The 57,671-nt window shown below is 55.9% G+C and carries 42 protein-coding genes, 2 rRNA genes and 1 other RNA gene (1 of these 45 running past the window's edge); 25 read left to right on the forward strand and 20 right to left on the reverse strand.

The window, feature by feature from the left end:
• Positions 1-167 precede the first annotated feature (167 nt).
• From ACL7TT_RS12810 to ACL7TT_RS12825, 4 genes are all read left to right on the forward strand, one after another.
• Positions 168-3,052 (forward strand): 23S ribosomal RNA (locus ACL7TT_RS12810).
• 207 nt (positions 3,053-3,259) lie between these two features.
• Positions 3,260-3,375, forward strand: a 5S ribosomal RNA gene (rrf, locus tag ACL7TT_RS12815).
• Positions 3,376-3,900: 525 nt separating this feature from the next.
• Positions 3,901-4,941, forward strand: coding sequence for an EF-P beta-lysylation protein EpmB (gene epmB / locus ACL7TT_RS12820; protein WP_413395914.1), 1,041 nt, complete (start codon positions 3,901-3,903; stop codon positions 4,939-4,941).
• 471 nt (positions 4,942-5,412) lie between these two features.
• Entirely contained in the window at positions 5,413-7,500 is a 2,088-nt protein-coding gene (locus tag ACL7TT_RS12825; protein ID WP_413395915.1) for a GGDEF/EAL domain-containing response regulator, read from the forward strand.
• A gap of 66 nt (positions 7,501-7,566) precedes the next feature.
• Here ACL7TT_RS12825 and ACL7TT_RS12830 read toward each other — a convergent pair whose 3' ends face one another.
• Positions 7,567-9,228 carry an alkaline phosphatase D family protein gene (locus ACL7TT_RS12830; RefSeq protein WP_413395916.1) on the reverse strand — a complete coding sequence of 554 codons (1,662 nt, stop codon included), beginning with the start codon at positions 9,226-9,228 and terminating at the stop codon, positions 7,567-7,569.
• Positions 9,229-9,535: 307 nt separating this feature from the next.
• Between ACL7TT_RS12830 and ACL7TT_RS12835 the strand changes: the two genes are divergently transcribed.
• Positions 9,536-11,479 carry a M1 family metallopeptidase gene (locus ACL7TT_RS12835; protein ID WP_413395918.1) on the forward strand — a complete coding sequence of 648 codons (1,944 nt, stop codon included), beginning with the start codon at positions 9,536-9,538 and terminating at the stop codon, positions 11,477-11,479.
• Between the two features lie 286 nt (positions 11,480-11,765).
• Here ACL7TT_RS12835 and ACL7TT_RS12840 read toward each other — a convergent pair whose 3' ends face one another.
• Both ACL7TT_RS12840 and serB read right to left on the reverse strand, forming a co-directional pair.
• Positions 11,766-11,963 carry a hypothetical protein gene (locus tag ACL7TT_RS12840; protein ID WP_413395920.1) on the reverse strand — a complete coding sequence of 66 codons (198 nt, stop codon included), beginning with the start codon at positions 11,961-11,963 and terminating at the stop codon, positions 11,766-11,768.
• 63 nt (positions 11,964-12,026) lie between these two features.
• Entirely contained in the window at positions 12,027-13,139 is a 1,113-nt protein-coding gene (gene serB, locus ACL7TT_RS12845) for a phosphoserine phosphatase SerB (protein ID WP_413395921.1), read from the reverse strand.
• 373 nt (positions 13,140-13,512) lie between these two features.
• Between serB and ACL7TT_RS12850 the strand changes: the two genes are divergently transcribed.
• From ACL7TT_RS12850 to ACL7TT_RS12880, 7 genes are all read left to right on the forward strand, one after another.
• The gene (locus ACL7TT_RS12850) at positions 13,513-14,571 is read left to right on the forward strand and encodes a hypothetical protein (RefSeq protein ID WP_413395922.1); all 1,059 of its coding nucleotides are present in this window, start codon (positions 13,513-13,515) and stop codon (positions 14,569-14,571) included.
• A 128-nt stretch (positions 14,572-14,699) separates the two neighbouring features.
• Positions 14,700-15,116: a MerR family transcriptional regulator gene (locus ACL7TT_RS12855; protein WP_413395924.1), complete on the forward strand. Its 417-nt coding sequence runs from the start codon at positions 14,700-14,702 to the stop codon at positions 15,114-15,116.
• 100 nt (positions 15,117-15,216) lie between these two features.
• Positions 15,217-16,386: an isovaleryl-CoA dehydrogenase gene (locus ACL7TT_RS12860; RefSeq protein ID WP_299947240.1), complete on the forward strand. Its 1,170-nt coding sequence runs from the start codon at positions 15,217-15,219 to the stop codon at positions 16,384-16,386.
• Positions 16,387-16,503: 117 nt separating this feature from the next.
• Positions 16,504-18,111: a carboxyl transferase domain-containing protein gene (locus ACL7TT_RS12865; protein WP_413395926.1), complete on the forward strand. Its 1,608-nt coding sequence runs from the start codon at positions 16,504-16,506 to the stop codon at positions 18,109-18,111.
• Between the two features lie 72 nt (positions 18,112-18,183).
• On the forward strand, positions 18,184-18,981 hold the full coding sequence (locus ACL7TT_RS12870) for an enoyl-CoA hydratase/isomerase family protein (protein ID WP_413395928.1): 798 nt from the start codon (positions 18,184-18,186) through the stop codon (positions 18,979-18,981).
• Between the two features lie 5 nt (positions 18,982-18,986).
• Entirely contained in the window at positions 18,987-20,990 is a 2,004-nt protein-coding gene (locus tag ACL7TT_RS12875) for an acetyl/propionyl/methylcrotonyl-CoA carboxylase subunit alpha (RefSeq protein WP_413395929.1), read from the forward strand.
• On the forward strand, positions 20,987-21,886 hold the full coding sequence (locus ACL7TT_RS12880; RefSeq protein WP_413395931.1) for a hydroxymethylglutaryl-CoA lyase: 900 nt from the start codon (positions 20,987-20,989) through the stop codon (positions 21,884-21,886). Before ACL7TT_RS12875 ends, ACL7TT_RS12880 begins: the two co-directional genes overlap by 4 nt.
• A gap of 145 nt (positions 21,887-22,031) precedes the next feature.
• Here ACL7TT_RS12880 and ACL7TT_RS12885 read toward each other — a convergent pair whose 3' ends face one another.
• Complete coding sequence (locus ACL7TT_RS12885) at positions 22,032-25,238, reverse strand: DEAD/DEAH box helicase (protein ID WP_413395933.1); 3,207 nt, start codon at positions 25,236-25,238, stop codon at positions 22,032-22,034.
• Positions 25,239-26,151: 913 nt separating this feature from the next.
• Here ACL7TT_RS12885 and ACL7TT_RS12890 point away from each other — a divergent pair.
• Positions 26,152-28,977: a M16 family metallopeptidase gene (locus tag ACL7TT_RS12890; RefSeq protein ID WP_413395935.1), complete on the forward strand. Its 2,826-nt coding sequence runs from the start codon at positions 26,152-26,154 to the stop codon at positions 28,975-28,977.
• 244 nt (positions 28,978-29,221) lie between these two features.
• On the opposite strand, the gene ACL7TT_RS12895 is transcribed toward ACL7TT_RS12890, so the two are convergent.
• A complete protein-coding gene (locus tag ACL7TT_RS12895) occupies positions 29,222-29,998 on the reverse strand; it encodes a DUF2884 family protein (protein ID WP_413395937.1) in 777 nt (258 codons plus the stop codon).
• A 212-nt stretch (positions 29,999-30,210) separates the two neighbouring features.
• Here ACL7TT_RS12895 and ACL7TT_RS12900 point away from each other — a divergent pair, with 212 nt between their 5' ends.
• Complete coding sequence (locus ACL7TT_RS12900) at positions 30,211-32,604, forward strand: zinc-dependent metalloprotease (RefSeq protein ID WP_413395939.1); 2,394 nt, start codon at positions 30,211-30,213, stop codon at positions 32,602-32,604.
• 55 nt (positions 32,605-32,659) lie between these two features.
• On the opposite strand, the gene ACL7TT_RS12905 is transcribed toward ACL7TT_RS12900, so the two are convergent.
• Positions 32,660-33,478 carry a transglutaminase domain-containing protein gene (locus ACL7TT_RS12905; RefSeq protein WP_413395941.1) on the reverse strand — a complete coding sequence of 273 codons (819 nt, stop codon included), beginning with the start codon at positions 33,476-33,478 and terminating at the stop codon, positions 32,660-32,662.
• Positions 33,479-33,497: 19 nt separating this feature from the next.
• Entirely contained in the window at positions 33,498-33,728 is a 231-nt protein-coding gene (locus tag ACL7TT_RS12910) for a DUF350 domain-containing protein (protein ID WP_299947211.1), read from the reverse strand.
• A 164-nt stretch (positions 33,729-33,892) separates the two neighbouring features.
• Between ACL7TT_RS12910 and ACL7TT_RS12915 the strand changes: the two genes are divergently transcribed.
• A complete protein-coding gene (locus ACL7TT_RS12915; protein ID WP_413395943.1) occupies positions 33,893-34,249 on the forward strand; it encodes a hypothetical protein in 357 nt (118 codons plus the stop codon).
• Between the two features lie 108 nt (positions 34,250-34,357).
• Here ACL7TT_RS12915 and ACL7TT_RS12920 read toward each other — a convergent pair whose 3' ends face one another.
• The 4 genes from ACL7TT_RS12920 to ACL7TT_RS12935 form a co-directional block, all read right to left on the reverse strand.
• Entirely contained in the window at positions 34,358-35,551 is a 1,194-nt protein-coding gene (locus tag ACL7TT_RS12920; protein WP_413395945.1) for a CaiB/BaiF CoA transferase family protein, read from the reverse strand.
• 70 nt (positions 35,552-35,621) lie between these two features.
• A complete protein-coding gene (locus ACL7TT_RS12925; protein ID WP_413395947.1) occupies positions 35,622-36,770 on the reverse strand; it encodes an acyl-CoA dehydrogenase family protein in 1,149 nt (382 codons plus the stop codon).
• A 125-nt stretch (positions 36,771-36,895) separates the two neighbouring features.
• Positions 36,896-39,049, reverse strand: coding sequence for a 3-hydroxyacyl-CoA dehydrogenase NAD-binding domain-containing protein (locus tag ACL7TT_RS12930; protein WP_413395949.1), 2,154 nt, complete (start codon positions 39,047-39,049; stop codon positions 36,896-36,898).
• A 10-nt stretch (positions 39,050-39,059) separates the two neighbouring features.
• Positions 39,060-40,307 (reverse strand): acetyl-CoA C-acetyltransferase, encoded by a 1,248-nt coding sequence (locus ACL7TT_RS12935; RefSeq protein ID WP_459564495.1) that lies wholly within the window; start codon positions 40,305-40,307, stop codon positions 39,060-39,062.
• A 343-nt stretch (positions 40,308-40,650) separates the two neighbouring features.
• Here ACL7TT_RS12935 and ACL7TT_RS12940 point away from each other — a divergent pair, with 343 nt between their 5' ends.
• Positions 40,651-41,892, forward strand: a complete 1,242-nt coding sequence (locus ACL7TT_RS12940; RefSeq protein WP_413395951.1) for an OmpA family protein — start codon at positions 40,651-40,653, stop codon at positions 41,890-41,892.
• Positions 41,893-42,239: 347 nt separating this feature from the next.
• Here the strand turns inward: ACL7TT_RS12940 and ACL7TT_RS12945 are convergent, their stop codons facing one another.
• On the reverse strand, positions 42,240-43,175 hold the full coding sequence (locus tag ACL7TT_RS12945) for a hypothetical protein (protein WP_413395953.1): 936 nt from the start codon (positions 43,173-43,175) through the stop codon (positions 42,240-42,242).
• A 365-nt stretch (positions 43,176-43,540) separates the two neighbouring features.
• Positions 43,541-44,578 (reverse strand): AraC family transcriptional regulator, encoded by a 1,038-nt coding sequence (locus ACL7TT_RS12950; protein WP_299947496.1) that lies wholly within the window; start codon positions 44,576-44,578, stop codon positions 43,541-43,543.
• A gap of 371 nt (positions 44,579-44,949) precedes the next feature.
• Between ACL7TT_RS12950 and ACL7TT_RS12955 the strand changes: the two genes are divergently transcribed.
• Positions 44,950-45,264, forward strand: coding sequence for a helix-turn-helix domain-containing protein (locus ACL7TT_RS12955; protein ID WP_299947498.1), 315 nt, complete (start codon positions 44,950-44,952; stop codon positions 45,262-45,264).
• A gap of 42 nt (positions 45,265-45,306) precedes the next feature.
• Here ACL7TT_RS12955 and ACL7TT_RS12960 read toward each other — a convergent pair whose 3' ends face one another.
• The 3 genes from ACL7TT_RS12960 to rpiA form a co-directional block, all read right to left on the reverse strand.
• Positions 45,307-45,681 (reverse strand): DUF4168 domain-containing protein, encoded by a 375-nt coding sequence (locus ACL7TT_RS12960; protein WP_299947500.1) that lies wholly within the window; start codon positions 45,679-45,681, stop codon positions 45,307-45,309.
• Positions 45,682-45,894: 213 nt separating this feature from the next.
• On the reverse strand, positions 45,895-46,521 hold the full coding sequence (locus tag ACL7TT_RS12965) for a transglycosylase SLT domain-containing protein (protein WP_299947502.1): 627 nt from the start codon (positions 46,519-46,521) through the stop codon (positions 45,895-45,897).
• Between the two features lie 14 nt (positions 46,522-46,535).
• Positions 46,536-47,207, reverse strand: coding sequence for a ribose-5-phosphate isomerase RpiA (rpiA, locus tag ACL7TT_RS12970; protein WP_299947504.1), 672 nt, complete (start codon positions 47,205-47,207; stop codon positions 46,536-46,538).
• Positions 47,208-47,399: 192 nt separating this feature from the next.
• Here rpiA and ilvA point away from each other — a divergent pair, with 192 nt between their 5' ends.
• Both ilvA and ACL7TT_RS12980 read left to right on the forward strand, forming a co-directional pair.
• On the forward strand, positions 47,400-48,914 hold the full coding sequence (gene ilvA, locus ACL7TT_RS12975) for a threonine ammonia-lyase, biosynthetic (RefSeq protein WP_413395957.1): 1,515 nt from the start codon (positions 47,400-47,402) through the stop codon (positions 48,912-48,914).
• A gap of 244 nt (positions 48,915-49,158) precedes the next feature.
• Complete coding sequence (locus ACL7TT_RS12980) at positions 49,159-49,296, forward strand: hypothetical protein (RefSeq protein ID WP_299947508.1); 138 nt, start codon at positions 49,159-49,161, stop codon at positions 49,294-49,296.
• Between the two features lie 91 nt (positions 49,297-49,387).
• Here ACL7TT_RS12980 and ACL7TT_RS12985 read toward each other — a convergent pair whose 3' ends face one another.
• The 4 genes from ACL7TT_RS12985 to ACL7TT_RS13000 form a co-directional block, all read right to left on the reverse strand.
• The gene (locus ACL7TT_RS12985; RefSeq protein WP_413395959.1) at positions 49,388-49,966 is read right to left on the reverse strand and encodes a 5-formyltetrahydrofolate cyclo-ligase; all 579 of its coding nucleotides are present in this window, start codon (positions 49,964-49,966) and stop codon (positions 49,388-49,390) included.
• Between the two features lie 25 nt (positions 49,967-49,991).
• Positions 49,992-50,172: non-coding RNA, 6S RNA (gene ssrS, locus ACL7TT_RS12990), on the reverse strand.
• A gap of 84 nt (positions 50,173-50,256) precedes the next feature.
• Positions 50,257-50,583 carry a cell division protein ZapA gene (locus ACL7TT_RS12995; RefSeq protein WP_299947511.1) on the reverse strand — a complete coding sequence of 109 codons (327 nt, stop codon included), beginning with the start codon at positions 50,581-50,583 and terminating at the stop codon, positions 50,257-50,259.
• The gene (locus ACL7TT_RS13000) at positions 50,583-50,786 is read right to left on the reverse strand and encodes a TIGR02449 family protein (RefSeq protein ID WP_299947513.1); all 204 of its coding nucleotides are present in this window, start codon (positions 50,784-50,786) and stop codon (positions 50,583-50,585) included. Before ACL7TT_RS13000 ends, ACL7TT_RS12995 begins: the two co-directional genes overlap by 1 nt.
• Before the next feature lie 207 nt (positions 50,787-50,993).
• Between ACL7TT_RS13000 and ACL7TT_RS13005 the strand changes: the two genes are divergently transcribed.
• The 6 genes from ACL7TT_RS13005 to ACL7TT_RS13030 form a co-directional block, all read left to right on the forward strand.
• On the forward strand, positions 50,994-51,548 hold the full coding sequence (locus ACL7TT_RS13005) for a UPF0149 family protein (protein WP_413395962.1): 555 nt from the start codon (positions 50,994-50,996) through the stop codon (positions 51,546-51,548).
• Between the two features lie 11 nt (positions 51,549-51,559).
• Positions 51,560-52,900, forward strand: a complete 1,341-nt coding sequence (locus ACL7TT_RS13010) for an aminopeptidase P N-terminal domain-containing protein (RefSeq protein ID WP_413395964.1) — start codon at positions 51,560-51,562, stop codon at positions 52,898-52,900.
• 70 nt (positions 52,901-52,970) lie between these two features.
• Positions 52,971-54,212: an FAD-dependent monooxygenase gene (locus ACL7TT_RS13015; RefSeq protein WP_413395965.1), complete on the forward strand. Its 1,242-nt coding sequence runs from the start codon at positions 52,971-52,973 to the stop codon at positions 54,210-54,212.
• Between the two features lie 39 nt (positions 54,213-54,251).
• Positions 54,252-55,487, forward strand: coding sequence for a UbiH/UbiF/VisC/COQ6 family ubiquinone biosynthesis hydroxylase (locus tag ACL7TT_RS13020; RefSeq protein ID WP_413395967.1), 1,236 nt, complete (start codon positions 54,252-54,254; stop codon positions 55,485-55,487).
• A 110-nt stretch (positions 55,488-55,597) separates the two neighbouring features.
• Positions 55,598-56,590 (forward strand): rhomboid family intramembrane serine protease, encoded by a 993-nt coding sequence (locus ACL7TT_RS13025; protein ID WP_413395969.1) that lies wholly within the window; start codon positions 55,598-55,600, stop codon positions 56,588-56,590.
• Positions 56,587-57,671, forward strand: the 5' portion of a protein-coding gene (locus ACL7TT_RS13030; protein ID WP_413395971.1) for a CNNM domain-containing protein. It continues 31 nt past the right edge of the window; 1,085 of the gene's 1,116 nt are visible here — the first part of the coding sequence; its start codon is at positions 56,587-56,589; the stop codon falls past the right edge of the window. Before ACL7TT_RS13025 ends, ACL7TT_RS13030 begins: the two co-directional genes overlap by 4 nt.

Consider the following 57,671-nt stretch of genomic DNA (forward strand, 5'->3'; position numbering starts at 1 on the left):
GTAGGTGGCATATGCGAATCAGCGAACTGGTATGTTGTGTTTGCTGATGATTGCTGAAACGTAAGCTTGTGGAATTCACAAGTTTGCGGCCTAACACACGAACTCTCTGTGTGTATATGATAACTACTGTTCGAATGCAAAGTCGTTAGTAGTCGTTTGTGTTGTATGGTCAAGCGACTAAGCGTATACGGTGGATGCCTTGGCAGCTGGAGGCGATGAAGGACGTAGGAGCCTGCGAAAAGTCTAGGGGAGCTGGCACACAAGCTTTGATCCTGGAATGTCCGAATGGGGAAACCCACTCCTTTTAGGAGTATCCATAACTGAATACATAGGTTATGGAGGCGAACCCGGGGAACTGAAACATCTAAGTACCCGGAGGAAAAGAAATCAACCGAGATTCCCTTAGTAGCGGCGAGCGAACGGGGATTAGCCCTTAAGCTTTTTATGTTTTAGTGGAAGGTTCTGGAAAGTACCGCGATACAGGGTGATAGCCCCGTACACGAAAAGGCATTTAGAGTGAAATCGAGTAGGTCGGGACACGTGTTATCTTGACTGAACATGGGGGGACCATCCTCCAAGGCTAAATACTCCCAGCTGACCGATAGTGAACCAGTACCGTGAGGGAAAGGCGAAAAGAACCCCGGAGAGGGGAGTGAAATAGATCCTGAAACCGTATACGTACAAGCAGTAGGAGCCCTTCGGGGTGACTGCGTACCTTTTGTATAATGGGTCAGCGACTTATTGTCTGTAGCAAGGTTAACCGCTTAGGGGAGCCGTAGGGAAACCGAGTCTTAATAGGGCGTTTAGTTGCAGGCAATAGACCCGAAACCCGGCGATCTATCCATGGGCAGGTTGAAGGTTGAGTAACATCAACTGGAGGACCGAACTCACTAATGTTGAAAAATTAGGGGATGACCTGTGGATCGGAGTGAAAGGCTAATCAAGCCGGGAGATAGCTGGTTCTCCTCGAAAGCTATTTAGGTAGCGCCTCGCGTCTCACCCTCGGGGGTAGAGCACTGTTTGGGCTAGGGGGTCATCCCGACTTACCAACCCCATGCAAACTCCGAATACCGAGGAGTGCAATCGCGGGAGACACACGGCGGGTGCTAACGTCCGTCGTGGAAAGGGAAACAACCCAGACCGCCAGCTAAGGTCCCAAATATCAGTTAAGTGGGAAACGATGTGGGAAGGCCCAGACAGCTAGGAGGTTGGCTTAGAAGCAGCCATCCTTTAAAGAAAGCGTAATAGCTCACTAGTCGAGTCGGCCCGCGCGGAAGATATACCGGGGCTCAAACTGATAACCGAAGCTGCGGATGCTAATTTATTAGCATGGTAGAGGAGCGTTGTGTAAGCCGCTGAAGGTCGACCGGGAGGTTGGCTGGAGGTATCACAAGTGCGAATGCTGACATGAGTAACGATAAGGGAGGTGAAAAACCTCCCCGCCGGAAGACCAAGGTTTCCTGTCCAACGCTAATCGGGACAGGGTTAGTCGGCCCCTAAGGCGAGGGCGAAAGCCGTAGTCGATGGGGAACAGGTTAATATTCCTGTACTTGCTATTGCTGCGATGGAGTGACGGAGAAGGCTAGGCCAGCATGGCGATTGGTTGTCCATGTTTAAGGTTGTAGGCTGGGGACTTAGGTAAATCCGGGTCCCTAAGGCTGAGAATTGATGACGAAGCTCACCTTGGTGAGTGAAGTGGTTGATGCCCTGCTTCCAGGAAAAACTTCTAAGCTTCAGGCAATAGTGAACCGTACTCTAAACCGACACAGGTGGTCAGGTAGAGAATACCAAGGCGCTTGAGAGAACTCTGGTGAAGGAACTAGGCAAAATGGTACCGTAACTTCGGGAGAAGGTACGCCGGCTTTGGTGATGAGACTTGCTCTCTAAGCTGAGGCCGGTCGAAGTGACCAGGTGGCTGCGACTGTTTATTAAAAACATAGCACTCTGCAAACTCGTAAGAGGACGTATAGGGTGTGACGCCTGCCCGGTGCCGGAAGGTTAATTGATGGGGTTAGCTTAGGCGAAGCTCTTGATCGAAGCCCCGGTAAACGGCGGCCGTAACTATAACGGTCCTAAGGTAGCGAAATTCCTTGTCGGGTAAGTTCCGACCTGCACGAATGGCGTAACGATGGCCACGCTGTCTCCACCAGAGACTCAGTGAAATTGAAATCGCTGTTAAGATGCAGTGTACCCGCGGCTAGACGGAAAGACCCCGTGAACCTTTACTACAGCTTTGCACTGAACTTTGAGCCTATTTGTGTAGGATAGGTGGGAGGCTTTGAAGCAGTAACGCTAGTTATTGTGGAGCCGTCCTTGAAATACCACCCTGGTATGTTTGAGGTTCTAACCCAGGTCCGTGATCCGGATCGGGGACAGTGTATGGTGGGTAGTTTGACTGGGGCGGTCTCCTCCCAAAGAGTAACGGAGGAGTACGAAGGTGCACTCAGCATGGTCGGAAATCATGCAATGAGCATAATGGTATAAGTGCGCTTGACTGCGAGACAGACATGTCGAGCAGGTACGAAAGTAGGTCATAGTGATCCGGCGATTCTGTATGGAAGGGTCGTCGCTCAACGGATAAAAGGTACTCCGGGGATAACAGGCTGATACCGCCCAAGAGTTCACATCGACGGCGGTGTTTGGCACCTCGATGTCGGCTCATCACATCCTGGGGCTGAAGCCGGTCCCAAGGGTATGGCTGTTCGCCATTTAAAGTGGTACGCGAGCTGGGTTTAGAACGTCGTGAGACAGTTCGGTCCCTATCTGCCGTGGGCGTTGGAGATTTGAGAAGAGTTGCTCCTAGTACGAGAGGACCGGAGTGAACGAACCTCTGGTGTTCCGGTTGTCACGCCAGTGGCATTGCCGGGTAGCTAAGTTCGGACGGGATAACCGCTGAAAGCATCTAAGCGGGAAGCCTCCTTCAAGATTAGATCTCCCTGACTCCTTGAGAGTCCTGAAGGGCCGTGGAAGACTACCACGTTGATAGGCTGGGTGTGGAAGCGCTGTGAGGCGTTGAGCTAACCAGTACTAATTGCCCGTGCGGCTTGACCATACAACAGAGATGGTTACTAACGGCTAGTGAAGCTAGTGGATTGTGGAGAGAAAGACACACAATAAGCGACTTGCGGTGTATTACTACAGAATGTTTTACCGAATTATTTGGGGTTATCGCCGGTCAACAAACTGACCGAGGCAAACAGTGATAACGTGGCAGGCAGAGCCCAGGCTCTTAAGACCAACGCCAACCCAAGCCAGTTTGCCTGACGAACATAGAGTTGTGGAACCACCTGATCCCTTGCCGAACTCAGAAGTGAAACGCAGCATCGCCGATGGTAGTGTGGGGTCTCCCCATGTGAGAGTAGGTCATTGTCAGGCTTCTAAAAAAGAAAACCCCTGCAGGGAATCCTGCAGGGGTTTTGTTTTTTTGGATACAGGGAGCTGGTTTTTGCTACCGGGCAGCGCATAGCGCTGCCATGTGACAAGCTATGCACCGCAGGTGCAGGCTTGGTACGACAAAGGCGCCCAAAGAGTGGCGAGCAGGGCTCGTCACACACTGAGGTCATTGTCAGGCTTCTATTACAAAGCCCTGGGCATTCGTGCGCAGAGCTTTTTATTTATCTTAAACCGTGCGGGAATGCCAGAGCTGCGGCACTCACTGTGTTTTCAAGCTGCTTTTACCCCTTGAAAGCTCCCTGAGTAATGGCTTAACAAGCCTTGCTGCCACTTGTTGAAAATGTGCTGATCTAGGACATAGAGTTCTGGTTAAAGAGTTTTATTTTTGGATGTCTTGGGGTGGTGCTGATTGGGGGCAGTGAAGCGCGTTATAAAATCGCGGGTGACTGAAGGCGCCTGAGCCCGTCAGCGAAACTGCTACAATGCTCTTTTCTACTGTGTGTCCCTATGATGAAACTCCCAGTTGTCGACAATGGGTTTATCGATGCCTGCGAATCCCGCCGCTGGCAGGGCGAGTTGTCGGATCTGGTTACAGACCCTGCTGAATTAATACAGCTTTTACAACTGGACCCGGCCCAATTACCCCAGGCGCTAAGCGCTGGCCGGCAATTCCCCCTGCGGGTGCCGCGTGGATTTATCCAGCGTATGCGTCGCGGAGATCCACATGACCCCCTGCTGTTGCAGGTGCTGCCCACAGCGGCGGAGCTGCGGTCGCCCCCCGGTTTTAGTGCCGATCCTCTGCAGGAGGGGCAGGTGAATCCCCAGCCGGGCATTGTGCACAAGTATCACGGGCGGCTGCTGCTGATTGCTGCCGGACAGTGTGCGGTGAATTGCCGCTACTGTTTTCGCCGGGCTTTTCCCTATGGGGACAACCACCTGGGCCGGCACCAATGGGTGACGGCACTGGAATATATCCGTGCCCATACTGAGTTGCGCGAAGTGATCCTGAGCGGTGGCGACCCTCTGGTATTGAGTGATCGCCAACTGGCCTGGTTGTCCAGCGAGCTGGCGCAAACCCCCCACCTGAACACGCTGCGGGTGCACAGCCGCCTGCCAATAGTGACACCCAGCCGGATCACCGATGCCCTGCTGTCCTGGTTCACCAGTTCGCGCCTGAAACCGGTGCTGGTGTTGCATTGCAATCACGCCAATGAGATTGACGCTGCAGTGCGTGCAGCAATGGCGCGACTGCGTGATGCCGGGGTTGTCCTGCTCAATCAGGCAGTGCTGCTAAAGGGTGTGAACGACAGCTGTGAGGCCCAGGAGCAGCTCTGTGAAGCCCTGTTTGCGGCGGATGTACTGCCCTACTACCTGCACCAGCTGGACAGAGTCAGTGGCGCCGCCCATTTTGAGGTTTCCGATGAAGCAGCGCTGACCATTACCGCGCAGCTGCGTCATCGCCTGCCGGGGTATCTGGTGCCGAAACTGGTACGGGAAATACCCGGTGTTCGGGCCAAATCACCGCTAGAGGGCAGAGCGGGAGAGTGATACGGGAATAAACAGAAAACCGCGCTGCCTGAGCGGAGAGGAACCCAGGGAAAGTGCCGATTTGCGGGTGTAGGATTTGGGCTGTCGGTATTTCCACTACGCCCAACCCAGTTACTTTTGTGCGCCCATCGTCTCTACGGAATCACTATTCACCCAAAGGCCCGGTCTGTCTGCCACAGCCTATTGCGGTCCTGCCCTTGAATGCTTGGCATCACTTGCTTGATACCATCCGCACGACAAGGGCAACGGCCGGCCCCGGACACAGCAACACCCTTTTGATCCAATAGCACCCACTCGCCGGTAGTGTTGCTGGCTGCTAAAAATGCAGGAGCCCGTTTTTTGGCAATAGAGGGATTTGTGTGACATACGTCACGCCTGCCATTCAGATGTGTTCTTGTATGCCACCACCGTGGCCCCCTAAACTTACCGCTCGCAGTAGCGGTGCACTGCTTTGGGCAAATAGAGTAAATAATGAGTAGCAACGACACTATCCGACTTCTCCTGATACACGACACCCCATCAGAGGCCCAGCGCCTGGTGAGCATGCTGCACAATGCGGGCCGCCCAAACCGGGCCCAGCATGTCACCAGCGATGCGGTATTTACCCGGTTGCTACAGGACAAAACCTGGGACCTGATCATTGCGGCGGAGGGCAGCACCCAGGTCCCTCCGGCCTTGGCTCTGCGCACTATCAGCAAGCTGCAGAAGGATGTGCCCCTGATTATCCTGACCGAACGCAGTGGCTCTTTGCCGGTGGTGGAAGGGTTGAGGCTGGGCGCGCGGGATGTGGTGACTGTGGACGAGGACCAGCACCTGCTACTGATTATCCAGCGCGAGTTACTGTCACTGGACAACCGCCGGCGGGCACGCCTGCACGACAGCCGCTACCATGCCACTTTGCGGCGTACCCGGGAATTGCTGGACAGCTCCAAGGATGCGTTTGCCTATGTATCCGATGGTTTGATTGTCTATGCCAACGATTCCTTTGCCGAGTACTTTGGCTATGCAAGCGGAGGTGACGCGGAGTACCAGCCCATCATCGATATGCTCGCGGAAAATGAAGGAGAAGAGGCGCGGCAATTTCTCAAACGCTGTGCCATTGACAATAACGAAGTCGAAGCGCAGGAGTGGCAATTTACCGCGAGAAGCGCGTCTGGCAGTGGTCCGTTGCCGGTTCGTGCCGAAGTGCTCAGCACAACCTATGATGAAGAGCGCTGCTTGCAGGTGCGTATTGCGGCGCGCAGGGCGGATACCGAACATCTGGAGGCCCAACTCAGCGATATCAAGAACCGCGACCCGCTCACAGGGCTGTTTAATCGCCAGCACTTCCTGCATCTACTGGATGCTACTATCCAATCCGCTACGGACTCCCGCAGCACCGGTGGCCTGATGTTTATCCAGGTGACCCGCTTTGAGGAGGAAGTACAGAAAGTTGTGGGTGTGGCCGGCGCCGATGCCTTGCAGAAGGCGATGGCGGAACTGTTGCGCAGTTGCCAGCGCAGTGGCGACACCCTGGCGCGCTATAGTGATGACAGTTTCTGTCTGCTCACCCCAGACACCACGCCGGACAGTGCCGAGCAGCGTGCACGGGAGATGTTGAAAAAGATTTCCGATACCATTTTCGATGCTGCGGGCAAAACACTGCAGATAACCGTTTCCATTGGTATCTCCCTGTTGAGCGAGGCTTCCAGTGGGGCCCAGCAGGTACTGGAACAGGCACTGGTGGCGCACCGGCAGGCGCTTGGTGCAGACAGCGGAGAGGGCAGCTTTGCCCTGTATGAACCCAACACAGACAGCGGTGCCGATGTGGAAACCTACCACCGCGCGCGCGTGGTACAGGCTCTTGAAGCGGGCAACCTGAAGTTGCTTTACCAGCCTATCCTGAGCCTGCAGGGCACCGGAGAGCAGATGTATGAAGTGCTGGTGCGTATGCTCGACAACAAAGTGGAGCTGGCGCCATTGGCTTTCCTACAGGAATTGGGCGATGCGGGCCTGTCGGCAAAAATGGACCGCTGGGTAATTCTCACCGCGATCAAGGCAGCTGCATTCCGTGTGGAGGGCAAAAATGTATCACTGATGCTGCATATCACCACGGCCTCTCTACTGGACAACAGCCTGCCGGGGTGGTTGGCGGTGGCTTTTAAGGCGGCCAGGGTTTCGCCGGGCTCGGTGGTCTTCCAATTGCGCCAGGAGGACATTACCAGCAACCTGCACTCGGCACGGGAGTTTACCAACCGGGTACAGCAGCTTGGCTGCCGGGTGGCGGTGTGCCACTTTGGTACCGGCTTGAACCCCTTTAAGGCCCTGGAGCATGTGAAGGTGGATATCGCCAAGATAGACCCCTCGTTTGTGCGCGAAGTACAGGATGAAGGGGAGAGCAGTGCGTCCTTGGCCGGGCTGGTACAGCGCCTGGGCGAACTGGATACCAAGGTAATAGTGCCCCATATCGAACAGGCCAGCATGTTGCCCACCCTGTGGCAGACCGGCACCGACTATATCCAGGGCTACTATGTACAGGCCCCGGCGGAGGAGATGCGTTTCGACTTCAACCTCGACTGACTGCCAGCGCATCTGCACCAATACAGACAACCGCGCAGCCTCACCGCAAGGCTGCGCGGTTTTCCCCTAACCCTTGTAGCGTGTGCGCAGGGCGGCGATGGCGTTCTGCGCCAGGGCACCGTAGCCCGGTGCCGGCGGTGGTGCGTTGCCGGGGCCTGTGCTCTCGTTCCAGGCGCGCTGGATATGGTTGTAACCGGCTTTCTGCTTGTACATTCTGGCCAGGGTGGTGCTGTAGTTTTTACTCCTGACCGTGTTCACGTGATACCAGTGGGCCTTGGCACGGGAATGGGAAATATCCATTAACAGGTAACCGCGCTGGGTAATGTCCACCCACTTCAAATGCGGGATCAATCCGTCCAGGGCAATCGCGGCCACATCCGTTAACTGGGACTTGTCGAGGAAGCTGGAAGACACCCCGGGGGTCACAAACTCGCCGCCCAGTGCACCGCGCCCGGTCAGTGGGCCATAGTCGAAAATACTGAAGGGGTTGCTTGCCAGATCCCAGGCCCAGGAACTGTGGATATCCCCGGTAAGTACGACAAAGTTCTCGATATTGTTTTGGCTGATATGGTTAAACAGGCGGCTGCGCGCAGCGGTATAGCCGTCCCACTGATCCATATTGATGGAGAAATCCCTGGCCAGGGTGAGCTGCGCCATCATCACCTGTTGCCCCAGCACCCGCCAGCGCACGCCGTCGGACTGGGACCGGGTCAGGCTGCGGTACAGCCACCCTTCCTGTTGCTGGCCGAGGAGACTACGCGCCGGGTCGTCGGCACTCCCCTGGTCAAACCAGTTGGCCTGTTTGTCCCGCGCAGCGATGCGGGTATCCAGCATCATCAGGTCGACCAGGTTGCCGAAACGAAACCTGCGGTAAATGGCTCTGTCTCCAAAGCGGTCCAGAATGCCATTGTCACGGATGGGCATCCACTCAAAATAGACGCGGTTTGCCACAGAGCGGCGTTCAAACCAGTCGCCTTCGCCGCGTTCGGGATTATGATTTTCGGCGCCGCCAGCCCAGGCGTTATTGGTGGTCTCGTGGTCATCCCACACACAGATAAACGGGTGCTGGCGGTGCACTTCCTGCAGGTCAGGGTCGGAGCGGTACTGGGCGTAGCGCTGGCGGTAGTCCTGTACAGTGACCATTTCTTTGGCTGGAATCGGCTCGCGCTCCAGCCCGGCATTGGTACCGAAGCCGCCGGGGCCGTACTCGTAGAGGTAGTCACCCAGGTGTAGGACCACATCCAGATCCGGTCGCAGAGCGATTTCCCGATAGACGTTGAAGTAGCCCATGGGGTAGTTGGAGCAACTGGTCACCGCGAAGCGCAGGCGATCCAGATGGCCAATGGGCAGGGTGCGGGTGCGGCCGATGGGTGAATCCATGCTGTTGGAGTAAAAACGGTAGTAGTAGGTGGTGCCCGGCTGCAGCCCGCTGGCGTCCACCTTGATGGTGTAGTCCGCTTCCGGGCCGGTGACGCCGCCGCCACTGTTGACGAGCAGGCGCATTTCCGGGTCCAGGGCGACCTGCCAACTGTAGGGCACCGTGGATTGAAAGAGCGGATCGCTGGACGGACTGATTCTGGTCCACAGGATCACGCGGTCCGTCAGTGGGTCGCCACTGGCTACGCCGTGCTGAAAAGGTTGATGACCGGATCCGTACGCTTTCAAGAGGGGCAGTACTGCGAGGCCGGCGCCGGAAAATTGTAGAAACCGCCTCCGGGACAGGGACATGGGGTCCTCCTTTATAGGTTTGTTATGAAAGGGCCTACAGTCTGTGCCGGGAAAGTGAACACTGTGTTAACTGCGGGTCAGCTTTGTCCCGCGAGCGCATGTTTAGTCGGAAATTTCGTCCAGAAGAAACGAAAATGAGACATTCGTCTAATTTTATGGCCTCAATAAGGATTAAAGAGGGATGGGTGCGGCTGCCGTCGGGGGCGGAAATCTTGAGATACATCCTGCAGAGGCTTGAATGTATCGCATGCGGGCACACTCGGGTATCCTGTGCTCCGATGAAAACGGAACCCTTGGGAGTAGATCCATGTTGCCCCGCTTACTTTGCACCAGCCTGATTGTCGGCGGCCTCGCCGTAGCTGCTGGGTGCTCCAAGACAGAGCCGTCCAAAACTGAAGCCGAGAGCGCAAACGCACCGGTTAAAGCGGCCGCTGTGATAGAAAAGAAAACTGCCGCAGACAAGACGCCGGAATCCGGTGTGGATTACCACTCCTTCGCCAACAGCAACGACTACCAGGTACAGCACCTGGACCTGGACCTGACTGTGGACTTTTCCCGCAAGGTCCTCGAAGGTATAGCCACGCTGGACTTCAAGCGCCTCAACGGCAAGAAGCCGCCGATGGTGCTCGATACCCGCGAGCTGGAAGTGCTTTCCGTCACTGCCAACGGCACGCCGGTGCCCTTCTCCATGGGAGAGAAGGACAGCAACCTGGGCACCCCGCTGAATATTGAATTGCCCGAAGATGCCACCAGCGTGACGATCCGCTACCGCACAGCGCCGGGCGCTTCCGGTGTGCAGTGGCTGGAACCGCAGCAGACCGCCGGCAAGCAGCATCCGTTCCTGTTCACCCAGGCCCAGGCCATCCACGCGCGCAGCTTTATCCCGCTGCAGGACTCCCCCAAAGTACGCATCACCTACAACGCCACAGTGCGTACGCCGAAAGCACTGCGTGCGGTCATGAGCGCTAACAACGACCCGCAGGCAGCCAAAGACGGCGTCTACGAGTTTGAGATGCCCCAGCGTATACCCTCCTACCTGATCGCCCTGGCTGTGGGCGACCTGCAGTTCAAGCCCATGGGTGCGCGCACCGGTGTCTACGCCGAGCCCGCTCTGCTGGAATCTGCGGCGGCGGAGTTTGCCGATACCGAATCCATGCTGGAAGTGACCGAGAAGGCCTACGGTCCCTACCACTGGGATCGCTACGACTTGCTGATCCTGCCGCCCAGTTTCCCCTTCGGCGGCATGGAAAACCCGCGCCTGAGCTTTATCACCCCGACGGTGATCGCCGGCGACAAGAGCCTGGTGGCCCTGATTGCCCACGAACTGGCCCACTCCTGGTCCGGCAACCTGGTGACTAACGCCAGTTGGCGGGACCTGTGGCTGAACGAAGGCTTCACCACTTACCTGACCAACCGCATCATGCAGTTTGTATACGGTGATGAACGCTACCAGATGGAAATGGCCCTGGGTTACGACGACTTGCAGGCAGATCTGGCCGATAAAGAGCCCCGCGATGAGATTATGGCCATCGACTTGCGCGGCCGCGATCCCGATGAGGTCTTCTCTAACATCCCCTACGAGAAAGGCTCCCTGTTTCTGTACGAGTTGGAACAGAAAGTGGGCCGCGAGGCGTTTGACCGCTTCCTGATGGAATACTTCAACCACTTTTCCTTCCAAAGCATCACCACCGAGGACTTTGTGCAGTACCTCGACGAGACCCTGCTCAAAGAGCATGGGGACAAGCTGGATCGCGCGCGTATTCATGAATGGATCTTCGAACCGGGTATTCCCGAAGGTGCGCCGCACCCGCAGTCCGATGCTTTCACCAAACTGGACCCGGTACGCCAGCAGTGGCTGGAGGGCAAGCTGGCGGCGAAGGATATCGACACCAGGGGCTGGACTTTCCACCAGTGGAAGTACTTTCTCGACGGGATGCCGGAGAAACTGACCGATGCGCAGTTGAAGGCGCTGGACAGCGCCTTTGACCTGACGGAATCCCGCAACAACGAAGTGGCCTTCAGCTGGTTGATGATTGCCGTGCGCAATGACTACGAACCGGCGTTCGAACGCCTGGAGCACTTCCTCACCAGTATCGGGCGCAACAAGTTCCTGCGTCCGCTGTACCGCACAATGGTGGAAACGGGCAAACAGGATATGGCGGAGCGCATTTTTGAACAGGCCAAGGCAGGCTACCATCCGCTGTCGGTAAAAGTGAACAGCCAGGTAATTTACGGTAAAAAAGGGGGTTGACCACGCTTTGTGCCAATGCCCGCGACCCTGGCGGTGCCCCCGCCGGGGCCTTTCGCCCGGCCACCGGGCACGCGCGATGCTGGCCTGACCCGAGCGGTTCGCCCTTTTCTTTATTCACTGCTTGGTCCTTGGAGAGCCGCTAGTGGATCGGTGTAAGGGCAGTGAGTGAGCTTCAAGATACCCACGGTTGGGTCTTTTTCCAATGGTGATAAACAGCTGTAATCGCGTGTATAGCAAATTGGTGCAAAATAACAATTTCGACGCCAATTTTCTGGCGCGAAAACCATTAATCTGCTATCAAAAGTGACGCGCTTTGCGTAATCTGCCGCTCGATAAATATCCATTCAGGCAAGGAGGTACGCATGTATAGGCGGCTATTGTTGGTGGCTTTTCTCGGGCTGTTTTTAGTTGGCTGTAACCAGGATGCGCCGAAAGCCTGTTCCGACAGCAGCGAACGACGCTCGCTTCCGTTTCCCCACGCCATGCTCTGATTCTCCTTTGGGTGGTTGAAACCGCGATCAAACCGGCAATCTATTGGGTTGCCGGATTAACTGGCGAGTTTTTCTATCTGCCGGTCATTCAGGCCGAACAGGTACAGCGCCGCATCCAGTCCAAACAGGTTAATGACTTGCGGTGCTTCCAGGCGCACTTTGGGTTTTGGATGAATGGCGATGCCCAGCGCGCCCAGGTGTAGCATCGGAATATCGTTGGCGCCATCGCCCATGGCAACCACGCTTTCAGGGCCCAGTTCCAGTTCTTGCGCCCTGGCCTGCAGCAGCGCCCGCTTGCGCAGGCCATCGACAATCGGCTCCACCACTTCACCGGTGAGTACACCGCCGGAAAATACCATTTCATTGGCGTGCACAAAATCCACTGGCAAGCGTTCTCTCTGCAGATAGTTGGCGAAGTAGGAAAAGCCCCCGGTGAGGATTGTCGTCTTGCAACCCAGTGCCCGCAGGCTGCTGAGCAGTTTATGGGCACCTTTTTTCAGCGGCAGTTGCCGGGCAATTTCCGCCAGGCGCTGCTCGGAAAACCCCTTGAGCAAAGCCATGCGTCTTTTGAAGCTTTCGCAGAAATCCAGGTCTCCACTCATCGCGGCCTGGGTGATGGCGGCAACCTGATCGCCAACCCCGGCAATTTTGGCCAGTTCGTCGACCACTTCGGCGTCGATCAGGGTGGAGTCCATATCGAAGCCGGCGAGTGCCGGGACTTTTTGGCTGGCACCGGACTGTAAAACCAGGTCGGCGCCCAGGGTGTCGGCCATATGCATACAGGCATTGCGGGCTGTGGATAACTCGATTTTACCGTCAATCTGAAAGCGGATTACGGTGCGCACCAAACTCTGCGAAAGGGTATCTACCGCGGTAACGGTCCACTGCTGTTCAGCAAAGAACTGTAGCAACCGCTGTAATTGCGAGAGTCTGGGCGAGGCGGACAACAGCGTGATACACCAGGGAGTCCGAACCGCTGCAGGCGCTTCGGCCATTGGGGAAAATGCACATCTGGCCATACCCGCGAAGGGTTCGCTGTGTGAATACTCAAGACCCAGGCGTGCATAGTGGCCCTCGAAAGTTAAGTAGCGCAGGGTGCAATCCAGGGGAGGCTGGGTAATTTGTGCCAGTGGCAGGTGGAATTCTTGAGAGTTGGTGGGATTATTCATGACAGGGCGCCCCGGGATAAAAGAATTGGGTATCGGCGCATTATAGCTTTTGACACGATCTTCGCTAAAATCGCCGCCAGGTAATCCGAGATGGGGCCAATCGGGGGGAATACGCCCATGACAACGCGCCCCGCCTCAGGTACAGATGTTATCCATAGGCCCCTGGGGAGGGGCCTGTTTGCCGGGCCTATCACGGCCGTTGAAGGCATTTTCAGTGTCTCGTCACAGGCCCGTTCCAGCCTGTCCGCGTACCTGTAGCAACACTTTGCAGGTAATCAATGATCAGGCTGGAGCGCACGGCTGACGGGCAGGGTAAACGAAAATAGGCAAGCAATACTTGCTGCACTTTATGTCGGTATCGATGATTTTTTTATTGCGAAAAGCGTCCGCCCGGGTTGCTCAATTATTTCAGCAGGCTCGCCACCGCCTGCTGGCGGGGGCTGTATGGCTAACGCTGGCCATTTTTTGCAGCGCGGCCCTTGGGCACTACTATAGCCAGCGTTACTCCGCCGCTGTGGAAAGGGACGGAGATTCGGCGCGCGCCGCGGCTGGTTTTCTCGCCGGGCAGAGTCTCGAGCTGATTGTGGCCGGTGATCGTATCCGTATGCAGTTATTGGCGAGACAACTGTTGGCGTTACCCGCCATCAGTGGTATCGCTATTGAGGATGTGGAATCCAATACCCTGGCGGAAGTGGGTGACCTGAAACGCGGAGAGGCCATCCATGTGCCTGTGGTGCTGCACGACAGTATTGCTGGCAATGTCACTGTGACTCTGGTGCCGGGAGGCAACCTGGCTTTCCCCTGGGCCACCCTGCTGTTGATCCTGGTATTTGCCCTGCCGTTTAGTGCAGTGGCAGCACTGTTGATCGACGGCTTTTCCGCCCCGTACAGCCTGCCGGCGGAGAGGGCGCAGCCATCGCCGGATGCCCCTATAGAAAATGGAGACAGTGTGGGTCTGTACCTCCGCCCACTGAACTGGGCGCAATTGACCAACCAACTCAGCCGAAGCGCCCTGGAGGGAATACAGCGGGCGTTGGATGGTCGCATGGCGTTGCTGCGGCGTATCTATGATGCCCATCCATTGAGTTGCGCCGGGCCACAAGTTGGCCTGGGCTTTTCCGGTACCGATGCGGCGTTTCGCGCAGTCTGTTGTGGCCTGCTGTTGCGGGAGATGCAAAGTATCAGCCGCACCACCGGCCTGAAACTGGCGCTGGCAGTGGCGCCCTGTGCGCCCGATTCACCAGACTTCTCCGCCGAACAGTTGCTAAACCAGTCGCGTGGGCTGTTCCTGCACCCGGAGCTGCTGGAGGACAACGCCCTGGCGGGGCGGATCGAGCATCACGGTGCTGGCTGGACTCTGGAAGTGACCGGCCTGACGCCCACCTACCAAAAGCTGCTCAACAACCAGCTGCAGCAGCTACTGAGCGCCTGATCAATCCGCTTCCTCACAGCCGTGGGTTAGTGACTCATTGCCCTTTTGCAGACATGTTTTGGTGTCTGCTTTACGTTTACGTTAACGTAAACTCTTGCTAGGCTTTGCCGTACCGAGAGGAAGTACTTATGAAAACCGACGCCAGCACCCCGGAACCCCTCAACTACAGCATCTCGGAGCTGGCGCGGGAATTCGATATCACCACCCGCACCATTCGTTTTTATGAGGACAAGGGTCTGCTCAAGCCGAAGCGCCGTGGTCAGACCCGTGTTTACAGTCCTGAAGAACGGGTGCGTCTGAAGCTGATTCTGCGCGGCAAGCGGCTGGGTTTCTCCCTGGATGAGAGTCGCGAGATTATCGATATGTACGACCCCGCCCACGGCAATCTGGAGCAATTGCAGCGCCTGTTGAAACACATTGCCCAGAAACGCGCGCATCTGCACCAACAGTTGCGGGATATTGAGAGCCTGATGGGTGAACTGGACGAGGCAGAAGCCCGTGCAAAAGCGGCACTGGTGCAGAGCCGTGTAAAGGGGTCCCCCTGAACTGCCCGGTATTCACCCGGGGCTGAGTGGTCGTTGCGCACAAAAGCTGCTAGCGGCCATTTGAAGAAGTAGAGCAATTTAAAATTTTAGTGGAGCCACTATGAATACCTCCTACCCAACCCTGAACTTCGGCCTCGGTGAAGACATCGACATGCTCCGTGACATGGTCTACAAGTTCTGCCAGGCGGAGCTGGCCCCGCGCGCGGCGCAGATCGATGAAGACAACCTGTTCCCGGTGGACATGTGGAAGAAGTTCGGCGAGCTGGGCCTGCTGGGCATGACCGTGGAAGAGGAGTTCGGTGGCTCCAATATGGGTTACCTGGCCCACGCTGTGGCCATGGAGGAAATCTCCCGCGCGTCCGCCTCTGTGGGTTTGTCTTACGGTGCCCACTCCAATCTGTGTGTCAACCAGATTCGCAAGAACGGCACCCGCGCGCAGAAACTCAAGTACCTGCCCAAGCTGTGTTCCGGTGAACATGTGGGTGCGCTGGCCATGAGTGAGCCCAATTCCGGCTCCGACGTGGTGAGCCTGCAGTTGCGCGCTGAGCAGCGCGGTGACCGCTTTATCTTGAACGGCAATAAAATGTGGATCACCAACGGTCCCGATGCCGATACCTATGTGATCTATGCGCGCACCGAGCCGGGCATCAGTTCCGGTGGTATTACTGCGTTTATCGTCGAGCGCGGTGTTGCCGGTTTCTCCCAGGCGCAGAAACTCGACAAGCTGGGTATGCGCGGCTCCAACACCTGTGAACTGGTATTCGAAGACTGCGAAGTGCCGGAAGACAATATCCTCGGCGAACTGAACGGTGGCGTGCGCGTATTGATGAGTGGCCTCGACTACGAGCGCACCATTCTTTCCGGCGGTCCGGTAGGTATTATGCAGGCGTGCCTGGATGTGGTTGTGCCCTATATCCACGAGCGCAAGCAGTTCGGCAAGGCCATCGGTGAGTTCCAGCTGATGCAGGGCAAGATTGCGGATATGTACGCCGACCTGAATGCCAGCCGCTCTTATCTTTACACCGTGGCCCGCGCATGTGATCGCGGTGAGGATTCGCGCAAGGACGCCGCTGCGGTAATCCTGTTTACTGCAGAGCGCGCAACACAGATGGCCCTGCAGGCTATCCAGACCCTGGGTGGCAATGGTTACATCAACGAGTACGCCACCGGTCGCCTGTTGCGCGATGCCAAACTTTACGAAATCGGTGCGGGCACTTCGGAAGTGCGTCGAATGCTGATCGGTCGCGAGCTGTTTAAAGAGACCCGTTAAGGTTGGGCGTCTCTTCTCGCCGCCGGTGCCTGCCGGTGGCAGCTGTCTCCAGTCGGGCACCGCGGCATAGGCCGCGCCCTGTGGAGGTCTTTTCTCCGGGAAAGTGAATCAGATTTTATGAATCAGTTGCAGAGTAAAATAAACACGCGCGATGCCGCCTTTAGTGACAACCGCGAGCAGATGCAGGCGCTGGTGGCAGACCTGCGCGAGAAAGTGGAAGCTATCGCCCAGGGCGGCGGCGAACGCGCAAGGGAAAAACACCTGGCGCGGGGCAAATTATTACCGCGGGACCGCATCGATGCGCTGCTCGATCCGGGCAGCCCATTTCTGGAATTCTCCCAACTGGCCGCGCACGATGTGTACGGTGAGGAGGTTCCCGCGGCGGGCATTATTACCGGCATTGGCACCGTATCCGGCCAACCCTGTGTGATCGTCGCCAACGATGCCACGGTGAAAGGCGGCACCTACTATCCGCTCACGGTAAAAAAACATCTGCGCGCACAGACGATTGCCGAGCAGAACAACCTGCCGTGTATTTACCTGGTGGACTCCGGCGGTGCCAACCTGCCGCGCCAGGATGACGTTTTCCCGGATCGCGAACATTTCGGCCGGATCTTTTTCAACCAGGCCAATTTGTCTGCACAGAATATTCCGCAGATCGCGGTGGTCATGGGTAGCTGTACTGCCGGCGGTGCCTATGTACCGGCCATGGCAGACGAATCCATTATGGTGAAAGAGCAGGCCACCATCTTCCTGGCGGGCCCGCCCCTGGTAAAAGCGGCCACTGGTGAAGAAGTTTCTGCCGAGGAACTCGGCGGTGCCGAAGTGCATTGCCGCACCTCCGGGGTGTCCGATCACTACGCCAATAACGATGTGCATGCTCTGCAGTTGGCGCGTCGCTCAGTGGCGCGTCTGAATCGTATCAAGAACCCGGATCTGGATATCCAAACGCCGGTGGAGCCGATTTATCCGCCGGAAGACATTTACGGTGTGGTGCCGAAAGATTCGCGTCAGCCATTTGATGTGCGTGAGATTATCGCGCGGGTGGTGGACGGTTCTGAATTCGATGAATTTAAAGCGTTGTACGGCACCACCCTGGTCACGGGGTTTGCCCGTATCAATGGTTACCCGGCGGGCATCGTCGCCAACAACGGTATTCTGTTTGCGGAGAGCGCACAAAAGGGTGCGCACTTTATTGAGCTGTGCGCACAGCGCAAGATTCCGCTGGTGTTCCTGCAAAATATCACCGGTTTTATGGTGGGCAAACAGTACGAGGCGGGCGGCATTGCCAAGCACGGCGCCAAGATGGTGACAGCCGTGGCCACCGCCAAGGTGCCGAAAATCACCCTCCTGATCGGCGGCTCTTTCGGTGCCGGTAACTACGGCATGTGTGGCCGCGCCTATGACCCCAACTTTTTGTTTATGTGGCCCAACGCGCGTATCTCCGTGATGGGCGGTGAGCAGGCGGCCGGCGTGCTGGCACAGGTGAAGCGCGACCAGATGGCAGCGCGGGGTGAATCCTGGAGTGAAGAGGAAGAGCGCCAGTTTAAACAGCCGATTGTGGATAACTACGAGCACCAGGGTCACCCCTACTACGCCTCCGCGCGCCTGTGGGATGACGGCGTTATCGACCCGGCGGATACCCGCCGCGTGCTCGGCCTGTGCCTGGCGGCGGCCACCCATAAGGCGCCGCAAGAGACCCGATTCGGCGTGTTCCGCATGTAACCAAACCGTGGTTTGCGGCGGGGGTGATAGAACGCCACGGCGCAAAAGAGACGCCCCATTCGAGGAATGACAATGAGCGATAAATTGCTGTGCGAAGTGGATAGCGAGGGTGTGGCCACGGTCACCCTGAACCGCCCGGAAATCCACAACGCTTTTGACGATGCACTGATCCATGCCTTGGCTCACACTTTTGACACACTGGCACAAAACCCCGCAGTGCGCGTGCTGGTACTGGCCTCCAATGGCAAGAGCTTTTCCGCCGGCGCCGACCTCAACTGGATGAAGCGCATGGCGACTTATTCGGAAGAGGAAAACCGCCGCGACGCCGCTGCGCTCGCCGCCATGCTGTACAAGCTCGACACCTTCCCCGCGCCCACCATCGCGCGGGTACAGGGCGCCGCTTTCGGCGGTGCCGTGGGCCTGGTGAGTTGCTGCGATATGGCGGTGGCCACTGAGCGCGCCAGCTTCTGCCTTTCTGAAGTCAAAATTGGACTGCTGCCCGCCACTATCAGCCCCTATGTCATCAATGCTATCGGCACCCGCCATGCGCGTCGTTATTTTGTCACAGCGGAGCGTTTCTCCGCTGTGCGCGCCGAGCAGATCGGATTGGTGTCTGAAGTCTGCGCCGAGGGCGAGCTGGATCTGCATGTGCAGCAATTGGTGAACGCCATTGCCGATAACGGCCCCAAGGCGGTTGCCATGGCCAAGCAACTGGCTATGTCCATGTCCAACCGAGTTATCAACGATGAATTGCAGGGCCAGACCAGCGCGCTGATCGCTGCCGTGCGCGTATCGCCGGAAGGGCAGGAAGGGTTGAGTGCGTTTTTGGAAAAGCGTGCACCCAGTTGGATGCATGGTAGCGAAGGGTAATTTTTATGATTCGCAAACTGTTAATAGCTAATCGCGGCGAAATTGCCTGCCGTATTATCAAGACCGCCCGCCGCCTGGGGGTGGCCACTGTCGCGGTGTATTCCGATGCGGATGCCGACGCCTTACACGTGCAGATGGCGGATGAAGCGGTGCGCCTGGGCCCGGCCCCGGCCAGGGATTCCTACCTGGATATCGACAAGGTGCTGGGTGCGGCCAAGCAGACCGGCGTCGATGCCATCCATCCGGGTTATGGTTTCCTGTCGGAAAATGCCGGGTTCTGCCGCGCCTGCGATAGTGCCGGCATTATTTTTGTCGGCCCGCCCACCGGCGCGATTGAGGCTATGGGCTCCAAGTCCGCCGCCAAGCGCATTATGGAAGAGGCCAATGTACCCCTGGTGCCCGGTTACCACGGCACCAACCAAAATGCAGAGCTGCTGGAAGGCCATGCCAATCGCATCGGTTACCCGGTATTGCTCAAAGCCGCCGCCGGCGGTGGCGGCAAAGGTATGCGCCGTGTCGATAGCGCCGATGCATTCCACCAAGCGCTGGCCGCTGCCAAGCGCGAGGCTATGAACGCCTTCAGTGATGACATCATGTTGCTGGAGCGCTACGTGGTGAGCCCTCGCCATGTGGAAATCCAGGTGTTCTGCGATCAGCAGGGCAATGGCGTCTACCTGTTCGAACGGGATTGCTCTGTACAGCGCCGCCACCAGAAAGTGGTGGAAGAGGCCCCGGCACCGGGGATGACCCCGGAGCTGCGCGCCCGTATGGGGGAAGCGGCACTGCGCGCCGCCCACGCCATCGGATATGTGGGGGCTGGCACAGTGGAATTCCTGCTGGATGCCAGCGGTGCCTTCTACTTTATGGAAATGAACACCCGCCTGCAGGTGGAGCACCCGGTCACAGAAATGATCACAGACCAGGACCTGGTGGCCTGGCAGCTGGCAGTCGCTGCCGGTGAGTCTCTGCCTTTGAGCCAGGATGAGTTGCAGATCAACGGCCATGCCATGGAAGTGCGCATCTACGCCGAAGACCCAGATAACGATTTCCTGCCCGCTACCGGCGTGTTGGTACGTCACCAGCCGCCGGCGGAAGGCGAGGGCGTGCGTGTGGATACCGGTGTGCAGACTGGCGATGAAATCAGCGTGCATTACGATCCCATGATCGCCAAGCTGATCTGCCACGGCCGCACCCGCAAAGAGGCCCTGGCCAAGCTGGACCGCGCCCTAAGCGATTACCAGATCGCCGGTGTGCGTCACAATATCGAATTCCTGCGTCGGGTGATCAATCACGAGGCTTTCGCCGGTGGTCGTGTTTCCACCCATTTTATTGAGGACTTTGAGGCGGAAGTACTGCATCGGGAGCAGACGTTGACTCCGCTAAAGTGCGCCGCTATTGCCGGATACCTGCAGCAGCGCGAAGAGCGGGATCTGCGCAACAGCGCCCCACAACGGGACCGCTACTCCCCCTGGCACAATGGTGATAACTGGCGCAATGCCCTCGCCGGCAGCCGTACCCAGACCGTGGATTACCGTGGCCACCACGCGCAGATCCGCTTTGTTGCCGAAGGCGACAGCCTGCGCTGGATCTGCGATGCCTTGTGCGGGGAGAAAAATAGCGGCGAGATTCGCCTGCTGCCGGGCCGTGACCTAATGCTGGTGGATGGCTGCCGCATGAGTTTCTCCGCTGTGAATACCCGCGATGGCGGTGCTGTATTTATCGATGGCACGCAAGTGGAATTTAGGTTGCTGCCGCCGGATATCGGCGAGAGCAACGACCAGGCCCATGGCCTCGACGCCCCCATGAACGGCACTATTATTTCCCTGCTGGTAGAGCCCGGCTCGGTTGTGGAAAAAGACCAGCCGCTGCTGGTGATGGAAGCGATGAAAATGGAGCACACCCTGCGCGCTCCCGTTGCCGGCACCGTACATCAATTTTTCTGTGCCGAAGGTGAGCTGGTGGATGGCGGCAGCCTGCTGGTAGATTTTGCAGAGGGGGCGCAATCATGAACCTGCCCAAGCACGTCAAAATCGTGGAAGTCGGGCCTCGAGATGGCCTGCAAAATGAAAAGCAGCCCATCTCCGTGGAAACCCGTATCGCCCTGGTGGACAAGCTCAGTGCCAGCGGTCTGTCGATTATTGAAGCCGGCAGTTTTGTCAGCCCCAAGTGGGTACCGCAAATGGCCGCCAGTGAAGCAGTACTGGCGGGTATCCAGCGCAAAGACGGCGTGGTCTACAGCGCACTGGCGCCAAATTTAAAAGGCTACGCGCGCGCACTGGAAGCCAAGGCTGATGAGGTCGCTGTATTTGGCGCCGCCTCAGAAGCCTTCACCCAGAAAAATATCAACTGCAGCATCAATGAGAGCCTGGAGCGCTTCCGCCCGCTGGTGGAGAAAGCACAACAGGACGGCATCCCCGTGCGCGGTTATGTCTCCTGCGTGCTCGGCTGCCCCTACGAGGGTGAGATTGACCCGGTCAAAGTGGCCGAGGTCAGTGCCGCTCTGTTGGAGATGGGCTGCTACGAGATTTCCCTCGGCGATACCATCGGTGTTGGCACCCCGGAAGCGGCCAAGCGTATGCTGGAGCAGGTGATGGCCAGTGTACCCGTGGGAAAACTCGCGGTGCACTTCCACGATACCTACGGCCAGGCCCTGGCCAATATCTACGCCGCCCTGCAAATGGGTGTCGCGGTAGTGGACTCTGCCGTAGCCGGCCTAGGGGGCTGCCCCTATGCCCGCGGCGCCTCCGGCAATGTCGCCAGTGAGGATGTACTCTATATGCTCAACGGCCTGGATATCGAAACCGGCGTGGATTTACAGTTACTGGCAGAGGCTGGCAACTTTATTTCTGAGCAGTTGGGACGTGAAACCAACTCACGCGTGGCCAAAGCCTTGTCGTCCCATTAATCTTCTTCGGTATGTTCTTGTTCCCCAAAGTGGTCTTTTGCCAAATTTGCTTTAGCAGCCTGCTAAATTACTATCCCTCAGTTCATGCCACCTTTCACCGGTGTTGTAATATTAACCCTCGAAGTGTATGGGTTCTTCTAGCATGCTAACGAAAAAGGGCCAACCACTGTTCACTATCCATTTTTACAGTTCCATGATTTTTGCTATATACAGCATCGGCCAGGGCTTGCTTTTGCGCCTGTAATTCAAGAATTTTTTCCTCAACTGTATTTTCGCAAATGAGTTTATAGACAAAAACTGGCTTGTCCTGCCCGATACGATGGGCCCTGTCTGTGGCTTGATTTTCCATGGCTGGATTCCACCAGGGATCATAGTGGATGACAGTATCTGCTGCGGTTAAATTCAGTCCTACGCCTCCGGCCTTAAGGCTAATCAAGAATACGGGGATATCGCCATTTTGGAAGGTGTCGATAGCTTCCTGACGCCTGCGAGTCTGGCCGGTTAGTTTTGCGTATGGAATATTCGCCTGGTCGAGTTTTGATGCTATTTTTGCCAGCATTTCCGTGAATTGGGAGAATAATAGAATTTTACGCCCCTCTTCCACCATCTCCGGAAGTAGTTCCATGAGGGCTTCAAGTTTTGCTGATTGTTTCACTTTTTTGGCTTTTTCGAGTTTGACAAGCTGTGGGTCACAGCATGTTTGTCTCAACTTCAGTAGCGCATCCAGTATTTCTATCTGGGATCGATTTAGACCTTTTTGCTTCATCAAATCCCTCACCCGCTTCTCCATTGCTGCGCGTACTGTTTCGTAGAGAGCAGCCTGGTTTTTGCCAAAATTTACCCGATATATAATCTCTGTCTTTGCCGGCAATTCTTTTGCGACTTCCTGTTTCGTTCGGCGTAGCAAAAATGGAGAAATCCTGTGACAGAGTTGCCCCTGTTTTTCCTCACTTCTTTGCTTTTCAATCGGGGTTCTGTAGAGGGTGTTAAATTTTTTCCGGTTTTGTAGAAACCCTGGCATCAGAAAGTCAAAAAGTGACCAAAGCTCACCCAGATGATTTTCCAAAGGTGTTCCTGTCAGGCAAATCCGATGTTGTGCATTCAGGGTGCGAACAACCTGTGAGGCCTTGGATTTATAATTCTTGATTACCTGAGCTTCATCCAGAATAAGAATATGGAATTCTTGATTTCGGAAAATTTCTTCATCGCGAACAATGAGCGGATAAGTGGTAATAACCAAATTCGATTGCGGAATAAGGGTGTAGCTTTCGTGACGTTGGTTGCCATGCAATACAAGGACAGACAAATTGGGGGCAAAGCGTTCCGCTTCTTGATGCCAGTTTCCGAGCAGGCTGGTTGGTACAATCACCAGGGCGGGGCTTTTCAAGCGCCCGCCCTCCTTTTCTTTCAGTAGGTGGCCAAGTGTCTGCAGGGTTTTGCCCAGGCCCATATCATCGGCCAGAATACCGTTCATGTTTAACCTGCGCAGGTGCTGCAGCCAGTTTAAACCCGCTTGTTGGTAGGGACGTAATTGTGCGCGCAGGGTGCGTGGTGGTTTGATCGGTTGGGGCCCTTTATGCAGATGTCGGGCCATAGTCTTGAGATTATTGTTGCCACTCCAGGTAATCTCTTGTTCCGGCAGGTCTCCCACTGCATACTTGGGAATTCTGAGTCCATTGGATTCACTGTTATACCACTCCTCCAGTAGGGCGCTGAGATCCTTAAACAGCGTATTGGGGAGCCGGATATATTCACCGGAACCAAACGGGATCAGGGTTTCTTTTTTGGCGTGGGTTTCTGCACCCAGTTCCAGATAACCTATCAGCAGAGGGATCAGGGGAAGTGATTGTCCTTCAATATCAATTGTAACTCCCAGGGAGAACCAGTCATTGGACTCCTGTTCTGCTTCCCACCCCCATTCCTCAACAGTGTGAATTTTGAGAGAAAAGCTCTCTTCTACCTCAACCAACCAGCCTGAGGCTTTAAGCTCTGGAATGCCTTTCTGAATAAATTGGTGCCATTGTTCTATGGCTTTGATGGTGGAACCGCTGTTCAAAAATGTCAGAAACGGTTGGGCCGGCTGGTCGGAGTTAAAATGCCAAGGCCACTTGAACAGTGTCTGGGTGGCCTCTTCCTCCCGCATAAAATCCCGGTTTAGGCGGTACAATTGTCCCTGGTATTCTTGTAGCTCTGCTGTGACGGGCTGTTTGGAGAAAATTTCATCCCCTGACAGCGGAATAGGACCATAGAGCAGGCGAAAATCCGCGACATGGATGCGCTCGGTACTGTGTGGGAGTTGAACAGACTTAAGCGTTAGCGCCGGCCTTACCGCGTCATCAATGACATTAAGAGGCAGTGATTTTGGTATGGGCAGGGTGTTGACTCCGGCCAGATTCTGCAGATAAGGAAATGCCTTAGCCAGTGCGTCTTCCGGTACAGGGGGCATATTGACCAGTTTTTCGAGCGTCGCTCCACTAATAGAGGTGTTGATAAGACCAATTGTGTTCAAATTGGAATCAAAGTAACTGGGTGGATCAGTGGGAATCAGGTGCCAACCAGGCGCAAGTCCGTCAATAATGGGTTTCAATGCTGTGGCTGACCCGGCTGTGTCCCATTGCAATGCCAGTTCAACTGACTCGCCTTGCCGAATTGGAATCCGCTCTTCCATATTGTTAAACAGGCGCTGACTTTTTAACAATTGGTCAAGGAGCAAAGTGCCCTCTTTACCGCGAATCGATGATCGGGGGTTCAGCTCAGAGAGAAGCTTTAAAAACCCGATAATCCGTTTGTCAGCCTCGGAAAAAGACAAGTGATTTGCCCGGTAGATCTGCTCACGCTGTGACTTACCATAACCGCCTTTTTTTAATGGTCTTGCGGAATAGATATTTACACTGACATGTGGCGAATGGTACTGCTGATTCCAGTTGAGGGTATAAAGCAGGTGTTGATTGCTGGTGAGCCGATCTTCATATATGCGCTCTTCTTCCAAATTACCCCGCTGCCATTCTTGCCAGCGATCAAGAATAGAGATATTTCCGGTTACAACTTTGGGTATTGTATTTTCTTCCAGTAGGGTAAAAAGTACTGCGACAACATGTTTGCAATTATAACTGACAGGACAGGTACAGTCCCCAATAATCTTCGGCCCGTTATGTCGTTTACGGTTTACAATAGTGATATTCTGATCGTAGTTCCTGTTGCCAGAGCCGATCACGACGCCGTAAATTTTGTGAAAATCACGGGAGGCCTGGTACTTTTTAACTTTGCCACGTTGATGATAGGCTTTACCACGAATGAGGCTATTATCCGAAAACTGATTTTCAATATCTTCTAGGGAGAAAATGATATCCATGCGGGTGTCTTGCAAAAGGTGAGAGTTGAAACCAAATTTGGTATTTGAGATCTTGAGAAGAGGCAGTGTATGGGTTGATTTGTTGTTATCTCACAATCAATCGCCCAAGGAACAAGTTACGGTAAACAAGAATAACGCTATTGAGACGGTAGGTCGAGGGGCTTGGACTGATCCACTCACTGAGCTACTCCGCAGGGGATTGAAACGGGGTTGGCAGCAGCCCTGCCAAAACGCAGCTTGGCTGGTGCCGCCCTATGTGCAAAAGATCGGGACACTGGATGGAGTGTCATGACCTTATCTCCCGCTTTATGCGGCCTTGGCTGATTCCCAGTCCCTCCCTGTGAATCCAGCCGGAGCCAGATTGCCCTGGGATGCCCATTCTTTGGGCTGCTTCCGCCTGCGCCAGCCCGCATCAGGGATCAACTTGCCTTTGAATTGTCACCCTGATAAACGGCACACTTGCCACAGGCTCCGGTCACTCATTCGGTGCCAACGTATGGATTATAGAGATCTGTTTCCTATGTATTGCCCCGGCAATGACCGCGTTTTCCAAAGCGACAGGCGCTGTTGCAACAATCTGCCGGATATCAAAATTCTCCGTAAGACCCGCCGGGCGGGGCGCACGTCTAAATCAAGGGGTTGCCTTTGATCCCAGGCCAATGGGTTTGCCAAATGCTCCCAGAGCCTATATAACCCCTGAACCGGAAGACCAAAAGACAAGTGCCGCCTCCAAATACCAGCACAGATCAATGTGGAGTTTGACGCTGGGCTACCATGCCCAGAGATGGTAAGCAGTCTGGAAAAGCGATAAACACAACGGTCGTTTTCGGCTAACATTTTCCCGGTTGCTATTCCCGCGAGTACTCCCTGCCGGGAAAGTGACCATTTGAGGTTGCCCGACAAGGAAACTGATATGAAAACTGTACTCAAGCACAGTATCCCCCTGGCGCTATCGCTAGCTATTGCTGCCTGTGGTGAAGCGCCGCAAAACAGTGCAAGTTCACCCAAAGCCGAATCAACCCTGAATACGGCTGCGGCGAAAATGAGCCCTACAGAAGCACTGCAAATCCCATATGAAAGATTTACCTTGCCGAATGGTCTGCGCGTTATTGTGCACGAAGATCACAAGGCTCCGATTGTCTCCGTAGGTGTCTGGTATCACGTGGGCTCCAAAGACGAGAAACCCGGCCGCACGGGCTTTGCCCACCTGTTTGAACACCTGATGTTCAACGGCTCTGAAAACTACAACGACGAATATTTCAAGCCCTTCGAACTGGCCGGGGCTACCGGTATGAACGGTACCACCTGGCTGGACCGCACCAATTATTTTGAAACAGTGCCGAGCAACGCTCTGGATATGGCGCTGTGGATGGAGTCCGATCGTATGGGACACCTGCTCGGTGTGATAACCCAGGAAAAGCTGGATGAGCAGCGCGGCGTGGTTCAAAACGAAAAGCGCCAGGGGCAAAACCAGCCTTATGGCAAAGTCTGGGAGCGCATGCAGAAGGCTATTTTCCCAGCGGGTCACCCCTATTCCTGGAGCACGATCGGCTCTATGGCGGATCTTGAGGCCGCCACCCTGGAAGATGTCCACGAATGGTTTAAGCAGTATTACGGGGCCGCCAATACAGTTCTGGTGCTGGCGGGTGATATCGATCTTGACACCGCCAAAGAGAAGGCCAGCCAATATTTTGGTGATATTCCCGCCGGCCCACCCCTGATCAAGAAAAAAGCCTGGATTGCCAAACGCGACCAGTCGAGTCGCGAGCAGATGTATGATCGCGTGGCCCAGTCACGGCTCTACAAAGTCTGGAACACCCCCAATCTGACCCATGAGGACGCCAATGCCGTAGCGATGGCGGCTGCAGTGCTCGGCGACGGCAAGAACTCGCGGTTATACAAGCGCCTTGTCTATAAGGACCAGATTGCCACGGATGTCAGTGTGCCCTTGTACGAATTTGAACTCTCCTCAATTTTTCAAATCATCGCCAATGCAAAACCCGGCGTCGAACTGTCCGAAATAGAGGCAGCCATTGAAGAGGAACTGCAGCGTTTTCTCGAGGAGGGGCCAACGGCGGAGGAGCTGGCGCGTGTCAATATGAGCGCGTACGCCTCCTATGCCCGGGATCTGGAGCAGGTCGGCGGCTGGAGCGGCAAGGGCGTTATCCTGGCCCGCGGAGAGCTTTACCTGGACAACCCCACTGCCTACCTGGATGCGTTGAGCGTAAAGCAGGAAATTACCCCACAACAGGTACAGGTTGCCGCGCAGAAATGGCTGTCAAACGGTGACTACAATCTGGAAGTGCATCCCTTTGCCGAATATGCTGTGGCGAAGTCGGGCGCAGACAGGTCCAAGCTGCCGGAAACCGGCGATTTCCCCAGCGTGCCCTTTCCCAAAATACAAACTGCCGAGCTTTCCAACGGCCTGAAAGTGGTGCTGGCAGAACGCCATTCGGTACCGGTGGTGGATATGCGCCTGCAGTTCGATGCCGGTTATGCCGCTGACCAGGGGAATACACTGGGCACTTCCAGCTACGCCATGTCCATGCTGAAGGAGGGTACCAGCAACCTGAGCGCCCTGGAAATCAGTGCCAAAGAGGAGATGCTCGGGGCACATATCAGCACCTGGGCGGATATCGACTCCTCCACCGTGCGTCTCAATGCACTGAAAGCGAACCTGGACGATTCCATAGCACTGTTCGCCGATGTGGTTCTGCACCCGGCCTTCTCCGATGATGAAATCGAACGCAAGCGCGCACGTTGGATCGCCGCCATCCAACAAGAAAAAACCCGCCCGGTGGATATGGCTCTGCGCAGTCTGCCACCACTTCTATATGGCGAAAATCATGCCTATGGGGTACCTCTCACCGGTTCCGGTAGCGAGGCCTCTATCCAATCACTGGGACGCGACGATCTGGAGGGTTATCACCAGACCTGGATACGCCCGGACAATGCCACCCTGGTGGCTGTGGGGGATATTACCCTGGGCGAATTGACACAAAAACTGGAGCAGTATTTTGCCGACTGGCGTGCACCAGAGACCACACTGCCACAGAAGAACCTGGCTCAGGTGGCACACCCGGACAAGGCCAGCGTTTATCTGATCGATAAGCCCGGTGCCGAGCAGACCATGATAATCGGCGGCTTGCTGGCGCCATCTGAGAAAATCGCAGAGCGTGAAGCCCTGCATATGATGAATGACATTTTCGGCGGCACATTTACCGCGCGTATCAATATGAATCTGCGTGAGGACAAACATTGGGCTTATGGCGCCTATTCTTTTATGACCGGTGCCAAGGGACAGCAGCCGCTGATCGTCTACGCCCCGGTTCAGACCGACAAAACCAGTGAGTCCCTACAGGAGCTGCAAAAAGAGTTGCGTGCTTATACCCGCAGCAGGCCGGCGCAAGAGGAAGAGTTGCAGAAAGTCAAGGATAAACGTGTGAATGAGCTGCCCGGCCGTTTCGAGACCATCAATGCCGTGTCCAGCGCGGTCTCCAGCATGGTGACCTACGAGCGTCCTCTGGATTATATGGATAGTTATGCTGAGCAGATCCGCAGTGCAGATTTGGATTCTATCCACACCCTGGCTCGCGAGACGATTAAACCGGAGCAATTTATCTGGGTAATTGTCGGTGACAAGAGCAAAATCGAAAAGGGTATTCGCGATCTGGATATCGGTCCCATGATGGAACTGGATGTGGATGGCAAGCGCATCGACGAACTGGCTGCACAATAAGCTTCAAATGAAGAGCATAGCAGGCGGTCGAAAGGTGCCTTTGGAACTGTTTGACGGCCAGCTGTAACAAGCCACGTGAACCGGTGTATTTCTTGTGTTTGATGGGGAGATGCGCCGGTTGTTCAGCCCGGTATGCTGTTTGGTTGCCGGGTGACTGGTAACAGTCAGCGGGCCAAAGTTGGCATATCTGTGGATAAAAGCCAAAAAAAAGGCCGCATAGCGGCCGAGTTGGGGGGGATGAAATCTACTCTACCCTGACCAGGTCATAACTTGTGAGCGCAGGGATGGATTGGTGTACCTCCTGTTCCAGCCGGTCAATAGACGAGAGGGATGCACACAGCCGCTCGGCGTGTTGCTCAATTTGATTTGAACGCTGCTCCAGCATTTGTTCGGTCTTTTCAGTAATCTGCTTTTCAAGGCTGTGGCCACCGGTAAATACCGCTTTAATGGCGTGCCAGGCGATGGTTGTGGCGGATTCCCTGGCAAGTTGCTCTATGCGCGGTTCAAACTCCTCGGTTATTGTCTTATCAATGAAGTCCCCGATCTCGGAATATCCCAGTTGGTAGATTTCCCCCTCCCGATTGAGACGTTCCTCGGTGCGCTGCAGCAGTTCCTTGGAGAACTGCTGCAGTTCAAGATTGTCCGGGTGATCCGGGCCAGCCAGGGCAGCAATCGCCATGGACAGCCCGTCCATGGCGATATCCATGGCCTCCAGGGTGATCAGTAGTGTTTCCCGCCCAGCGCGGTGCAGCTGCCGGCGGTAGTCTTGCAACAGTTGCTGTTGTTGCTGGTTCAAGGGGACAGACTTTCCATCGACCAGCAGCTGGTTTGGAGTTGCGAAATGTACCAGTTGATAGTCGCTATCGGTGTTTTGTACCTCCAGGAAATCGGGGCCGACACGAACCGGATAGTGGAGCGATACTTTGCAGTTGTCCCCAGTGATTCCAGAGACATCGTGGCCTATGGCCTGGTTTGCGCTCCCGAGCCCGATAAGTACTGAAATACCGAGTGGTTTCCACATGGAGTTTGTTCCTGTTTTTGTCGTCTTCTTCCTATGACGCAATCTGTGCAGGCAATGGATGCAGTGTGGCGAAGAAATATTGGCGGTTATTTTTTGTGCAGAGAGTGGACCTTTTTACCCAGGGGGTCAATGCGCATCTTGACGCTGACCGGAGTGCGGCAGGTAACATGGCCATGGCTGTTTTATAACGTAAATAAGATTGGGGGCAACCAATGTCTTTGAGTAGACCGTTGGCGGTGCTGTGGCTGGTGCTATTTGGGGCAGTGGCACAGGCCGGAGGCATCGTCGAATACACAGTGGATATGCACAAGCGCAGTGGCTATCACGATTTCTATTGGGATGAAAGCAGTGGCCGGATACTGCTGGAAATTGACGCATTTGATCGTGAGCTGCTGCTCCTCACCGGCCTGGCCCAGGGGCTGGGTTCCAACCCGGTAGGATTGGACCGCAACCAGATTGGAGAGAGCCGCCTGGTAAAATTCCAGCGTGCGGGAAACAAGGTGCTTCTGCACCAAGTGAATATGCACTATCGCGCAGAGTCGGAAAACCCGGCTGAGCGTCGCGCGGTACAGGAGGCCTTTGCTTCCTCGATACTCTGGGGTTTCGAAATTCTGGCACAGGGAGAGGGCCGTGCGCTGGTGGATTTCACCCCCTTTCTGCTCAGCGACCAGCACGGTATCGGATTGCGGCTCAAGCAGGCAAAACAGGGCAACTATACGGTGGATAAGTCCAAATCGGCCGTTTACCTTGCGCGCACCAAAAACTTCCCCAACAACAGCGAGTTCGAAGCACAGCTGACGTTCACAGGCACGGAACCGGGCAAGCAACTGCGCGAGGTCGTGCCGACCCCGACTTTGGTATCCCTGCGTCAGCATATTTCTTTGATCGAACTGCCGGATAATGACTACCAACCGCGCCGCTTCCACAGCCGCAGTGGCTACTTTCCCTTCGTTTACCGGAATTACGCCACCGCAATCGATCAGCCCCTGGACCAGCGTTTGATCTATCGCCATCGTCTGCAGAAGAAACCCGGCAGTGATGAGGTGGTGGAGCCGATTGTTTACTACGTGGACTCCGGAGTTCCCGAGCCGGTGCGCAGCGCCCTGGTTGAAGGGGCCAGTTGGTGGAATCAGGCATTTACCGCAGCCGGCTATAAAAATGCATTCCGCGTGGCCATTCTGCCGGAGAATGTCGATCCGCTGGATGTGCGCTACAACGTGATTAACTGGGTACACCGTGCCACCCGTGGCTGGTCCTACGGTTACTCGGTAACTGATCCCCGCACCGGGGAGATTCTCAAAGGAAACGTGACACTGGGCTCCCTGCGTGTACGTCAGGACTTCCTGATCGCTCAGGGCTTGCTGCAGCCCTACGGCGATCGACCGGCGGATACCGGGGCCCTGAAAGCCCTGGCCCTGGCCCGTATCCGCCAGCTGTCCGCCCACGAAGTCGGCCATACCCTTGGGCTTGCGCACAATTTTGCCGCGAGTGGTGGAGGGCGCGCTTCGGTAATGGATTATCCGGCGCCGTTAGTCTCCCTGCATGGGGAACAGTTGCGGCTGTCTGATGCCTATGCCACCGGCATCGGCGCTTGGGACAAACTGGCCATTCAATATGGTTATGGCGATGGGGATGATGAGCGGGCGTTTTTGCAGTCCATTATCGCCGAGGCTCGGGCGCAAAAGCTGCGCTTTATATCCGACCCCGATTCCCGCACCATCAATAATGCCCATGCGGTGTCCCATTTATGGGATAACGGCAATGATCCTCTGGCGGAGTTTGTGCGTATGCTGGAGTTGCGTCGCCATGCTCTGGATAACTTTTCTATCGCTGCGAACCCCAAATCCGCCCCCCGCTCGGATCTGGAGGAGACTCTGGTACCGGTTTATTATGGGCACCGCTACCAGGCGGAAGCGGTGGGTAAACTGATCGGCGGCCTGGATTACGATTACCTGTACAACGATGCTGAACAGAACAGCTATACCCTGGTGCCCGCTGAGCGTCAGCAGCAGGCCATCACTGCACTGCTGGGGACGCTCTCCCCCGATTTCCTGGCATTGCCGGAACAGGTCTTGCAAATGATCCCGCCAAAGTCCTACGGCTACAGTCGCACAGGAGAGAGTTTTCCCGCATACACCGGTGTGGCTTTCGACGCGGTGGCCCTCGGTGAAGCGGCAGCAAATCACACCCTGTCCATCCTGATGAACCCCCAGCGGGCAGCGCGTATGAATCAGCAAAGCGCGCGCAGCAGTGAAATTCCCGGCTTCGATACACTGCTGTCCCAACTTACCGCGATGGCCCTCGACAGCGCGCACTATTCCGGATTGCAGGCCGAAATCCACCAGCGTGTAAACCACACCTATATCCAGCGTCTAATGCTCTTGGCTTCCGATAACAGCGCCGCCGAATCGGTGCGGGCCAAGGCGCATTTGCAACTGGCCAAATTCCAGCTGGCATTGGGTACAAAGAGGCTGTTTGGTGAGGACCCCCAGGGATATAGTGCCCACTACTATTTTCAGGCGAAACGTATAGAGGCGTTTATCAGCGGCGAACTGGAGGTCAAGGCGGGGGATATCAAGGCGATGCCGCCGGGCTCTCCGATCTGATAAGTGTGTTCTGTGCAGGTGTAATAGACTGTTACTGTCAGTTCCGTCTGCCGGATCAACTGCGGATAAACTGAGACTTTTTAATCCAGTGACTGCCGCGATATTTACGGGTGGGCACTGGGCGGCGCTTGGCCCAAAAGAAATGCCGGTTGAATTGAAATTCCACCTTGTACCCTTCCGCCAGCGCAGCCAGGGGCATGGCTTGCCAGCTGGCCTGGCGCCGCTTGCTGGTGGCCTCAAGCAAGTACTCTTGGTTATCCACAATGGCGACTACCCAGGCGTGTCCCTGGCCCTTGTGGGTACCCAGTGCGACCCGCGCATCCACCCCCAATTCAATCAGCCAGTCGGCCAGAAGAATGGCGTGGTCCTCACAATCCCCCCGCTTTTGGTAATAGGCCTGACGCGATGTCTGCCAGATATCAGACAGGCCTGCGTACTGTAGATGGTCGTATTGGTACTCTTTGTTCATTGCCAGAATATAGAGCGGTACCCACAGCTGTCTGGTTTCAAATGGCTTGAAACCCACCAGATAGCTGCTGGCAAAGTGATGCAGCTGATCGAGCCCCCGCGCAGAGGCGGTTGCCGCTTCGATGCCCTGCCAGTTCCATACGGAGACATGGGCGCTTTCCTCCAGAGTGCGCTTGGCCACCACACCTTGAATAGCCTCCTCGGATAGAGACTGGCTACTGCCTGTCACACGCACAACGCCGTGCTGGCGGTCCTGTTTCAGAGGCTTGGTGTCTGTATTGGCACTTGAAATCCGGATTTTTGCATTTAGTGACGCCTCCTGTGCAAACTTGGCTGCAGTGCCATGTAAAGTGTTGCGCAGTATCTCGGGTGCCATCAGTGCCAGGGAAAGTGCAAGAAGCAGCATTGTCCATTTGCGCACTGTGCTAGCCTTTCAGTCCGAAAGAAATAATGATGGCAACAAAAATCAATATTGTGGAGGCAAAAATAGAGACCGCAATATTGCCGTTTTTTAACTCACCCTCAATATCCACGGTACGCAACAGCTTTTTATCAATGGTTACTAATGCGGCGATACCAATAAACAGCGCAATCAGGGTATAGAGCAGGTTGATACCAAAATTGAAAAAAGTTGCGGTAATAAATTCCAATTGCATAGTGTCACTTGTGTGTAATTAGGTTGATAGTCCCAAATTTACTATTTAGTCAAAATCCGGGTCGGGCTCAGAATAAGCGCAAAGAATACCATATTGAAAAGGATTTTATTAACTTGCTATGCTGTAGAAATCGAAACCGCTTTTTATCCTGAGTTGGGGGAAAAATGCGTTTAATTTTTGTGCTGGGGCTATTGGTGATCCTGTTGTTTACAACTGCCTGTGCGGAACGGGTAGAAGTGCCGCCGGCACATGTCGGTAAGGTACTCACCCAGAACGGCTACAAACCGGAAGTCGTACCGCCTTCGAAGTTCCGCCTGGATATGTGCCTTTTATATTGTGACAAACTGGTTACGCTGCCCATTGCAGACTTTGTTCACCTGGAGAGGCTCAAGGTCTTTATGCCTAAAGACCAGCGCAATATGAGCTTTGATGTGCGTATGACAGGCGCTATCAGTAGTGGGGTTATTGATCATGCCGTTTTTGGTAATCAGGTGAAACAAGCGGCAGGGAAAAAGCGATAACCCCTGTGTGAACAGAGAAAGGTGTTTATGGATTTGAATCAGACTCAAAAACCCAATAAGGGCGCACGAGTCACTTTGTGGTGAGTGGGGTCATGATCCTTAATAACCTCAGGCAATAATCCCTTGTGCGTATATTTGTTCAATCTCGCCGGAACTGAAACCCAGTGACTGAAGCACGCTGCGACTGTGCTCGCCGAGAGAGGCGCCAGCCTTGTGCTGCTGGTTTTTCACACCCTCAAAGCGGAAAGGTGTATTCACCTGCTTCAGTATTTCGCCCCGGGAGGTTGTGGCAGTACAGAGCATCTGCCGCTCCTGCATCAGCCTGCTGTCCGCCGCCTCATTGAAACTCAGCACCGGTTCGACACAGGCATCACAGTCTGCGAACGCCTCTGCCCACTCTTCCAGGGTGCGCTTGCGCACAACCCCGGCAATGTCCTCTTTGAGCCGTTCCTGCTGATCGTCTTCGAGCACCCGGTTCATCCACTGGGGGTGGCCAATGCGCCGGAAGAGAGTTTCGGCGAACTGGGGTTCCAGGCTGCCCACGGCCAGGTAGCGATCATCTGCGGTGCGATAGTAGTCGTAATAGCTGCCCCCATTAAGCAACTCCATTTCCATCTGTGGACTCCGGCCTACAGTCAGAGCACTCGCGCCGCAGAGGGTATTCAGGGAAAAGGCGCAGTCGGTCATGCTGATGTCTATTTCACAGCCGTTGCCGGTCTGCAGGCGCTGATATACGGCGGCGAGTATCGCCATGACCGCATGGTGCGAGCCCCCGGCGAGATCGGCAATCTGTGTGCCACTGAGACTCGGACCGCTGCGGCGGCGGCCGGAGTAGCTGGCCAGACCGGATAGTGCCAGGTAGTTGATATCGTGCCCGGCGCGCTGCTTGAACGGACCATTCTGGCCGTAGCCGGTAATGGAGCAGTAGATAATGTCCGGGCGTATCTGGCAGAGCGATTTGTACCCGAATCCCAGCTTATTCATCACCTCCGGTCTGAATTGTTCGATGACAATGTCGTAATCTCCCAGGAGTCGTCGGACAATCTCCTTCGCGCCGGGATTTTTCAGGTCTAGGGCCAGAGACTTTTTATTGCGGTTTATGGTGGCATGGGCTGCTGAGACCGCTTCCCCAGCGCCCACCAGGGGGGGGAGACCACGCAATATGTCCGGGCGTGTCGGGGACTCAATGCGCAGCACTTCCGCGCCCATATCCGCCAGCAGCATGGTGGCGTAGGGGCCGGGAAGCAGGGTCGAGAAGTCGAGGACTCTTAATCCATCGAGCGGACCTTTATCGCGATTCATACTCTCCACTGCAATCTGTCTTGCGACAACAAAAATGGAATCCGAAATAATGTATCCGGGTCTGTCCGGATCAGGTGTCCCCGAAGAGTTCGCGGGAGATAATCAGCTTCATGATTTCATTGGTGCCGGCGTAGATGCGCTGAACACGGGCGTCTGCCCAGGCGCGCGCAATGGGGTATTCCCACATATAGCCGAAGCCGCCGTGGAGCTGGACGCATTCGTCAAGGAGCTTGCACTGGAAGTCGGTGCTGAGCAACTTGGCCTTGGCCGCAGTGGCGACATCGAGTTTCTTTTCGTAGTGCAGCTCCAGGCAGCGGTCCACGAATACCCGCAGTGCCGTCAATTCACTGTCCAGTTCGGCCAGCTTGAACTGGGTGTTCTGGAAGGCGGAAATGGCTTTGCCGAAGGCTCTGCGCTCGCGCACATAGTCCAGGGTCCACTGGAGGGCAGCCTCGGCGTTGGCCAACGCAAAGATGGCGACACTGAGGCGCTCCTGGGGCAGTTCCTGCATCAGGTAGACAAAACCCTGCCCCTCTACACCGAGCAGGTTTTCCTCCGGCACCTTGACGTTGTCAAAGAAAAGCTCCGAGGTATCCTGGGCTTTCATGCCGACTTTCTCCAGGTTGGTGCCTTTTTGGAAACCGGGTGAATTCGCTTCCACGAGCAGCAGGCTGACCCCCGAGGCCCCTTCACTGGGATTTGTTTTTACCACTACAATCACCAGATCGGCCTGCTGTCCATTGGTGATAAAGGTTTTGGAACCATTGAGCATGTAGTGGTCGTTGTATTTGATGGCCGTTGTTCTGACACTTTGCAGGTCGGAGCCGGCACCGGGTTCGCTCATGGCGATCGCGGTGACAATTTCACCACTGATACATTTGGGCAGGTATTTTCTTTTTTGCGCTTCAGAACCGTATCGGATGATATAGGGCACAGCGATATTGGAATGCAGACCCCAGCCGATGCCGGAAAGGCCGGCGCGGGCAACTTCCTCGTCGATTATGGAATTGTAGCCGTAATCCAGTGCCAGGCCGCCATAGGCTTCAGGTACCTGCGGGCACAAAAACCCCATTTCACCGGCCTTGTTCCACAGGGCACGGTCTACCTGACCGTCTTTTTCCCACTGGCTGTGGAAGGGTTCGGCTTCATTTTCGAGGAATTTGCGCACGGTATTGCGAAACTGTTCGTGTTCCCCATTGAAAACTGTTCTCGGTATCATCGCTAACGCCACCATGTATTGTTATTATCTGAAACGGTGAATTCATGGACTCACCACCGGATACTTTTAAGTGTGAACCACCCGTAAAATTTTCGGTATCCACCCATGAAATAGGGTTGGAAAAACTATTTATCTGTCAGCAGTTGCTTTGACGTCATCAGCTGAAGCAGCAACGCCGGCGGGGAAAACCTGTCGCCATAGGCCCTGGCCAGTTGTTGGGCGCGCTGAACAAAGGCGGTAATCCCGTATTGATTGATATACTGCAGGGCACCACCGGTCCAGGGTGGGAAGCCAATACCAAAGATAGAGCCGATGTTGGCATCCCGCACACTGCGCAGTATATTTTCCTCATAGCAACGCAGTGTTTCTATAGCCATGATAAACAGCAGGCGCTCTTTCACATCTGCCATTGACAGCTGCCTGGTCTGGGGAAATGCCTTTTGCAGACCGGGCCAAAGGTGCTTTCTGCCAGTTTCAGGATAGCTATAGAAGCCGCCGCCCGCAGCCTTGCCGGCACGCCCCAACGCCAGCATATGATCTATCGCGCTATCGGCCGGATGCGTGGATATTGCTTTGCCTTCACGCAGTAGGTCGTTGGTGGTCTGCTGGCGAATCTTCTCCATCAGGGTCAGGGAAACTTCATCACTCACTGCCAGCGGTCCTACCGGAAAGCCCGCCAGGGCTGCGGCATTTTCGATGCTGGCCGGATTGACGCCTTCGCTGAGCATACCGATGCCCTCGTTGGTGAAGCAGCCGAATACCCTGGAAGTGAAAAACCCGCGACTGTCGTTGACAACGATGGGTGTCTTACCGATTTGCAGCACAAAGGCGAAGGCCTGGGCCAGGGTCCATGCATTGGTTTCCCCGCCGCAAATAATCTCCACCAGGGGCATTTTGTCAGCGGGAGAAAAGAAGTGCATGCCGATAAAGTTGTCGGGACGCGAAGTCGCTTTGGCCAGGCCGGTGATCGGCAGGGTAGAGGTATTGGAGGCAAAAATGACCCCGTCGCCCAGTTGGGCCTCGGCCTCAGCAGTGACTTTGCCCTTGAGTGCCCGATCTTCGAAAACCGCCTCAATCACCAGTTCACAACCGGCCAGGTCAGCAGCACTGTCGGTGGCCTGGATACGGGATAATACCGACTGCATATGGGCCTCGTCAGTTTGACCGCGCTGCAGGCGTTTTTGCAGAGATTTTTCTGCATACGCTTTGCCTTTCAGTGCCGCCTCCATGGAGACATCCTTGAGCACCACCTCAACCCCTTTATTGGCACAGGTGTAGGCGATTGCAGAGCCCATCATGCCTGCGCCGAGAATACCGATTTTGTGGATTGGGGCCGTTTCCATTTGGCGGGCTTTCTGGGGCAGAGAGGCACCGGCTTTCAGTGCGTTGAGGGCAAACCAAAAGGTGCCGATCATGTTTTTTGCTACCTGCCCGCAGGCCAGGTCGACAAAATAGCGGGACTCGATACGGGTGGCAGTCTCGAAATCCACCTGAGCCCCCTCTACCACAGTTGCCAGAATCGCCTCGGGAGCGGGCAGGCATCCTTTGGTCTTTTTCTCCAGCATGGCGGGGGCTATCACCAGCAGTTGCGCATTTTGGGGGTCACTGGCATCCCCGCCAGGCATGCGGAAATCGGGCTGGTCCCAGGGCTGTAAAACAGGGTGATTACTGTTGCTCAGGATAAATGCCCGTGCCAGGGTCAACAGCTCCTCTGCATCGCTGGCGATCTGTTGGATAAGACCGGACTTCAGAGCCTGCTCGGCGTGCACCCGCTTGCCTTCGAGTAAAAAGGGCAGGGCGTTTTGGATACCGAGCAGGCGTGGCATACGCTCGCAGCCGCCGCCGCCGGGCAGCAGGCCCAGGGTAACTTCCGGTAACCCGATCTTGACTGAAGGTGCGTTCAGGGCGATGCGCTGGTGGCAGCTGAGCGCGATCTCCCAGCCGCCGCCGAGGGCTGCGCCGTTGATTGCCGCGACCACGGGTTTCCCCTGGGTTTCCAGCCAGCGCAGATTGGCCTTGAGGGATTCGCAGGAAGCAAAGAAAGCTTCGGCTTCATTTTTGTGCGCTGCATAGAGAGAATTGAGATCGCCGCCGGCAAAAAATGTCTTTTTGGCCGAACGCACAATAATGCCCGCATAGTCTTCTCGTTTCAGCTGTTCAACAGCGCCCTGCAGGGCGTTGGTAAAATCCCGGTCCATCACATTTGCCGAGGCGTTGGGATTGTCCATCATCAGATGGACAATATTGTCCTCATCTTTTTCCAGGTGAATGGATTTCATGATTTTCCCCCTACACCCGTTCAATAATGGTTGCAACACCCATACCGCCACCCACACATAGCGTTACCAGGCCGTAACGCAGTTTCCGCAGCTCCAATTCATCCAATACCGTGCCTATCAGCATGGCGCCAGTTGCGCCCAGGGGGTGGCCCATGGCGATGGCGCCGCCATTAACATTCAGCTTTTGCGGATCGATATCCAGTTCGCACTGAAAACGCAGAACCACCGCCGCAAAGGCTTCGTTGACCTCGTACAGATCGATATCCTGGACGGTCAACCCGGCGGATTTCAGGGCTTTGCGCGCAGCCGGTGCGGGTCCGGTTAACATAATGGTGGGTTCGGTGCCGACAACTGCGGCGGAGACGATGCGCGCGCGCGGTTTCAGGCCCTGATCGCGCCCGGCCTGCTCGCTGCCCACCAAAATGGCTGCGGCGCCATCGACGATACCGGAGGAGTTGCCGGCGGTGTGGACATGGTGGATATTTTCCACCTGGGGGTAGCGGGAAATGGCAACACTGTCGAAACACAGGTCTCCCAGACCGGCGAATGCGGGCTTCAGGCCCGCCAGTGCTTCTATGGAGGCATCCGGGCGCACCAGCTCGTCGCGGTTGAGGATTGGTAAGCTGTTCTGGTCCCGTACGGGCACGATCGATTCGGTAAAAGCGCCACGCTCCCAGGCCGCCGCTGCCTTTCGCTGGGATGTCAGGGCAAAGCGATCCACATCCTCGCGTGAGAAATCGCCCAGGGTGGCAATCAGGTCGGCACCGATTCCCTGGGGAACAAAGCCGGTATCTATGGCTGTGCGCGGGTCCATGGCCCAGGCGCCGCCGTCGGAACCCATGGGTACCCGCGACATGGATTCCACCCCGCCGGCCACGATCAGGTGCTCCCAACCGGAGCGCACCTTGGCAGCGGCCAGATTGACGGATTCGGCGCCTGAGGCGCAGAAGCGGTTGAGGGTGACCCCACCGATATCCCAGTCCCAGCCCGCGGCCAGCGTCGCAATTTTGGCGATATCCGCACCCTGCCCGCCAATGGGTGTGACACATCCCATTACCACATCATCGATACTGGCGGTATCCAGGGCATTGCGCGCTTGCAATGTGCACAGTAAATCGGAGAGCAGGGTGATGGGCTTGACTTCGTACAGGGCGCCACCGGGTTTTCCCTTCCCCCTGGGGGTGCGGATGGCATCGTAAATATACGCTTCGGTGGGCACGGTTTGGGCCTCTCTATTCCGGATTGCGGGTATAACCATAAGTGTGTGCGCCGTTGGTGCAATGATAAAAGACGCCAGCAGAGGTGACGCGGATGTCGGTTGTAAAAATTCATCAGGTGAAGATTTACCGGGGCGGTTATTCCAATTCAACCTAACTGGGCAACCGGGCTGCCGTACACTCCAAAAAGCACCTTGTTTTTTTATTGTCGGCCAAGCATTTTTGGCGGATAAATTAGCGATGCGAGAAAAATGTTTCCCCCGGTGCAGTTGTTGGCTCTTAAAATACACGATAACTATTCAATCTGTGCATATTTTCTCGTCTGGGATCGATAAGGCGTGAAACGCTTCTGACAGTGAGACAAGCAGGCAGGGAGGTTTGGTTATGGCGGAAAATCTACTGGATCTGGCGGCGGGCACACTGGGCACTGCAGGTATTGACTCCCTGGCTCAGGCACTGGGAATTCCGACAGAAAAAAGCCAGGCTGCCCTGGACACCGGCCTCGCAACGGTTTTGGCTGGAATGCTGAACAGGGCCAGTAGCAAGACCGGTATGGGTTACCTGTTCAATATGATCAGCGACGCCGGCGGGCCGGACTTGTCCTCTCTGTCAGAGAGTTTTGTAGAGCAGGAAAAATTTGAGGCCATTCAGAAAAATGGCGCAGAAATGCTGCAGGAGGTTTTTGGTAACCGAACCGAGGCGGCGGCGAAATTGACCGCTACGGCATTGCATGGCAGGAACGGCAATACACTCCTCAATGCGACAGCAGTGCTGGCAACCTCCTTGCTGGGTGAGCAAGTGAAAACGCACAAAATGGATCTTTCTGACCTGGCCTCCTTTCTTATCGGACAGCGGGAATTCATTCGGGATAAAATACCCGAAGGGCTTTTAAAAGCCCTTGATGTATCGAATTTTGACAAGTTGGGCGCATCCCTGGTGACGCATGGTCATGCTAAGCCCCAGGAGCCACGCCCCGAGGCTTTGCACAGCTCCGGAAAAAAGCGCAAGCCAGTGAGTTTCAGTAGCTGGTTTTTTCCATTGCTGGTGGTACTGTTTGTGCTGTATGCGCTAAATATGTGCATGAAGAAAGGGAAAAATGAAATGGCGGGGCAGGAACCCTCCATGACATCAGAGGAATCCGCCTTTATGGAGTCCCCCTCGGAGCTGGCGGGAGACTCCCCTTTGGCAAATGGCGAAGTTCAGGTAAGCCCGGGATCGGATTATTTTGCCAGCAAGCTGCGCAACTATCTGAAAAGCAGTGCCCGAGACCCGAACCGGGAATTCCCCATGCAGGTGAAATTTCAGGCGCGCACGGCCAGAATTATCAATCCCTCGGCGCCGGATATTGACGCCCTCGCAAAGATACTGCAGGAGAATCCCAAGGTTACAATTGCCATAGAGGGTCACGTGAAAGGCCAGGGCGATGAGATTGCGGAGCAGGAAACTTCGCAGGAACGCGCGGATGTGGTGCGTGGAATTTTGTTGCAAAGAGGTATCACTGCTAACCGTATCACGGCCATTGGCATGGGCTCGGCCAAGCCGGTGGCAGAAGATATGGTCGGTGGGGAGAAAAATCAGCCATTAAAGAATCCGCAGATCAGCGTAAGGGTGGTGACTTTTCAGTAGTGACGGTTTGACCAAGGGGAGCATATTCTGTTTGGGTGGCACGCTAAAAAATTGGTGCAACGTAAGCGGCAGGTAAATAATATTATCCCGCCTATCAGTACCATATACCATTATTTTTCCCGCACTTACTTTCGGGTCGGAAGGAAAGAGTACCTCTCTCCCAGGATGCGCTGTGATTACATCCCGGTACGCTCGTAATCAGCATCCATGCCTCATATGATCCTGGCAGGGGGATATTCCTTCCCCCGGTCTTACTAGTATATACAGTGCTTGGTAGCTGGTCGGATACGGAACAGTGTGTCAGTGAAACGGCCATCCAAAATCCGCGTAGAATGCCTTATCGTTTATTAGAGGTTTTTTTGTACGAATTCCAGAAATTCTTGATGAATTTTTCCATTGGTTCCGTGGCCTATTCCCTGAAAAGTGCGAAATAGCACATCTGCTTCACTATCAATATAATGTTTTTGACTGTTTAGCCAGCGTTCAGGTTGCATGTTCTTTCCAGTTGTACTGTGGATAATTACTCTTTCAGATTCAGAATAGGCATCATCATATGCAACAGCATCATTGGTGTCTTGCTCGCCCATAAAAAGGAATTGGTGAATGCGCAACCATGCTGTTCTGTTAAAAGGTTTGTCGGCTATGTCTTCAAAATCATTTATTCCTAACGGGTAGTTTAATTTATGTTCCCCTATTGCGCTTAAAGGTAACATTAGAGTGCCATTTAATCCGCCGGCAACAACTATTGCAATTTTTTCAGGGTGTAACACAGAAAAACGATTTGCAAATGTTCCCGATGCAGAAAATCCGGTTAAAATAATGTTATCACCAACATTGACTGATCGCTTATGGAGTCTTTTTTTTGCATCCTCAATCATTGCTAGCAGTTGAAGATCTATTCTTTTTATAGTACTGGCGTCTTCAAGCATGGTATCCCGGTCAAGAGCGTGTGTATAATTCTCCCATTGGGACTCTGAGCGGGGGAGCACTGGCATCAATATTGGGAGTGATAGCCTCTTGGATAGCCAGGGGCCGACTGCATTTCCGGTTATGGCATCTTTCACAGCCGCATAATGAATTGAGAAGTCATCGGAAACTTTTCCGGTATTATTTGTTTCGACTATAAGACGAAGACGATCGCCAGACGGCAAATTTTCAGGCAGTTTGATTAGATACGGAAAATTGAAACCTTTCTCGGGGCTTGCCGGAACCTCTATTATTGTATCTGCATCACAAACCTGCATTACCGCAATCAAAAGTAAAGTGGTTGCTATCTTGTGCATACTAAGTCTCCAAAACCCAACTTAGAATAGGTGGTATTTTATTGTGAAGGTTGTGGCAGAAATCTCTACAGATTTTCCTGCTATAGCCAGAATGAGTGAGGGGCTATACAATGTCAAATTCGTGCAGGTTTGGGTGCGCTTGTACCTTGGATAAGTCCGATTTTGAATGGTGGCACTAAAGCGCTATTCGGATTGCCTGGATACCGCAAGAGCCCTTTAACATTTTCCGAGTTGCCCACTCTATTAAGGAAATGCGTCCGACTCCCGCTGGTATGGACCAGGGAAATAAAAGCGATTCTACCCAGTTGTGTCGGCATGCCCAATCAAAAGTCATAATAGGTTCAGGGGAGTCATTTTTTGTCGGATTAATAGTTGCGGAATTTCTCCCGGTAGGCACCAGGGGCAAGCCCTGTCCATTTTTTAAAGGCGCGATTAAAGGCGCTGGGTTCGGAAAAGCCGAGTCGCTCGGCGATTTCTGCAACAGCAGTCTCCTGTTGCTTTAATTGGTAAACCGCCATATCACGGCGCACAGAATCCTTGATGTCCTGCCAGCTGTTGCCTTCCTCCTTAAGTCGTCTGCGCAAGGTTTGCGGGGAGGTATAAAGGCGTGCTGCAACATCGTCCAGGGCGAGATTTTCAATACTGTTTTGCTGTTGCAGCATACGGCGTATACGACCGGTAAAGCTGCGGTCAGACTTATATTGGGTTAGCAGGCACTCCGGCGCGCGGGATAGAAACTCCGCCAGCTGTTGCGCATCGCGCACCAGAGGCAGCGGCAGGTAACGGGTACTGAAAACCAGACAGGTCTCAGTCTGGTTAAAGTAGTGCCTGCAGGGGAACATATCACTGTAGTCTTCATTGTAATCCGGTGGCGGGAATGCCAGCAACACGCGCTCCAGCAGAATGGTGCGATCAATTAACCAACTGAAAAAGCGCAGCCAGATAACCGCGATAGACTCCACAAAGATCTGGTTGGGCAGCTTCTTTTCATTACCGTGGTGGAAGACTAGCCGCGCTTCCTCTCCGTCCTCCACCAACCTGATGTGCAGGTCGTCGCTGACCATGTGGATAAAGCGCACGGAACGCAGCAATGCCCGGTGCAGGTTGGGGCAGCTGATACAGGCGTGGCCCATCATAGCGAAGGTGCCCGGCAGCCAGGGGCGTGACAGGAAGCCGCCGGATTCGTCGTTCAACAGGTCCCACTCAAGGCGTAGAAGGTTGGCCACTTCTTCCCGGCCGATACGGCTTTCCGGGCTTTCGAGCCGGGCGGGGTCAATGCCACTGTCACACAGCAACCGCTGGCAGTTCAGTCCTGCTGCCTGTGCGCCGGCCAGCATGGCACGCACTGCTGCGGCGAGGATTCCTGGGCCCGTTTCACGGAGGTTGGGTGTCTCGCTTTCCACTCTCTCAGCCCTCGATATTATGGTGTATGGTGCATGTGTTTTTTCTGATGCATGCGGGATTATGCGTAATGTGCGTGAGAAAGTCAGGTTTATTGCCGCCGAGTGTCGGAAAGGAACAAGTCTGCCGGCCAGCGCGGATAAATAGATGTTTGTTTGAATGTAGTGGGTTGCCGCACAGGTTAAGTAAAATACCTTTAACCTGACGGGTGTTGATGGCCAGTTGTCCGTGTGTGGCTGTCGGCTTTTTCGTGGCGCTGGAGTGGAGCTTGTGTAAAAGTCTGTGGCCTGGGGTCCCCTGTTCGTTTATTGCTTAGACCTGTAAGTCATACGGGCTAGCCATAAAATTTATCTGGTATTGAAGGAGTAGTCATATGCCGTCAGCACACATTCAAACTCAGCTGAACCCGACGATCTGTCGGCGTATGTTGATTGCGTATTTAATTGAACAGATTCCCCGCCCAAACAACCCTGCACTGGAAGCGGCCACCGGCTGGCCGCGACGCACAATACAAGACATAATCGCCAAGGGGCTGCCCGGTCACGGTACCAGGGTGGCGTTTATTCAGGAGGGTGTGCGCCACAATGACGGTTATTACCGGCTGTGCGACTGGGGCTCTTTTGACGGCGGTTGGGTGAAACGTAATCTGCCGGCTATTTGCCAGTTACTGGAAGTTAAACTGAATTAAAACGGCACACCCGGGGCTGTGGCGTGCCGCTGGGATTGGTTACTACTGCTGTGGTCGTGGCTGTTGCAGTATTTTGTTGACCTTTTCCAGTAAAGCCGGGTTGGATTTGATGCTGTTGGCAATTTCCTGGTATTTGCTTTTTGATAGTCCTGTTTTTTCAATGGCCGCGACCATTTTGGCCTGGGCCTCCTTGTTGAGAGCCTCAGCTTGGCGGATATCGCTGGCTGCTTTGAGCTTGGGCGCGTACTCGCGGCTCAACACCACAATTGCGCGGTAGGCGTTGGCAAACTGTTTGAGCTGGGGTTCACTGAAGGAGACTTTTGATGCCTCAGTCTGTGGGGTCGCAGGCTGTGCCAGGGTAACCGGCATGGTGAGCAGCAGGGCGGATAGCGCGAGGAGGGTTGAAAAAAACTTCATTGGGCTCTCCAGAGGTCGATGGACGCTTTTGCTTCTGTGGGGGAGCGCCCAGCGTCGCGTAAGGGCTACCGACTTCATAGGTTTGTCGAGGGGGAACTGGCAGGCAGCAGAGCCCTCAGTTCTGGAACATTAGTTTTAGGGTAGCCAGTTTCAGGGAGCCTGCTGCGTAATTTCCCGCCAGGCCCCGGTATTTTTGTCGTCAGCACTGAGGGCTTAAAAAAGACCGAAGAGTTTCTTGCGCCTGTCCAGGGACGATTCACAGCGATTGAGCTGTTGCTGATAGCGCCGTGCCCGTGCGGATACTTTTTGAGAGACCTGCTTGAGCCAGGTCTTGTTTTTAAAGCTGCGCCGGTTAAAGCCGCCGCGGCCCTCGTGGTAGGCCAGGTACAAATGGTAGGTGTCATTGGAGCGGATCTGGCACTGGCGCGCACTGGCGTTGTTGTACCAGCCGACAAAGTCGATAGCGTCTCCGAAATCATCGCGATCCGCCCCATAGCGGAATGTGGAGCGCTGATAATCGCGCCAAGTGGCACCCAGGGCCTGTGCGTAACCATAGGCGTCCGAAGGGCGCGGTCCGGGGATAAACCCCAGTATCTTGCTGCGAGGTGGGCGGGCATCGGATACGAAGCGGGATTCCTGGTGCAGGATCGCCATCATAATCGCGACCGGTGAGCCCCACTGTTTTTCTGCTCCTCTGGCCTCAGCGTACCAGCCTTTCTTGTCCTGAAAGATGGAACAGAGGTCATCGGGATTCTCGGGTGGGCTGGTGGCACAGCCGGCACTCAGTGCCGCACTCGTGAACAGTACCGCCAGTATCCCCTTTCTATGGTTTTGTCGCATAGTTTTCAGCACAGTTAGACGGTGATGGTTTTTACCCCTGCGCCGGTACTGAGCAGCAACAGGTCTGCTGGGCGTCTGGCAAAGATTCCATGGGTCACTACCCCGGTGATATTGTTGATTGTTTCTTCCAGGGCAATGGGCTTTTGGATCTTTAAGTTATACACATCGAGGATCGCATTACCATTGTCTGTGATCACACCCTGGCGATATACGGGATCCCCCCCCAGTTTTAGCAGTTCGCGGGCTACCAGGGCGCGTGCCATGGGAATCACTTCCACCGGCAACGGAAACGCGCCCAGTGTCTCGACCCACTTGCTCTCATCGGCAATACAGATGAATAGATCGGCACAGGCCGCAACAATTTTCTCCCGGGTCAGGGCCGCCCCTCCCCCTTTGATCAGCTCGAGTGCCGGGTTGACCTCATCGGTACCGTCCACATAGAACTGGATACTGTCGACACAGTTCAGTTCATAAACCGGGACACCGTGGGACTTGAGCCGCTCAGCGGAGGCTTCGGAACTGGCTACGGCGCCATCAAATTTGCCCTTGATCACTGCCAGGTGATCGATAAAGTAGTTCGCTGTAGAACCGGTGCCGATACCGACGATGGAGTCGGTCTCCAGGTGCGGGGTGATATGGTCGATTGCTGCGCGCGCGGAGGCCAGCTTCAATTCATCCTGGGTCATCTGTAGAGTCGCTTCCTGAGCAATTGTATCGGCCTTACTTGCATTATTTGATATAAAAAAGCGCGATATATTAAAATTGATGGTAAATATGTCTGCAAGGGCTTAGACTGGCATGCCGAAGGTGTGCGCCCTGCAGCTCCCCTCCCCTGAGTCGCGCAAAGCAATAATCCGCAACGGCTATCGAAACACGCTATGCCCAAGTCCTATATCAAGCGCATTTTAGACGCACGCATTTACGATGTCGCTATCGAAACACCATTGCAGCAGATGCGTCAGTTGTCCCACCGACTAAACAATCGCATTTTGCTCAAGCGAGAGGATCTGCAACCGGTATTTTCCTTCAAGATACGCGGTGCCTATAACAAACTGCTGCAGCTGCCACCGCAACAGCGGGCGTGCGGGGTCATCGCCGCCTCTGCGGGCAACCATGCACAAGGTCTGGCTCTGGGGGCAGCACAGTTGGGGGTGCGCGCCACGATCGTGATGCCAAAGACAACCCCACATATCAAGGTCAACGCGGTGCGTATGCGCGGTGCCGAAGTGGTGCTGCATGGGGATACGTTTGACGAGGCTGCGGCACGTGCGCGGCAACTGGCGGAGGCACGGGGCCTGGTCTTTGTGCATCCCTATGATGATCCCGATGTGATCGCGGGCCAGGGCACCGTGGCCATGGAAATGCTGCGCCAGCACCCCGGCGATCTTGAAGCCGTATTTATTCCGGTGGGTGGTGGCGGGCTGGCCGCGGGCATGGCCGCCTTTATCAAGTATGTGCGACCGGAAACCAGGGTGTATGGGGTTGAGCCCGAGGACGCCGCCTGTCTCAGAGCCGCCCTGGCAGGCGGTGAGCGGGTGCGCCTTCCGCAAGTGGGACTGTTTGCCGACGGCGTTGCCGTAGCCGAGATCGGCGAGGAGACTTTCCGGGTGTTGAGGGAAACCCTGGACGGTGTGATTACCGTGAGCACCGACGAGATCTGTGCCGCCATCAAGGATATCTTCGAAGATACCCGCTCCATCGCCGAGCCCGCCGGCGCAGTGGGGCTGGCGGGGTTGAAGAAATTTACCGGGCAGAGCGGGTGTCGCAACGCCGCCCTGGCCACGGTGTGCAGCGGGGCCAATCTCAATTTCGACCGACTGCGCTATATCAGCGAGCGCACGGAAATCGGCGAGAAGCGCGAGGTGGTGCTCGCGGTATGCATACCCGAGCGCCCCGGCAGCTACCTGCGCTTTTGTCGGGATTTGGGGGACCGCGCTATCACCGAGTTTAATTACCGCTATGCCAGTGACGAGGAGGCCCATATTTTTGTCGGTCTGCAGGTGACCGCCGATGACGATAGGCAGCGGTTGATCGGCAAACTGGAAGCGGGCGGTTATCAGGTAACCGATCTCACCGACAATGAGATGGCCAAATTGCATATCCGGCACCTCGTGGGTGGCCGGGTGCCGGGATTGCGCGACGAGGTCGTATATCGCTTTGAGTTTCCGGAACGGCCAGGTGCCCTGCGCAAATTCCTTGAGCACCTGGCGGGGCGTTGGAATATTACCCTGTTTCACTACCGCAATCACGGTGCCGCCTTTGGTAGGGTTCTGGTTGGATTACAGGTCGCACCAGCTGCCCGAGGTGCGCTTCTGAATGTACTGCAGCAGCTGCAATTCCCCTTCTGGGATGAAACAGAAAACCCGGCCTATACCTGCTTTCTGGCCAGCTGAGTTCCGCAGCGGGCCCGGTGGAGAAAAAGACTCTGTCATGAACGGCTGCGCCGATCGGGGGGTTTCGTTTTGTGGGCTTCTTTGTGTAAAAATGCGACAAAAGCCCCATAAAATGTGCAGGAACCGGTTACTATTCCAGCGAATTTTCAGTATCTTCTCTGGTCGTGGAACTTTTGCTGTGGCTTGTGTCATATGCGGGGCGAAACACCTATAACAACAAAATTGATCGTACAGGATGGTCCCAATGAAACCCGATGCGCTGACAATCGCTGTGATTGTCTTTGTCGCGGGCGTACTGTTGAGCACCAGTGGCTTGTCCGAGGTTTTTGCCTCGGAGCCGGAACCACCGGCCGCTCTGCAGCAGGGAGTGGTTACCCGCTAGGCTGATGCCGGGGGGCGCTCTGCCCGCGCACTCACAAGGAAGGCCGCTCACATTGTGTGTTCGGCCTTTTTTTATGTGGCTTGTTTAGGGGTTATCGACAGCGATAGATACGCTTTTCCGTCACGACCAGATCCAGGGGGATATCCCAGTTATCTGTGGGGAGGTGCTCGACGCACTGTAGCTGGTGGGCGGTACCAATCAGTTGCGGGCCGGCGCCGGGCAATAGTTGCTTGTGTTCAAACGTGCGATCATAAAAGCCCGCACCCATGCCCAGGCGGGCCCCGTTCGGGTCGAATGCCACCAGGGGTACCAGTACCAGATCCAGTAACTTCGGTGCGCGGCTGGGACCGGTTGCCGGCTCGGGAATGCGAAACCGGTTGCGAAAAGAAAGCGTCTCTCCTTGCCAGCGTTTGAACCTCAGGTGTGGCTGCGATTCCAGTGGCAGAACCGGCAGGTAAAAGTGTTTTGCACGAAAGCGTTGCAACAGCTGGCGAATATCCAGTTCACCGTCAATCGGCCAGTAAATGCCAATATGCTGCGCGCGTCTCATTTGTGGGAGACGGCTTAACAGGGCAATGGCCGCGCGACCGTGCAGACGCTGTTGATACGCGCTCAGGTCCCGTCGCCCCGCACGCATACGGCGGCGCAGTTGCGTTTTATTTTCGCTCATCTATGGGGAGTGACTGGAGAGAATAGGGAACCCCGAGCGTGCCGCTGTAGACGGGGCCTTGAACCGTAAGGTTCAAGGTGGCGGTATCCGGAGTACATTAGGCTTTCCGCTGCATGGCGGACCTGCACACCAGCACTCGCTGGAAACCACCGGGGTAAGATTATCGGCTCAAGGACACAGTCTGCTGGCCAGCACCCCAGGGTATGGAGTAATTATAACCTGGAGTGGGGGGACTGTTAACCGGAAATTCAAATCCTGTGGTCGCATCTGGGGCTGTGAGACACAGGCCATTATGGCTGGGGCTCTGCAGGGTCTATCTCCCCCAGTGCGTTTTGCACCTTATCTTTGAGTTGGTCGAGCATTTCCTCTTGAAGGGGAATCCGGCCCAGCTCCGCTTTTGCCTGGATCAGCTCATGGGCAATATTCAGTGCCGCCATGACGGCGATGCGCTCAATGCCGATGACCGTACCCGAGGCGCGGATACGCGACATGCGCTCGTGCAACAGACGGGCAGAGGCCTGCAGCCCGGCGTGTTCACTTTCCGAGCAGGCGACACGGTAGTCTTTGTCGAGAATAGAGACAGTGACGGTTTCGGGAATTTGGGCGGAGTCAGCCATCAGGAATCCTGCGTTAGCCCCTTGAGACGATTGATCATGGCTTCGACCCGCGAGCGGGCGGCCTCGTTATTTTTTATCAGGTGCTGGCGCTCGCGCAGCCAGTCGGCTTCCTGCCGACGTAGTTCACGATTGTCACTGGCTAGCTGTTGGCAGCGAACGATCAGTGCATCCACGGTGCTTTCTAACGCGCGCAGCTTATCCATATTTCCTGCATTTGAGGTCGATATCGGGCTCGCAACACGACAGATTGCGAGGGTTTACGCTACTATATTGCCGGCGAAATGGTGGGTCAATCGCTCCACCTGCGCAAGCAATCACAAAATTCTCCGACAAAGCTCGGTCTTTGCACAGTCACTGCAGCCGCAGTGTGCTGACTGCATCCCGATCAGGAAAAAAATGGTGCGCTGAGCATGACTTCTGAAACCAACCGATTTGCGCTTCTCGCCAATGCCATTCTCGCGGCCGGCAGCCGCGCGGATCCCAGTGAGTTGCACGGTTTTATCTGTGGTGTGCTGGCGACGGGTGCCATACCGGACAATGACCGCTGGCAGCGGGAGCTGGCCGAAATGCTCGGCCTGGCGGCCGTGTCGGAGGGCTTGAATCGGGATTTGTTGCAATTGGCGGCGGAGAGCCGAAAACAACTGGGTGACACCGCCTTTTCCTTTCGGTTGGTACTCTGCGAGGATGGGGATATTGTCGAGCGTACACTGGCACTGGGCCATTGGTGTGCGGGTTTTTTACACGGATATGGTGTCGGCGGTGCCGGGGTAAAAATAAGGCCTACCAGTGAGGAGGCACTGAAAGATATCGGCGCGATTTCGCAGGTGGATGCGGATCATGCCGAGGAGGGGGAAGAAGCGGAACAGCAACTGCTGGAACTGCAGGAGTATGTGCGGGTTGCAGTGCTCAATATCTTCACCGAACTACAGGCGGGCCAATCCGGAATTGGTCCTACCGTGCACTGATACCCGACCGCGTGAAAAATTCACAGGGCATCGGCAAAGCGGAATATGCCCGCCGGCGCGCCCGGCTGATGGCCGAACTGGTACCGGGCAGCCTGGCGATCTTATCGTCCGCCAGTGAACAACTGCGCTCCCGCGATACCTATTTCCCCTTTCGCCAGGACAGCGACTTTCTCTACCTGACCGGGTTTGCTGAGCCCGAAGCACTACTGGTACTGGTACCGGGGCGCGCGCAAGGGGAAACCCTGTTGTTTTGTCGGGAGTGTGATGCGGAAAAGGAGCGGTGGGACGGCCCGCGCCTGGGGCCCGAGGGTGCCGCAGTATCCCTCGGTTTGGCTGACGCCTTCCCCATCGGAGATTTGGACGATATTTTGCCGGGGCTTTTGGAGGGCTGCGGGCGCATTTATTTCCCTATGGGGCGCTACCCGCATCTGGACAGACGTATTCGCAACTATCTGCAGGCCATTGATGCGGCACCGGGCAACAGAGGCGTGCCGGACATGGTCGACTTGGATTATCCGCTGCGGGAAATGCGTCTGATAAAAAGTGCGCGGGAATTGCGCCTGATGGCCAGTGCCGCAAACATCAGTGCCGATGCGCACCGCCGCGCCATGGCGCGCTGTGGGCCCGGGCTCTATGAATACCAGTTGGAGGCCACACTGTTACACACTTTTGTGGACTGCGGGGCACGGGAAACAGCCTATCCCACCATTGTCGGCAGTGGCCACAACGCCCTTGTCATGCATTACTGCAGCAACCGTGCGCAATTAAAGGCGGGGGATCTGGTACTTGTGGATGCCGGTTGTGAATACCGCGGCTATGCCGCCGATATCACCAGAACCTACCCGGTCAATGGTCGCTTTAGCGGCACACAGAGGGCCCTCTATGAAATTGTTCTGGCAGCGCAGCAGGCAGCGATCGATCAGATACAGGCTGGCAATCACTGGGATGACCCCCACACTGCCAGTGTGGAAGTGATTACACGCGGCCTGGTGGATCTGGGATTACTGCGCGGTGAGGTGCATGGTTTGATAGAAGCCGGCGACTACCAGCGCTTTTATATGCACCGCGTTGGCCACTGGCTGGGTATGGATGTGCACGATGTCGGAGACTACCGCGTACACGGCGCCTGGCGCCAGTTGGAGGTGGGGATGGCGATGACGGTTGAGCCCGGCATCTATGTGCCCGCGGATGACGAGCGTATCCCTGTGAAATTTCGCGGGATCGGCATTCGAGTCGAGGACGATATCGCCCTGACCCATAATGGTGCGCAGGTCCTGTCCGCGGCCGCTCCCAGGGCGGTGGCAGAGATTGAGTACACTATGCGCCACGGCGGAGATTTACTGACCCGTTAATGCTTAATCCGCTTTTTTTGCGCCTGCCGGTGCAGTAAATGTTGGGCGCCTGTGCCCAGGGGAAAACCTCATGAGCGAGCCTCTAGAGCGAGCCGATGTGGCCATTGTCGGTGGCGGCATGGCCGGCGCAAGCCTGGCATTGATGCTGGCGCATTTTTGCCCACAACTCCGTGTGGTTCTGTTGGAGCAAAGAGCGCTGCCGGATGCTGCGGCCAGTGTCCTGTTGCCCAGTTTCGACACCCGTGCCACGGCGATAGCCGCGGGCAGCCTGCAGTTGTTTCAACAGTTGGGTCTTTGGCCCGCTCTGCGCGCATACAGCGCCCCTATTCAGCGTATTCAGGTGAGCGACCGCGGCCAGGCGTTCGGCGCTTGCCTCTCTGCCGGTGAACAGCCATGGGCATGTTTCGAGGGTATGCTGGGAGCAGTGATTGAGAATGCCGCGCTGGGGCCTATCCTGCACACTGCCCTGGCTGACACACCGGTCAAGCCTATTGCCCCGGCCCAGGTGACGACAGTACGCATGGGCGCCGAGGGTGCAACCCTGCACTGGCGCGCCGGCGAGGGGGGCGCTGAACATCGTCTGACCGCCGGGTTGCTGGTGGTCGCCGATGGGGTTGACTCCCCCCTGTGTCGGCAGTTGGGTATAGAAATTGACACGGTAAAGTACCAACAACAGGCGCTGGTCACTACTGTTGGTCTACAGCGGCACCACAGAGGGGTTGCCTTCGAGCGATTCACCGCGGCGGGCCCTATGGCCCTGCTGCCACTGCCGCAGCGAGACGGACTGTACCGCGCGGCTCTGGTCTGGGCCTGTGGGCAAGAGGATGCCGAAGCGCTGAGTGCATTGCCCGAGCGCGAGCGGTTGCAACAGGTGCAGCGCGCATTTGGCTGGCGCGCAGGACGGTTTGTGCGCATGGGGTCCCTGCAGGCGTACCCCCTCAGCTTGTCCCTGGCGCGGGAACAGTGGCGGCGCAATGTGGCGTTGATCGGCAACTGTGCGCACTTTTTGCACCCGGTGGCCGGGCAGGGGTTCAATCTGACCCTGCGTGACTGCTACGGTCTGGCACAGGCGATGGCGGGTGAAAGGCCGGCACAGGGATCTTCGTCGCAATTGGAAATGTTGGCGGCTTATGGTCGTGGCCGCCGCCTGGACCAGCGGCTGACGATTGGCTTCAGCCATCGTATTCCGGCGCTGTTCACCGCATCGAACCCGCTGCTGCGGAGTGTGCGTCAAATGGGCATGCTGGGTTTGACACTGGTACCGCCTCTGCGCACGGAGTTTGTGCGCCAGGCGGCGGGATTTGGGCTTTAACGGTGCCCCCGTTCGGCACAACTGCGCAATGGGTTTGTTATGAATAGACACCGCTTGGATTTCGCCATTGTCGGCGCCGGCATAGTCGGCATGGCCCAGGCCGCGCTGTTGGCAGTGCGCCACCCGGGGATGCGCATGGCGCTGCTGGAGTCCGCCCCGGAAACTGCACTCAAACCGGCAGAACACTACGAGCCCCGCGTGGTGGCGCTGACCCAGGCCTCCCGCGAACTGCTTGAGGAGGTGGGCGCCTGGGCAGGGATCTCCGCGGCGCGCGCCTGTCCCTATGTGGAGATGCGTGTTTGGGATGCCGACGGTACCGGCTCTGTGCGCTTTACGAGCCGCGATGTGCAATTGCCCAACCTCGGTCATATCGTTGAGAACAATGTGATTGTTAGCGCGTTGCGCTCACGCCTGAAGTCACTGCCCAACGTGGAGCTGGTCAACGGCTTTCGCCTGGAGAGCTGGTGGCGCGACTGTGGGCTCTGGCATCTGCAATCCCGTGGCGATCAGGTCAATGCGCTGGAGGGGCTGCGGGAGCAGCCCGAGATAGTGCGCACGCGGCTTCTGGTGGGTGCGGATGGCGTCCGCTCCAGGGTGCGGGACCTGTTGCATATCCGCTGTCAGGACACCGATTACCACCAGACTGCCCTGGTGTGTGTGGCCCGCTGTGAAAAGCCGCACCGCCACACCGCCTGGCAGTGCTTTTTGCAGACGGGTCCGCTGGCCTTTTTGCCCCTGGCCGGGCTCGGCGATGACCACCACTGTGCCGTGGTCTGGTCGGCGGACAACGAGCTGGCGCGGGAATTGCTGATGCTGGACGACTGGGCCTTTGCCCTGAACCTGGAAAAAGCCTTTGAAGGCCGGCTCGGCAAAGTGGAATCCGTCAGTGAGCGCCTGTCCTTTCCCCTGCGCGCCCGCCACGCGGAGCACTATCAGGGCCCTGGTGCGGTCCTGGTGGGGGATGCCGCCCACAGTATCCATCCCCTCGCGGGGCAGGGCGTCAACCTGGGATTACAGGATGTGCGCGTGCTGGGCGATGAGGTTGATCGCGCCCTATCGCGCGGACTGGAGCCTGCCCACCCGTCGGTACTGGCGCGCTATGAGCGCCGTCGTCGCGGAGACAATGCCGCCACCCTGAAGGCCATGAGCGCCTTTAAATCGCTCTTTGGCGCCGGGGAGTTACACTGGCGCTGGCTGCGCAATACCGGTTTGAATATGGTGGACGCCAGCCCCATGTTAAAGAAACGTATCATTTTGCGGGCCATGGCGGTGTAGTGAGAGCCCATTGCTAGCGCTGCCACAGTTCCTGCAGGGGTGCAGTATTGAAGACATCCGGCGGGCGCTGAGGGTGCCTGTGGCGAGCCAATAAAAAAGGTTTTTGTCAATTGAGCCAGTGGATTGCAGTTTACTCGTTTCCCCTTTCCAAAGATCTCGGTGCACTGGTCGGTTTTATCCAGCGCTATCAATTGCCATTGCGGATCGTCGAGGAAAAAAACCGGCAGTTATTACTGACCGTTGATGATCGTCTCGGGCAAATGCTTAAGCCGCTCTTGCAGCGCTGGGAGACTGGAGAGATCAATTTCGATGATGTGCAGCTGCAGCGCGTCGCGCCCGATGATAGCTCCGGGTCCGGTGTGACCGGAATACAGCCGCCACAGAGCCCGGAGCCAAGCCCTGAAAGCCACACTGGCAACAAGCCGGCCGGGCCGCCGCCGGCAAGCTCGGTTTTACCCGTGTTCCCCCTGGCCCGGACCCCTGTCAGCTTGGTGTTGATTGCGCTGTGTTTCCTCGGTTGGGTCCTTTTGGTCAATAACTCCGCGAATGTCCTGTTGATCACTCCGAATCAGAGTGGCAGCCCCCTGTCTGTGCAATCCTCCCTGGCATGGCACCTGCAGCACGGGGAGTACTGGCGCCTGATCACTCCGGCGATGGTGCACTTCTCCCTGCCCCATGCCCTGTTTAACGCCCTGGGCATCTGGATACTGGGCCGGCCCCTGGAGGCCCGCACAGGGAGTTTGGCGTTGGTCGCCCTGGTCGTGCTCGGGGCCGTTATCTCCAATTTGTCCCAGTATCTGTGGGAGCCGCAGGTCCGCTTTGGCGGTATGTCCGGTGTGGTGTACGCGCTTGTGGGCGCTGTACTGGTGATACAGCGCTGGCAGCCCGCGTGGCGGGATGTCCCCAATGGTATCCCGGCCGTGGCACTGATCTGGTTACTCTTGTGTGCGCTGGGCATTGTGACTTTCTTTACCGGCGTGGGTGTGGCCAATGCAGCGCATATTGGTGGCTTCCTCAGCGGACTGGTGATTGCCCTGGTTTACTGCGCCCTGGGGGGTGCGCGAAAATTCAACCCTGATGCCACTTTTGCCCGTAAGTTATGAGCCTTTTAATCACCTACATCCTGATTGCCCTCGGCTTCTCCTTTCTGTGTTCCATCGCCGAGGCGGTCATTCTCAGTGTGACCACACCCTACGTGCGACTGCTGGAGCAGAAGGAGCACAGGGCCGGAGCACTGTTGCGCCAACTCAAAGCGGATATCAATGCGCCCCTGGCCGCTATTCTCACCCTGAATACCATTGCGCACACCGTCGGTGCCGCCGGCGCTGGTGCTCAGGCTGCGGTGGTTTTCGGCAGCCAGTACCTGGGCATTGCCTCGGCGATCCTGACCCTGTTGATCCTGATATTCTCTGAAATTATCCCCAAAACCCTGGGTGCGCTTTACTGGCGCCAACTGGCGCCTTTTACCGCTTTCGTGCTGCGCGCTCTGGTGTGGTTGCTGTATCCGTTTGTAAAAATGTCAAAGTGGCTGACCCGCGGGCTTTCTCACGGCCCCACCCTGACGGGCTTCAGCCGCGATGAGTTTGCGATCATGGCGGAGATCGGCGAGGCGGAGGGGCAGTTGGAGCCCCGCGAGTCGAATATTTTGCGCAACTTGTTTTTTACCTTGCGCGATCACTCGGTGCGCGAGGTGATGACGCCGCGCACCGTGGTGTTTTCCCTGCCCCAGGATGAGACGGTGGGTGAAGCCTACGAGGAGGTAGAGAGAGGCCGTTTTTCCCGTATCCCGGTTTTTGAAAATCGCGACCCCGACTGTGTCGTGGGGTTTGTACTCAAACAGGAGTTACTGCTCGCTTATGCCAAGGGGGAGCGGCACAGAAAACTGGCCGAATACCGCCGCGATATGCTGATGCTGCCGGAAACCGCCACCATCTATCAGGCTTTCCAGAAAATGCTGTCACGGCGGGTACAGATCAGTGCCGTTCTGGATGAGTACGGTGGCCTTGAGGGGCTGGTGACCCTGGAGGATTTGCTGGAGACGCTGCTCGGCGAGGAAATCGTCGATGAGGCCGACAAGACACCGGACCGGCAGGCACTGGCCAAGCGCCTGTGGCGCAGGCGCGCGAAAAGGTATGGCCTCAAGGTGGATGAGTCTACCCAGCAGGAAAAAGACACCGAGGGTGC

Origin of the sequence: Microbulbifer jejuensis, assembly GCF_047289955.1 — a bacterium.
GTDB lineage: Bacteria > Pseudomonadota > Gammaproteobacteria > Pseudomonadales > Cellvibrionaceae > Microbulbifer.

Coding starts and splice junctions, on each gene's coding strand:
- ACL7TT_RS12870 (WP_413395928.1), top strand. CDS start 18,184: ATGAGCGATAAATTGCTGTGCGAAGTGGATAGCGAGGGTGTGGCCACG.
- ACL7TT_RS12985 (WP_413395959.1), bottom strand. CDS start 49,966: ATGAGCGAAAATAAAACGCAACTGCGCCGCCGTATGCGTGCGGGGCGA.
- ACL7TT_RS12940 (WP_413395951.1), top strand. CDS start 40,651: ATGGCGGAAAATCTACTGGATCTGGCGGCGGGCACACTGGGCACTGCA.
- ACL7TT_RS13005 (WP_413395962.1), top strand. CDS start 50,994: ATGACTTCTGAAACCAACCGATTTGCGCTTCTCGCCAATGCCATTCTC.
- ACL7TT_RS12960 (WP_299947500.1), bottom strand. CDS start 45,681: ATGAAGTTTTTTTCAACCCTCCTCGCGCTATCCGCCCTGCTGCTCACC.
- ACL7TT_RS13020 (WP_413395967.1), top strand. CDS start 54,252: ATGAATAGACACCGCTTGGATTTCGCCATTGTCGGCGCCGGCATAGTC.
- ACL7TT_RS12905 (WP_413395941.1), bottom strand. CDS start 33,478: ATGCTGCTTCTTGCACTTTCCCTGGCACTGATGGCACCCGAGATACTG.
- ACL7TT_RS12910 (WP_299947211.1), bottom strand. CDS start 33,728: ATGCAATTGGAATTTATTACCGCAACTTTTTTCAATTTTGGTATCAAC.
- ACL7TT_RS12935 (WP_459564495.1), bottom strand. CDS start 40,307: ATGGTTATACCCGCAATCCGGAATAGAGAGGCCCAAACCGTGCCCACC.
- ACL7TT_RS13000 (WP_299947513.1), bottom strand. CDS start 50,786: ATGGATAAGCTGCGCGCGTTAGAAAGCACCGTGGATGCACTGATCGTT.
- serB (WP_413395921.1), bottom strand. CDS start 13,139: ATGAATAATCCCACCAACTCTCAAGAATTCCACCTGCCACTGGCACAA.
- ACL7TT_RS12830 (WP_413395916.1), bottom strand. CDS start 9,228: ATGTCCCTGTCCCGGAGGCGGTTTCTACAATTTTCCGGCGCCGGCCTC.
- ACL7TT_RS12995 (WP_299947511.1), bottom strand. CDS start 50,583: ATGGCTGACTCCGCCCAAATTCCCGAAACCGTCACTGTCTCTATTCTC.
- rpiA (WP_299947504.1), bottom strand. CDS start 47,207: ATGACCCAGGATGAATTGAAGCTGGCCTCCGCGCGCGCAGCAATCGAC.
- ACL7TT_RS12825 (WP_413395915.1), top strand. CDS start 5,413: ATGAGTAGCAACGACACTATCCGACTTCTCCTGATACACGACACCCCA.
- ilvA (WP_413395957.1), top strand. CDS start 47,400: ATGCCCAAGTCCTATATCAAGCGCATTTTAGACGCACGCATTTACGAT.
- epmB (WP_413395914.1), top strand. CDS start 3,901: ATGATGAAACTCCCAGTTGTCGACAATGGGTTTATCGATGCCTGCGAA.
- ACL7TT_RS12885 (WP_413395933.1), bottom strand. CDS start 25,238: ATGGATATCATTTTCTCCCTAGAAGATATTGAAAATCAGTTTTCGGAT.
- ACL7TT_RS12840 (WP_413395920.1), bottom strand. CDS start 11,963: ATGGCGTGGGGAAACGGAAGCGAGCGTCGTTCGCTGCTGTCGGAACAG.
- ACL7TT_RS13015 (WP_413395965.1), top strand. CDS start 52,971: ATGAGCGAGCCTCTAGAGCGAGCCGATGTGGCCATTGTCGGTGGCGGC.
- ACL7TT_RS12925 (WP_413395947.1), bottom strand. CDS start 36,770: ATGATACCGAGAACAGTTTTCAATGGGGAACACGAACAGTTTCGCAAT.
- ACL7TT_RS12930 (WP_413395949.1), bottom strand. CDS start 39,049: ATGAAATCCATTCACCTGGAAAAAGATGAGGACAATATTGTCCATCTG.
- ACL7TT_RS12900 (WP_413395939.1), top strand. CDS start 30,211: ATGTCTTTGAGTAGACCGTTGGCGGTGCTGTGGCTGGTGCTATTTGGG.
- ACL7TT_RS12895 (WP_413395937.1), bottom strand. CDS start 29,998: ATGTGGAAACCACTCGGTATTTCAGTACTTATCGGGCTCGGGAGCGCA.
- ACL7TT_RS12915 (WP_413395943.1), top strand. CDS start 33,893: ATGCGTTTAATTTTTGTGCTGGGGCTATTGGTGATCCTGTTGTTTACA.
- ACL7TT_RS12890 (WP_413395935.1), top strand. CDS start 26,152: ATGAAAACTGTACTCAAGCACAGTATCCCCCTGGCGCTATCGCTAGCT.
- ACL7TT_RS12980 (WP_299947508.1), top strand. CDS start 49,159: ATGAAACCCGATGCGCTGACAATCGCTGTGATTGTCTTTGTCGCGGGC.
- ACL7TT_RS12955 (WP_299947498.1), top strand. CDS start 44,950: ATGCCGTCAGCACACATTCAAACTCAGCTGAACCCGACGATCTGTCGG.
- ACL7TT_RS12865 (WP_413395926.1), top strand. CDS start 16,504: ATGAATCAGTTGCAGAGTAAAATAAACACGCGCGATGCCGCCTTTAGT.
- ACL7TT_RS12835 (WP_413395918.1), top strand. CDS start 9,536: ATGTTGCCCCGCTTACTTTGCACCAGCCTGATTGTCGGCGGCCTCGCC.
- ACL7TT_RS12945 (WP_413395953.1), bottom strand. CDS start 43,175: ATGCACAAGATAGCAACCACTTTACTTTTGATTGCGGTAATGCAGGTT.
- ACL7TT_RS12860 (WP_299947240.1), top strand. CDS start 15,217: ATGAATACCTCCTACCCAACCCTGAACTTCGGCCTCGGTGAAGACATC.
- ACL7TT_RS12965 (WP_299947502.1), bottom strand. CDS start 46,521: ATGCGACAAAACCATAGAAAGGGGATACTGGCGGTACTGTTCACGAGT.
- ACL7TT_RS12875 (WP_413395929.1), top strand. CDS start 18,987: ATGATTCGCAAACTGTTAATAGCTAATCGCGGCGAAATTGCCTGCCGT.
- ACL7TT_RS12855 (WP_413395924.1), top strand. CDS start 14,700: ATGAAAACCGACGCCAGCACCCCGGAACCCCTCAACTACAGCATCTCG.
- ACL7TT_RS12920 (WP_413395945.1), bottom strand. CDS start 35,551: ATGAATCGCGATAAAGGTCCGCTCGATGGATTAAGAGTCCTCGACTTC.
- ACL7TT_RS12880 (WP_413395931.1), top strand. CDS start 20,987: ATGAACCTGCCCAAGCACGTCAAAATCGTGGAAGTCGGGCCTCGAGAT.